This is a genomic window from Streptomyces sp. NPDC014861, from assembly GCF_043081625.1.
Taxonomy (GTDB): domain Bacteria; phylum Actinomycetota; class Actinomycetes; order Streptomycetales; family Streptomycetaceae; genus Streptomyces.
In genome coordinates this window covers 1-57,671 of the sequence record NZ_JBIBWV010000002.1, presented here as the reverse complement: position 1 = coordinate 57,671, position 57,671 = coordinate 1, and the positions used below count along the sequence as shown (strand labels likewise).

General features: G+C 73.0%; 42 protein-coding genes, 1 rRNA gene and 1 other RNA gene (1 of these 44 running past the window's edge). 12 read left to right on the top strand and 32 right to left on the bottom strand.

The window, feature by feature from the left end; all coding sequences use genetic code 11:
- The 4 genes from ACF1BN_RS04065 to ACF1BN_RS04050 all read right to left on the bottom strand — a co-directional run.
- Positions 1–815, bottom strand: the 5' portion of a protein-coding gene (locus ACF1BN_RS04065; protein ID WP_392330023.1) for a carbohydrate ABC transporter permease. 139 nt of this gene lie to the left of the window's left edge; 815 of the gene's 954 nt are visible here — the first part of the coding sequence; its start codon is at positions 813–815; its stop codon lies beyond the left edge, outside the window.
- Between the two features lie 5 nt (positions 816–820).
- Positions 821–2,125, bottom strand: coding sequence for an extracellular solute-binding protein (locus tag ACF1BN_RS04060; RefSeq protein WP_392330022.1), 1,305 nt, complete (start codon positions 2,123–2,125; stop codon positions 821–823).
- 223 nt (positions 2,126–2,348) lie between these two features.
- On the bottom strand, positions 2,349–2,648 hold the full coding sequence (locus ACF1BN_RS04055; protein ID WP_376601058.1) for a DUF3039 domain-containing protein: 300 nt from the start codon (positions 2,646–2,648) through the stop codon (positions 2,349–2,351).
- 30 nt (positions 2,649–2,678) lie between these two features.
- Positions 2,679–3,239, bottom strand: a complete 561-nt coding sequence (locus ACF1BN_RS04050; RefSeq protein WP_392330021.1) for a YqgE/AlgH family protein — start codon at positions 3,237–3,239, stop codon at positions 2,679–2,681.
- A 288-nt stretch (positions 3,240–3,527) separates the two neighbouring features.
- On the opposite strand from ACF1BN_RS04050, the gene murA reads away from it, so the two are divergent.
- Positions 3,528–4,874: a UDP-N-acetylglucosamine 1-carboxyvinyltransferase gene (gene murA, locus ACF1BN_RS04045; protein WP_392330020.1), complete on the top strand. Its 1,347-nt coding sequence runs from the start codon at positions 3,528–3,530 to the stop codon at positions 4,872–4,874.
- A 95-nt stretch (positions 4,875–4,969) separates the two neighbouring features.
- Here murA and ACF1BN_RS04040 read toward each other — a convergent pair whose 3' ends face one another.
- The 7 genes from ACF1BN_RS04040 to ACF1BN_RS04010 form a co-directional block, all read right to left on the bottom strand.
- Positions 4,970–5,251: an HU family DNA-binding protein gene (locus ACF1BN_RS04040; RefSeq protein WP_017237029.1), complete on the bottom strand. Its 282-nt coding sequence runs from the start codon at positions 5,249–5,251 to the stop codon at positions 4,970–4,972.
- 338 nt (positions 5,252–5,589) lie between these two features.
- The gene (locus tag ACF1BN_RS04035; RefSeq protein ID WP_392330019.1) at positions 5,590–7,005 is read right to left on the bottom strand and encodes an NAD-dependent malic enzyme; all 1,416 of its coding nucleotides are present in this window, start codon (positions 7,003–7,005) and stop codon (positions 5,590–5,592) included.
- Between the two features lie 414 nt (positions 7,006–7,419).
- Positions 7,420–9,708, bottom strand: a complete 2,289-nt coding sequence (locus ACF1BN_RS04030) for a HelD family protein (protein ID WP_392330018.1) — start codon at positions 9,706–9,708, stop codon at positions 7,420–7,422.
- A gap of 62 nt (positions 9,709–9,770) precedes the next feature.
- Positions 9,771–10,289 (bottom strand): GNAT family N-acetyltransferase, encoded by a 519-nt coding sequence (locus tag ACF1BN_RS04025; RefSeq protein ID WP_392330017.1) that lies wholly within the window; start codon positions 10,287–10,289, stop codon positions 9,771–9,773.
- A 10-nt stretch (positions 10,290–10,299) separates the two neighbouring features.
- Entirely contained in the window at positions 10,300–11,442 is a 1,143-nt protein-coding gene (locus ACF1BN_RS04020; RefSeq protein WP_392330016.1) for a uroporphyrinogen-III synthase, read from the bottom strand.
- A gap of 84 nt (positions 11,443–11,526) precedes the next feature.
- Positions 11,527–12,882, bottom strand: coding sequence for a nitrate/nitrite transporter (locus tag ACF1BN_RS04015; protein ID WP_392330015.1), 1,356 nt, complete (start codon positions 12,880–12,882; stop codon positions 11,527–11,529).
- Positions 12,883–13,086: 204 nt separating this feature from the next.
- Positions 13,087–14,049: a LysR family transcriptional regulator gene (locus ACF1BN_RS04010; RefSeq protein ID WP_392330014.1), complete on the bottom strand. Its 963-nt coding sequence runs from the start codon at positions 14,047–14,049 to the stop codon at positions 13,087–13,089.
- An 84-nt stretch (positions 14,050–14,133) separates the two neighbouring features.
- On the opposite strand from ACF1BN_RS04010, the gene ACF1BN_RS04005 reads away from it, so the two are divergent.
- Positions 14,134–15,390, top strand: a complete 1,257-nt coding sequence (locus ACF1BN_RS04005) for an MFS transporter (protein ID WP_392330013.1) — start codon at positions 14,134–14,136, stop codon at positions 15,388–15,390.
- 52 nt (positions 15,391–15,442) lie between these two features.
- Here the strand turns inward: ACF1BN_RS04005 and ssrA are convergent.
- From ssrA to ftsE, 5 genes are all read right to left on the bottom strand, one after another.
- Positions 15,443–15,811: a transfer-messenger RNA gene (gene ssrA / locus ACF1BN_RS04000) on the bottom strand.
- Between the two features lie 79 nt (positions 15,812–15,890).
- Positions 15,891–16,427: an SsrA-binding protein SmpB gene (smpB, locus tag ACF1BN_RS03995; RefSeq protein WP_392330012.1), complete on the bottom strand. Its 537-nt coding sequence runs from the start codon at positions 16,425–16,427 to the stop codon at positions 15,891–15,893.
- 18 nt (positions 16,428–16,445) lie between these two features.
- A complete protein-coding gene (locus ACF1BN_RS03990) occupies positions 16,446–17,714 on the bottom strand; it encodes a S41 family peptidase (RefSeq protein ID WP_392330011.1) in 1,269 nt (422 codons plus the stop codon).
- Positions 17,715–17,792: 78 nt separating this feature from the next.
- Positions 17,793–18,710, bottom strand: a complete 918-nt coding sequence (ftsX, locus tag ACF1BN_RS03985) for a permease-like cell division protein FtsX (RefSeq protein ID WP_392330010.1) — start codon at positions 18,708–18,710, stop codon at positions 17,793–17,795.
- A gap of 21 nt (positions 18,711–18,731) precedes the next feature.
- Positions 18,732–19,421, bottom strand: a complete 690-nt coding sequence (gene ftsE / locus ACF1BN_RS03980; protein WP_053648390.1) for a cell division ATP-binding protein FtsE — start codon at positions 19,419–19,421, stop codon at positions 18,732–18,734.
- A 237-nt stretch (positions 19,422–19,658) separates the two neighbouring features.
- Between ftsE and ACF1BN_RS03975 the strand changes: the two genes are divergently transcribed.
- Entirely contained in the window at positions 19,659–19,841 is a 183-nt protein-coding gene (locus ACF1BN_RS03975) for a hypothetical protein (RefSeq protein WP_376604703.1), read from the top strand.
- Positions 19,842–19,961: 120 nt separating this feature from the next.
- Here the strand turns inward: ACF1BN_RS03975 and ACF1BN_RS03970 are convergent, their stop codons facing one another.
- The 4 genes from ACF1BN_RS03970 to ACF1BN_RS03955 form a co-directional block, all read right to left on the bottom strand.
- Positions 19,962–21,131, bottom strand: coding sequence for a hypothetical protein (locus tag ACF1BN_RS03970; RefSeq protein ID WP_392330009.1), 1,170 nt, complete (start codon positions 21,129–21,131; stop codon positions 19,962–19,964).
- 366 nt (positions 21,132–21,497) lie between these two features.
- Positions 21,498–22,607, bottom strand: a complete 1,110-nt coding sequence (gene prfB / locus ACF1BN_RS03965; protein ID WP_392330008.1) for a peptide chain release factor 2 — start codon at positions 22,605–22,607, stop codon at positions 21,498–21,500.
- Between the two features lie 67 nt (positions 22,608–22,674).
- Positions 22,675–23,928 (bottom strand): serine/threonine-protein kinase, encoded by a 1,254-nt coding sequence (locus ACF1BN_RS03960; RefSeq protein WP_392330007.1) that lies wholly within the window; start codon positions 23,926–23,928, stop codon positions 22,675–22,677.
- 202 nt (positions 23,929–24,130) lie between these two features.
- A complete protein-coding gene (locus ACF1BN_RS03955; RefSeq protein WP_392330006.1) occupies positions 24,131–25,876 on the bottom strand; it encodes a serine/threonine-protein kinase in 1,746 nt (581 codons plus the stop codon).
- Positions 25,877–26,438: 562 nt separating this feature from the next.
- Between ACF1BN_RS03955 and ACF1BN_RS03950 the strand changes: the two genes are divergently transcribed.
- The gene (locus tag ACF1BN_RS03950; RefSeq protein ID WP_392330005.1) at positions 26,439–30,425 is read left to right on the top strand and encodes an FHA domain-containing protein; all 3,987 of its coding nucleotides are present in this window, start codon (positions 26,439–26,441) and stop codon (positions 30,423–30,425) included.
- Between the two features lie 196 nt (positions 30,426–30,621).
- On the opposite strand, the gene ACF1BN_RS03945 is transcribed toward ACF1BN_RS03950, so the two are convergent.
- The gene (locus tag ACF1BN_RS03945; protein WP_392330004.1) at positions 30,622–31,236 is read right to left on the bottom strand and encodes a TetR/AcrR family transcriptional regulator; all 615 of its coding nucleotides are present in this window, start codon (positions 31,234–31,236) and stop codon (positions 30,622–30,624) included.
- Positions 31,237–31,393: 157 nt separating this feature from the next.
- Between ACF1BN_RS03945 and ACF1BN_RS03940 the strand changes: the two genes are divergently transcribed.
- The 3 genes from ACF1BN_RS03940 (at position 31,394) to ACF1BN_RS03930 (ending at position 34,615) form a co-directional block, all read left to right on the top strand.
- Positions 31,394–32,332 carry an ABC transporter permease gene (locus ACF1BN_RS03940; protein ID WP_392330003.1) on the top strand — a complete coding sequence of 313 codons (939 nt, stop codon included), beginning with the start codon at positions 31,394–31,396 and terminating at the stop codon, positions 32,330–32,332.
- Positions 32,325–33,113, top strand: coding sequence for an ABC transporter ATP-binding protein (locus ACF1BN_RS03935; RefSeq protein WP_392330002.1), 789 nt, complete (start codon positions 32,325–32,327; stop codon positions 33,111–33,113). The genes ACF1BN_RS03940 and ACF1BN_RS03935 overlap by 8 nt, the downstream gene beginning before the upstream one ends.
- A gap of 161 nt (positions 33,114–33,274) precedes the next feature.
- Positions 33,275–34,615 (top strand): glycosyltransferase 87 family protein, encoded by a 1,341-nt coding sequence (locus ACF1BN_RS03930; protein ID WP_392330001.1) that lies wholly within the window; start codon positions 33,275–33,277, stop codon positions 34,613–34,615.
- Positions 34,616–34,687: 72 nt separating this feature from the next.
- On the opposite strand, the gene ACF1BN_RS03925 is transcribed toward ACF1BN_RS03930, so the two are convergent.
- A complete protein-coding gene (locus ACF1BN_RS03925) occupies positions 34,688–39,649 on the bottom strand; it encodes an NAD-glutamate dehydrogenase (RefSeq protein WP_392330000.1) in 4,962 nt (1,653 codons plus the stop codon).
- Between the two features lie 420 nt (positions 39,650–40,069).
- On the opposite strand from ACF1BN_RS03925, the gene ACF1BN_RS03920 reads away from it, so the two are divergent.
- Complete coding sequence (locus tag ACF1BN_RS03920; protein ID WP_392329999.1) at positions 40,070–40,624, top strand: DJ-1/PfpI family protein; 555 nt, start codon at positions 40,070–40,072, stop codon at positions 40,622–40,624.
- A gap of 101 nt (positions 40,625–40,725) precedes the next feature.
- Here the strand turns inward: ACF1BN_RS03920 and ACF1BN_RS03915 are convergent, their stop codons facing one another.
- Both ACF1BN_RS03915 and ACF1BN_RS03910 read right to left on the bottom strand, forming a co-directional pair.
- Positions 40,726–41,388: an HAD family hydrolase gene (locus tag ACF1BN_RS03915; protein ID WP_392329998.1), complete on the bottom strand. Its 663-nt coding sequence runs from the start codon at positions 41,386–41,388 to the stop codon at positions 40,726–40,728.
- Between the two features lie 24 nt (positions 41,389–41,412).
- A complete protein-coding gene (locus tag ACF1BN_RS03910; RefSeq protein ID WP_392329997.1) occupies positions 41,413–41,919 on the bottom strand; it encodes a DUF6912 family protein in 507 nt (168 codons plus the stop codon).
- A 698-nt stretch (positions 41,920–42,617) separates the two neighbouring features.
- On the opposite strand from ACF1BN_RS03910, the gene ACF1BN_RS03905 reads away from it, so the two are divergent.
- On the top strand, positions 42,618–42,959 hold the full coding sequence (locus ACF1BN_RS03905) for an Rv3235 family protein (protein ID WP_392329996.1): 342 nt from the start codon (positions 42,618–42,620) through the stop codon (positions 42,957–42,959).
- Between the two features lie 87 nt (positions 42,960–43,046).
- Here the strand turns inward: ACF1BN_RS03905 and secA are convergent, their stop codons facing one another.
- Positions 43,047–45,851 carry a preprotein translocase subunit SecA gene (gene secA, locus ACF1BN_RS03900; RefSeq protein ID WP_392329995.1) on the bottom strand — a complete coding sequence of 935 codons (2,805 nt, stop codon included), beginning with the start codon at positions 45,849–45,851 and terminating at the stop codon, positions 43,047–43,049.
- 241 nt (positions 45,852–46,092) lie between these two features.
- On the opposite strand from secA, the gene ACF1BN_RS03895 reads away from it, so the two are divergent.
- Together ACF1BN_RS03895 and ACF1BN_RS03890 are read left to right on the top strand one after the other, a co-directional pair.
- Positions 46,093–46,734: a GNAT family N-acetyltransferase gene (locus ACF1BN_RS03895; protein ID WP_392329994.1), complete on the top strand. Its 642-nt coding sequence runs from the start codon at positions 46,093–46,095 to the stop codon at positions 46,732–46,734.
- Between the two features lie 9 nt (positions 46,735–46,743).
- Complete coding sequence (locus tag ACF1BN_RS03890; protein ID WP_392329993.1) at positions 46,744–47,943, top strand: winged helix-turn-helix domain-containing protein; 1,200 nt, start codon at positions 46,744–46,746, stop codon at positions 47,941–47,943.
- A 9-nt stretch (positions 47,944–47,952) separates the two neighbouring features.
- Here the strand turns inward: ACF1BN_RS03890 and ACF1BN_RS03885 are convergent, their stop codons facing one another.
- The 6 genes from ACF1BN_RS03885 to mtrA form a co-directional block, all read right to left on the bottom strand.
- Positions 47,953–48,717: a response regulator gene (locus ACF1BN_RS03885; RefSeq protein ID WP_392329992.1), complete on the bottom strand. Its 765-nt coding sequence runs from the start codon at positions 48,715–48,717 to the stop codon at positions 47,953–47,955.
- A gap of 238 nt (positions 48,718–48,955) precedes the next feature.
- On the bottom strand, positions 48,956–49,642 hold the full coding sequence (gene hpf / locus ACF1BN_RS03880) for a ribosome hibernation-promoting factor, HPF/YfiA family (RefSeq protein ID WP_392329991.1): 687 nt from the start codon (positions 49,640–49,642) through the stop codon (positions 48,956–48,958).
- Between the two features lie 293 nt (positions 49,643–49,935).
- Positions 49,936–50,760 (bottom strand): ComF family protein, encoded by an 825-nt coding sequence (locus ACF1BN_RS03875; protein ID WP_392329990.1) that lies wholly within the window; start codon positions 50,758–50,760, stop codon positions 49,936–49,938.
- A 246-nt stretch (positions 50,761–51,006) separates the two neighbouring features.
- Positions 51,007–52,878 (bottom strand): LpqB family beta-propeller domain-containing protein, encoded by a 1,872-nt coding sequence (locus ACF1BN_RS03870; RefSeq protein WP_392329989.1) that lies wholly within the window; start codon positions 52,876–52,878, stop codon positions 51,007–51,009.
- Positions 52,868–54,877 (bottom strand): MtrAB system histidine kinase MtrB, encoded by a 2,010-nt coding sequence (mtrB, locus tag ACF1BN_RS03865; protein ID WP_392329988.1) that lies wholly within the window; start codon positions 54,875–54,877, stop codon positions 52,868–52,870. The genes ACF1BN_RS03870 and mtrB overlap by 11 nt, the downstream gene beginning before the upstream one ends.
- Before the next feature lies 1 nt (position 54,878).
- Positions 54,879–55,556: a two-component system response regulator MtrA gene (mtrA, locus tag ACF1BN_RS03860; protein ID WP_376597436.1), complete on the bottom strand. Its 678-nt coding sequence runs from the start codon at positions 55,554–55,556 to the stop codon at positions 54,879–54,881.
- Between the two features lie 356 nt (positions 55,557–55,912).
- Between mtrA and ACF1BN_RS03855 the strand changes: the two genes are divergently transcribed.
- The gene (locus ACF1BN_RS03855; RefSeq protein ID WP_392329987.1) at positions 55,913–57,094 is read left to right on the top strand and encodes a glycerophosphoryl diester phosphodiesterase membrane domain-containing protein; all 1,182 of its coding nucleotides are present in this window, start codon (positions 55,913–55,915) and stop codon (positions 57,092–57,094) included.
- Positions 57,095–57,415: 321 nt separating this feature from the next.
- Here the strand turns inward: ACF1BN_RS03855 and rrf are convergent.
- Positions 57,416–57,532 (bottom strand): 5S ribosomal RNA (rrf, locus tag ACF1BN_RS03850).
- Positions 57,533–57,671: the final 139 nt, after the last annotated feature.

The following is a 57,671-nucleotide window of genomic DNA, read 5'->3' as shown; positions in this document are numbered from 1 at the left end:
TTGAGGACGAGGTTCTGGCCGGCGATGCCGCCGCCGTTGGTCATCACGTAGATCTGGGTGAAGACCTTGAAGTCCCAGATGACGGACTGGATGGTGACGACGGCGAGGATCGGGCGGAGCAGTGGCGCGGTCACGGTGCGCCAGATCCGCCACTGGGAGGCGCCGTCGAGGGCGGCGGCCTCCAGGACCTCGGTGGGGACGGCCCGGATCCCGGCGTAGACGGTGACCATCACGAAGGGGAACGAGCACCAGACGACTTCGAGGAGGACGAGCGCGAAGGCGCTGTACCGCCCGTAGGTCCAGGAGAAGTCGCCGAGGCCGAGGAGCCGGTTGACCGGTCCGAAGTCGGCGTCGAAGAGGAAGACCCAGACGGTGGAGCCGGTGACGGCGGGGGTCGCCCAGGCGCCGAGCGCGGCCAGCATCAGGGCGAGCCGGGGCAGCGCCCGTACCCGGGTGAGCAGGACGGCGAGGGCGCAGCCGACGGCGAGGGTGCCGGCCACGCACGCGGCGGCGAAGACGACGGTGGCGAGCAGGACCTGGCGGAACTGCGGGTCGGTGAAGAGGGCGGTGTAGTTGCCGAAGCCCTGGAAGGAGGTGGGTTCGCCGCCGCTGACCTGGGCCTGGGTGTACTCCAGGAAGGAGATCAGGCCGAGCTGGTAGACGGGGTAGACGAGGAGGGCGCCGAGGACGGCGAGGGCGGGCAGGAGGTAGAGCCAGGGGGTCCAGGCGGAGGTGCCGTTACGGTTCCGGCGGCGGCGCGCGGGGTCTTTCGCGGTGCCCGCGGGGGCGGGCGGCGCGGGGGCGGTGAGCGTCATGCGGGTCAGCCCGCCTCGGCGAAGGCCGCGTCCATCTTCTTCGCCGCGTCGCCGGCGGCGGTCTTCACGTCCTTCCGGCCGCTGGCGATCTCCTGGAGCATCGTGGGGACGACGAGCGAGGAGTCGATGCGGCCCCAGGCGGCGGTGGCGGGGACGAACTTGGCCCCGGCGGCGAGGGTGTCGATGAAGGGCTTCACGAAGGGCTTGCGCTCGGCGGCGGCGGTGCGGACGTCGGTGAAGGTGGGCAGGAAGCCCATCGCGTCGAAGAGCTTGGCCTGGGTCTCCTTGCCGGTGAGGCTCTTCATCAGCTCCACGGCGAGGGTGCGGTGCGAGGTGGACCTGAGGACGCCGATGTTGTTGCCGCCGGCGAAGGCGGGGGCGATGGAGCCGGGGGTGGCACCGGGCAGCGGGACGACGGCGTACTTGCCCTTGACCTGGCCGGCCTCGACGGCGGCGTGGCTGAAGTCGCCGCCGATGGCCATGCCGGCCTTGCCCGCGGCGAAGGCGGTGACGGTGGCGTTGCCGCCCATCTGGGCGCAGGTGGCGGCGGGGCAGTTGTCGTCGGCCAGGAGCGAGGTGTAGGCGCCGATGCCCTTGACGGCGGCCTCGCTGTCCAGGGCGGCCTTGTAGGCGCCGGAGCCGTCCGCGGTGGCGAGGTCGCCGCCGGCGGCCCAGACGAAGGGCAGGGCGCCGTAGGTGTAGGCGCCGCCGACGGCGATGCCGTACAGCTCCGGCTTCGCCTTGCGGATCTTCCGGGCGGTCGCGACGAGTTCGTCCTGGGTCTTGGGGGCGGCGAGGCCGAGCTCGCGGAAGACGTCGGTGCGGTAGTAGAGCGCGCGGACGCCGACGAAGAGCGGGGCGCCGTAGACCTTGCCGCCGACGGTGACGGACTGCTTGGCGGTGGGGTCGCTGTCGGCGGCCTGGTCCCAGGCGGAGAACTCGGCGGTGACGTCGGCGAGTCCGCCGTCCTTGACGTAGCCGGCGGTGTCGGTGTTGCCGAACTCGATGACGTCGGGGGCGGACTTCGGGTCGTTGAAGGCCGCCTTGACGCGCTGGGCGCGGGTCTCGACGGGGATGTACTCGACCTCGACGTCCGCGCCGGGGTGCTTCTTCTCGAAGGCGGCGACGGCTTCGTCGACGACCTTCTCCTTGGGCTGGTTGGCGACCTCCTGGAAGAGCCAGACGCGCAGGGTGCCGCTCTTCTCGTCCCCGCCGGCGGCGGGTGCGGAGGTCTGGGGCGCGCAGGCGGCCAGGACGAGGGCGGCCAGCGGGAGAGCGACGGGGGCGGTGATCCGGGCAGGAAGCTTCATGGGTTCCCCTCCGAGCAAGCGTTGCAACATACGCAACGGGCGTTTCGCATTGCACAACAACAGCGGTGAGGTTAGGCGCGCCCGGCGATCACGACAAGAGGTCTCGACCACTTAGGGCCCCGGACCGGTGTCCCGCGCGGGCCCGGAAACGCGGAACGGCCCCTGTCACACGCACCGCTGGTGCGTGTGACAGGGGCCGTTCCCGACGGGACCGGAGAGGGGGCTACTTCCCCTTGCCGTCCTTGCCGCCCTTGCCCTTGTCCTTGTCGCCGCCCGAGCCCATGGACTCGTAGATCTCCTTGCACATGGGGCAGACGGGGTACTTCTTGGGGTCGCGACCCGGCACCCAGACCTTCCCGCAGAGGGCGACGACGGGAGTGCCGTCGAGGGCACTCGCCATGATCTTGTCCTTCTGGACGTAATGGGCGTAGCGCTCGTGGTCGCCGTCACCGTGGGACACCTGCGGCGTCGGCTCGACGAGGGTCCCCGTACCTGCCCCGCGCTCGGGCTCGAGAGTGCTCATGGCACCCAAGGGTACTGGGAGCGGCGGGCCTCAGTTGAGCGACGGGTCGTCCGGGTAGGTCGCGATCATCGCCAGCTCTCCGCGCTGGCGGCGGAGGACCTGGCGCCAGAGCGCCTCGGGGGTCGGCGAGGAGACGTCGCCGGGCTCGGACTCGACGACGTACCAGGCGCCCTCGGTCAGTTCGGTCTCCAGCTGGCCGGGTCCCCAGCCGGCGTATCCGGCGAAGATGCGGAGCGCGCCGAGGGCGGGGCCGAGGAGTTCGGGCGGGGTCTCCAGGTCGACGAGGCCGATCGCGCCGAAGACCCGGCGCCAGCCGAGCGGCCCCTCGTCGCCGGGGATGACGGCGAGCCCGAGGGCCGCGTCGAGGGAGACGGGACCGCCCTGGAAGACGACGCCCGGCTCGCCGGCGAGACCCGCCCAGGGGGCGAGCACGTCGCCGACGGTGACGGGGGTGGGCCGGTTGAGGACGACGCCGAGCGAGCCCTCGTCGTCGTGGTCGAGCAGCAGCACCACCGCGCGGTCGAAATTCGGGTCCGCGAGGGCGGGGGTGGCCACGAGCAGCCGTCCTGTGAGCGAGGACACCTCGGTCATGCGACACATGATCTCGCATCTTCGGCCGGGGCGGGGGTTCTCGGGCGACATCCCGGGAAAGCGGCGGAGACGGGGACGAGCCTCGCAGGTCGGGAGGGGCGGGAAGGGACGCCCCGGACGGGTGGGACCGAACAAACGGACGGTGACAGTCCGCAAGATCGCGGAAACAGACAGTGTTGTGCCGAATTCATTACATCTGCCGACCACCCAGACCGGCCCGATCGGGGTCTCATGGCCCCTTACCCTTTTCTCTGGCCACCCGACCGACGACTCCGGAACGCGAGATTCATGACCGGCACAGACAGCCATGATGTACTGCTCGTCCATGGCGGAACCCCGCTGGAAGGCGAAATCCGCGTTCGCGGCGCGAAGAACCTCGTGCCCAAGGCGATGGTCGCCGCCCTGCTCGGCAGCGGCCCCAGCAGACTGCGCAACGTGCCCGACATCCGTGACGTCCGCGTCGTCCGCGGACTGCTCCAGCTGCACGGAGTGACGGTGCGCCCCGGCGAGGAGCCCGGCGAGCTGGTGCTCGACCCGACGCACGTCGAGTCCGCCAACGTCGCCGACATCGACGCCCACGCCGGTTCGTCGCGCATCCCGATCCTCTTCTGCGGCCCGCTGCTGCACCGCCTCGGCCACGCCTTCATCCCCGGCCTCGGCGGCTGCGACATCGGCGGCCGGCCGATCGACTTCCACTTCGACGTGCTCCGCCAGTTCGGCGCGACCATCGAGAAGCGGGCCGACGGACAGTACCTGGAGGCCCCGCAGCGCCTTCGCGGCTGCAAGATCCGCCTCCCGTACCCCTCGGTCGGCTCGACCGAGCAGGTGCTGCTCACGGCGGTCCTCGCGGACGGCGTCACCGAGCTGTCGAACGCGGCCGTGGAGCCCGAGATCGAGGACCTGATCTGCGTCCTGCAGAAAATGGGCGCGATCATCTCCATGGACACCGACCGGACCATCCGGATCACCGGTGTCGACAAGCTCGACGGCTACACCCACCGGGCGCTCCCGGACCGCCTGGAGGCGGCCTCCTGGGCGTCCGCGGCGCTCGCCACCGAGGGCAACATCTATGTGCGCGGCGCCCAGCAGCGCTCGATGATGACCTTCCTCAACACGTACCGGAAGGTCGGCGGCGCCTTCGAGATCGACGACGAGGGCATCCGCTTCTGGCACCCGGGCGGGTCGCTCGACGCGATCCACCTGGAGACCGACGTCCACCCGGGCTTCCAGACCGACTGGCAGCAGCCGCTGGTCGTCGCCCTCACCCAGGCGTCCGGCCTCTCCATCGTCCACGAGACGGTGTACGAGTCCCGGCTGGGCTTCACCTCGGCGCTGAACCAGATGGGCGCCCACATCCAGCTGTACCGCGAGTGCCTGGGCGGCTCCGACTGCCGCTTCGGCCAGCGGAACTTCCTCCACTCGGCGGTCGTCAGCGGCCCCACCCGCCTCCAGGGCGCCGACCTGGTCATCCCGGACCTGCGCGGCGGCTTCTCGTACCTGATCGCGGCCCTCGCCGCCCAGGGCACCTCGCGGGTGCACGGCATCGAGCTGATCAACCGCGGCTACGAGAACTTCATGGAGAAGCTCGTGGAGCTCGGCGCGAAGGTCGAGCTGCCGGGCAGCGCACTGGTCTAGGGCCGGGAAAGGCCCTGCGGGGCCTTCTCCCGGACGAACGGAAGGGCGGCCACCCCCCGGAGGGGTGGCCGCCCTTTCGTGCGCCTACAGGCCGCTTACTTGCCCTTGGCGGCTTCCTTGAGCTTCGAGCCCGCGGAGACCTTCACGCTGTAGCCGGCCGGGATGTTGATCGGGTCGCCGGTCTGCGGGTTACGAGCGGTGCGAGCGGCACGGTGGGTGCGCTCGAAGGTCAGGAAGCCGGGGATGGTGACCTTCTCGTCGCCCTTGGCGACGACCTCGCCGACGGTCTCGGCGAGGGCGGCCAGCACGGCGTCGGCGTCCTTGCGGGTCACCTCGGCGCGGTCGGCCAGCGCGGCCACCAGCTCACTGCGGTTCATGTTGTTACTCCCGTGTTCTTCTTGCCTGTGAGGCGTGAGATCGAAGCCGATGCTGCCAGGGGCCTCGGACAGTCCCCGGAACCGGGGCTGTCTCTCGTGGATCCCTCGCGCCCTGGGGGGTCCCCCCTGGACGAAGTCCTCGGGGGAGCATCCTGCCCCCACCAGCGGCGGGAACGCCAATCCGGCACCCCCTGGGGTCACACGAAAAGCGCCGGAGCCCCCCGGCGGTGACGTGACGTCGACTCCGCGCGAACGGTGCGGAGCCGAAAAGCCACCCTAAAGGCGGGTTTACGACTCCGCGAATCGCGACACGCACGGGGTACCGCTCCCCGGTGACGTCAGGCCCCGGCGCCCGCCGCCTTCGCCGCGGTGCGGACCGCCCCGGCGACGGCGCCCGCGACCTTGTCGTTGAAGACCGACGGGACGATGTAGTTCGGGTTCAGCTCGTCCTCGGTGACGACGTCCGCGAGGGCGCTGGCCGCCGCGAGCATCATCTCGGTGTTCACCGTGCGGGACTGCGCGTCGAGCAGGCCGCGGAAGACGCCGGGGAAGACCAGCACGTTGTTGATCTGGTTCGGGAAGTCCGAGCGGCCGGTGGCGACCACGGCGGCGGTCTGCCGGGCGGCGGCCGGGTCGACCTCCGGGTCGGGGTTCGCGAGCGCGAACACGATGGAGTCCTCGGCCATCGCGGCCACGTCCTCCGCGCCCAGCAGGTTCGGGGCCGACACGCCGATGAAGACGTCCGCGCCGACGACGGCCTGCCTGAGGGTGCCGGTGACGCCCTCGGGGTTGGTGTTGTCGGCGATCCAGCGCAGCGGCGAGTCGGCCGGGGCGGCCACCAGGTCCTCGCGGCCCGCGTGGACGACGCCGTGGATGTCGGCGACGACGGCGTGCTTCACACCGGCGGCGAGCAGGAGCTTCAGGATGGCCGTACCGGCCGCGCCGGCGCCGGACATGACGACCCGTACGTCCCCGATGCCCTTGCCGACCACGCGGAGCGCGTTGGTGAGGGCGGCGAGGACGACGATGGCGGTGCCGTGCTGGTCGTCGTGGAAGACCGGGATGTCCAGGGCCTCGCGGAGCCGGGCCTCGATCTCGAAGCAGCGGGGCGCGGAGATGTCCTCCAGGTTGATGCCCGCGAAGCCGGGGGCGATCGCCTTGACGATCTCGACGATGGCGTCGGTGTCCTGGGTGTCCAGGCAGATCGGCCAGGCATCGATGCCGGCGAAGCGCTTGAAGAGGGCGGCCTTGCCCTCCATGACGGGCATGGCGGCCAGCGGGCCGATGTTGCCGAGGCCGAGGACGGCGGAGCCGTCGGTGACGACCGCGACCGTGTTGCGCTTGATGGTGAGGCGGCGGGCGTCCTCGGGGTTCTCGGCGATCGCCATGCAGACGCGGGCGACGCCCGGGGTGTAGACCATCGAGAGGTCGTCGCGGTTGCGGATGGGGTGCTTGGACGCCATCTCGATCTTGCCGCCGAGGTGCATCAGGAACGTACGGTCCGAGACCTTGCCGAGGACGACGCCCTCGATCTCCCGCAGCCGCTCGACGATCTCGTCGGCGTGCGCGGTGGAGGTCGCGGCGACGGTGACGTCGATCCGGAGCTTCTCGTGGCCGGAGGCCGTGACGTCGAGGCCGGTGACGGAACCTCCGTGGGACTCGACCGCCGCCGTGAGCTGCGAGACCGCGGTGCCGCTCGCGGGCACCTCCAGGCGGACCGTCATCGAGTACGAGACGCTGGGCGCCGTTGCCATGGCCGGGTTCCTCTGCTTTCCCTAGCTTCGTTGCTAACGCCGCCCCGGCTGATTGCCCTGGCGGCGCCCTCCGATCGTCGCACCTACCTGCCGGTAGCAGGTAATGCGGTCATTTTGTTTTCGGAAAGTAGTTTCCACCATACGAGAGTCGCGCGGGCAACAGAAGAGGCCCCGGTCATCGGAAGACGACCGGGGCCCCAACTTCGTATGTACGTCTAAGTGACACCGGCCCGCCATGCTCGCCTCGCGGCAAGTGGTCCCTCTGAGGGACGAAGGTTGGGCCCGGGGGCTTGGATCGAGCCGGTGTCACGAACCAGGCTAACAAAGCCTCCGCGAAGGTGATTCCCCCGGCGCGTGTTGACCTGGATTCGCCACCCCGGGACCCCCGTCCGGCCCTCCCCCCGGGCCCTCCGCTCAGTCCCGCAGAAGGTCCGGGACACCCGCCTCGTCGGGCAGGTCGCGCTCCCCCGCGAGCACCGTCAGCGCCTGTGTCGAACGGGTGAGGGCGACGTACAGGACGCGCAGGCCCGCCGGGGACTCGTCGGCGATCTCGGCCGGGGAGACGACCAGCGTGGCGTCGTACTCCAGGCCCTTCGCCTCCAGCGAGCCCAGCGCCACCACCCGGTCGCCCAGACCGTCGAGCCAGCGGGCCGCCTCGGCGCGCCGGTCCATGGCGACGACCACGCCGACCGTGCCCTCGACCTCGGCGAGCAGCCGCTCCGCCTCGGCGCGCACGGTCCCGGCCAGGTCACCGCCCTTGCCGACGGCGGCGAACCGCGGCTGGACACCGGTCGAGCGGACCGCCCTCGGCGACTCCTTGCCCGGCATGGCGAGGGCGAGGACCTTGGCGGCCAGCTCGGCGATCTCCGCCGGGTTGCGGTAGTTCACCGTCAGCTCGAAGCGGCGGCGCGGCCGGGAGCCCAGGGCCTCGTCCCGCGCGGCGGCCGCCTCGTCCGGGTCGGACCAGGAGGACTGCGCCGGGTCGCCGACGACCGTCCAGGTGGCGTGCCGGCCGCGGCGGCCGACCATCCGCCACTGCATGGGCGTCAGGTCCTGCGCCTCGTCGACGATGACGTGGGCGTACTCGGTGCGCTCGGCGGCGAGCCGCTCGGCCCGCTCGCGCTGGGTCTCCTCCCGTACCGGCATCAGCTCCTCCAGGCCGGTCAGCTGGTCCAGCGGGTCGTACTCCCGCTTCCGCTTCGGCCGGGCCGGGGCGCCGAGCAGGGTGTGCAGCTCGTCGAGGAGGGCGACGTCGTGGACGGAGACGCCCGGGCGGCGCAGCGAGCGGGCGACCCGGCGGACCTCGCCCGGGTTGAGGACCCGGCGGGCCCAGCGGCCGAGCCGCTTCTCGTCGGCCATGGCGTCGAGGACCTGGCGCGGGGTCAGCTCGGGCCACCAGGCGTCGAGGAAGCCGATGAAGGAGTCCTCGGTGGAGACGTCCTCGTCGAAGGAGGAGCGCAGCTCGGCGGCGAGCTCGGGGTCGCTGTGCCGGCCGGCGGCGCCCGAGCGGGCGTAGAGGGCGTCGAGGAGGAGCCGGCGGGCGCGCGGCCTCAGCAGGTTGACCGGCGCGGTGCCGGAGAGCACGTTCTGCCGGATCCGCCGCAGGTCGCCCTCCTCCAGTTCGAGGCGGCGCCCGAAGGCGACGACGCGGAGCAGCCTCGGCGTGTCGGGGCGGTCGAGGGCGCCCCGGGCCGCCTTGCGGAGCACGGCGAGCATCCGCGAGGAGCCCTTGATCCGGGAGACGGCGGGCTCGTCGTACGCGTCGGCGACGGCCCCGGCGGCGTCCTCGGCGAGGTCGCCCAGCGCGCGGATGGCGACCTGCCCCTCCTCGCCGAGGGAGGGCAGCACGCCCTCGGTGTACGAGACGAGCAGCGGGGTCGGCGAGACGATCAGGATGCCGCCGGCGTACCGCCTGCGGTCCTGGTAGAGCAGGTACGCGGCCCGGTGCAGCGCCACGGCGGTCTTCCCGGTGCCCGGACCGCCCTCCACGTACGTGACGGAGGCGGCGGGCGCGCGGATGACGAGGTCCTGCTCGGCCTGGATGGACGAGACGATGTCCCGCATGGTGTGGCCGCGGGCCTGCCCGAGGGCGGCCATGAGCGCGCCGTCGCCGATGACCGGCAGCTCGGCGCCGCGGAGGGTCGCCCGGAGCTCGGGGCGCATCAGGTCGTCCTCGACGCCGAGGACCCGGCGCCCCTTCGACCGGATGACGCGGCGGCGGACGACCCGGCCCGGCTCCACGGGGGTGGACCGGTAGAAGGGCGCGGCGGCGGGGGCGCGCCAGTCGATGACGAGCGGGGAGTAGTCGGCGTCCAGGACGCCGATGCGGCCGATGTGCAGGGTCTCGCCGATGTCGGCGGTGTTGTCGGCCCGGATGGCGTCGTCGGCGGGCTCCACGGACGTGTAGGCCCCGTCGGGCCCCTTGGCCCCGTCCTTCCCGTCCAGGAGGTCGATCCGCCCGAACAGGAAGTCCTCGAACTCGTTGTTGAGCCGGTTGAGGTGGACCCCGGCGCGGAAGACCTGGGCGTCGCGCTCGGCGAGGGCGCCGGGCGTGCCGACGTGCCCCTTCCGAGCGGCGTCGTTCATCAGGAACTCCGCCTCGTGGATCTTCTCCTCCAGGCGGCGGTAGACCTGGTCCAGATGTTCCTGCTCGACGCCGATCTCACGGTCTCTGACCGTGTCGACGGCTTCCTGCGCGGCCACTAAGGCCCCCTTCTGACGTGCACTGGGCAGCCGTCAAAGGTACGCCACCGGTGGCCGTCGTGTCAGGCGAGGGGCGGCGCCTGATCGTGCAGGATCCGCTGGAAGAGGTGGTGGTCGCGCCACGCGCCGGCGATGTGCAGGTACCGGGGGGCGGTCCCGATCCGCTCGAAGCCCGCCTTGGCGAGGACGCGCTGGGAGGCGTGGTTGTCCAGCAGGGTGGACGCCTCGATCCGGTGCAGCCCCAGCGTGTCGCGGGAGGCGCGCAGGACCTCCTCGGTGAGCGCCGTGGCGATGCCCCGCCCGTTGTGCTCCCCGTCGACCCAGTACCCGAGGCTCGCGCTCCGGAACGGTCCGAGCACGATGCCGGAGAGGACGGCGGCGCCGACGATCCGCTCCCCGTCCACGGCGAACCACCGCCGCCCGCCGTCCGCGAGCCGCTCGGCCTGCGCCTCGGCGCTGTAGTACGTCTCCGCCCGGACGGGCTCGAAGGGCCGCATGTGCGCCCGGTTCCGCCTCAGCGCGTCCGCGAGCGCCTCCGCGTCCCCGTCCCGCGCCTCCCTGATCCCCACCCCGTCAGCCATGCGCCGTACGCTACCGGCCGCTCGTCCCGGCGTCGTCGGCCAGCGGGTCCAGGGAGAGCCGGTAGCCGCGCTTGACGACCGTCTGGATGAGCTTGGGGGTCCCGAGGGAGGAGCGCAGGCGCGCCATCGCCGTCTCGACCGCGTGCTCGTCCCGGCCGGACCCCGGCAGCGCCCGCAGGAGGTCCGCGCGGGACACCACCCACCCGGGGCGGCGGGCCAGCAGTCCGAGCAGTGCCATGCCGGCCGGCGGCACGGGCCGGAGCTCCCCGTCGACCAGCACCGCGTGGCCCCGGATCTCGACGCGGTGCCCGGCGACCGGCAGCACCCGGGACCGCGCGGGCAGCTCGGTGCACAGGAGCTGCACGAGCGGTCCGAGCCGGAACCGTTCGGGCTGGTACGTGGGGATGTCCTCGGCCTGGAGCGGAAGCGCCGTCACCGGCCCGACGCACACCGCGAGCACCTCGTGCCGCAGGGCCTCGACGACCCGCTCCCGCACCCCCCGCTCCGCCGCCCGGGCGAAGAGCGACGCCGCCGCCGGCGCGCTGGTGAAGGCGACCGCGTCGACGGAGCCCGCCGCCACCGTGTCGATGAGCCGGTCGAGCGGCCCGAGGTCCTCCGGCGGCATCCACCGGTAGACGGGCACGCCCACCACGCTCGCCCCGGCGGTGGTGAGCGCCTCGACGAAGCCGGGGAGCGGTTCGCCGTGGAGCTGGAGGGCGATCCGCCGCCCGTCGACGCCCTCGGCGAGCAGCCGGTCGAGGACCTCGGCCATGGACTCGGAGGAGGGGGACCAGGACTCGGTGAGTCCGGCGGCCCGGACGGCCCCCTTGACCTTGGGGCCGCGGGCGAGGAGCTCGACCCCGCGGAGGGCGTCGAGGAGCTCGGTGCCGTACCCCCAGCCCTCGGCCGCCTCGACCCACCCGCGGAAGCCGATCGCGGTGGTGGCGACGACGATGTCGGGGGTGTTGCCGATGATCTCCTTGGTGGCGGCGAGGAGTTCGGTGTCGTCGGCGAGGGGGACGATCCGCAGCGCGGGCCCGTGCACGACGGCCGCGCCGCGCCGGCGCAGCAGGGCGATGAGTTCGTCCGCGCGCCGGGCCGCGGTGACGCCGACGGTGAAGCCGGCCAGGGGTCCGTGTTCGTGCTGGTCCATGGGCACCGAGGGTGGCGCGGACGCGTGACAGTCGGGGTTCACGCGTATTTCCTGATCGTTACGGTACGCGCCCGGCACTCCGTCTCACACCTTCGCGTATCCGGGCCGGGTCTCCGGCTCCTCGGCGCCTTCGGCGGTGTCGGGGACCACGGGCGGGCGACGAAGGTATACCGCCCAGGTGACGACCATGCAGGCGGCGTAGAAGGCGAGGAAGGCGACGAAGGCGGCGGTGCCGGTGCCGACGGTCTGGAAGGACTGGCGGAAGGCGAGGTTGATGCCGAGGCCGCCGAGGCCGCCGACGGCCCCGATGAGGCCCATGGAGGCGCCGGAGAGCCGTCGTCCGTACGCCTCCGCGGTCTCGCCGCCGAGGCCCTTGCGGTGGCCCTGGGCGAGGAAGATCGCCGGGATCATCTTGAAGGTGGAGCCGTTGCCGAGGCCGCTGAGCACGAAGAGGGCGATGAAGCCGACGAGGAAGACGGCGAGCGACTCGATGACGGAGGCCCAGATGACGACGCCGGTCGCGGCGGACATGGCGGCGAAGGTGGCGAGGGTGATGCGGGCGCCGCCGTGCCGGTCGGCGAGGGAGCCGCCGAAGGGGCGGATGAGGGAGCCGAGCAGGGGGCCGATGAAGGTGAGCGAGGCGGCCTGGAGCGGGGTGCGGCCGAACTGGGTCTGGAGGACGAGGCCGAAGGCGAAGCTGTAGCCGATGAACGAGCCGAAGGTGCCGATGTACAGGAAGGCCATGATCCAGGTGTGGCGGGCCCGCACGGCCTCGCGGAAGGCGCCGGTGTCGTTCCTCACGGGCGTGAGGTTGTCCATGAAGAGGGCGGAGCAGACGGTGGCGACGATGATCAGCGGCAGGTAGACGCCGAGGACGATCCTCGGGTGCATGGCGCCGGCGGTGCCGATGACGAGGAGGCCGACGAGCTGGACGACGGGGACGCCGATGTTGCCGCCGCCCGCGTTCAGGCCGAGCGCCCAGCCCTTCTTCCGGAGCGGGAAGAAGGCGTTGATGTTGGTCATGGAGGAGGCGAAGTTGCCGCCGCCGACACCGGTGAGGGCGGCCACCAGGACGAAGGTGGAATAGGAAGTGCCGGGTTCCATCACGGCGAAGGCGAGGCCGGTCGGGAGCAGGAGCAGCAGGGCGCTGAAGACCGTCCAGTTGCGTCCGCCGAAGCGGGCGACGACGAAGGTGTACGGGATGCGGATCAGCGCGCCGACGAAGGTCGCGGTGCCGATGAGGAAGAACTTGCCGGCGGCGTCGATGCCGTATTCCGGGCCCATGAAGAGGACCATCACCGACCACAGGCTCCAGACGGAGAAGCCGATGTGCTCGGAGAGCACGGAGAAGGCGAGGTTGCGCCGGGCGATCCGCTCGCCCTTCTCCTTCCAGAAGGTCTCGTCCTCGGGTTCCCAGACGTCGATCCAGCGCCCGCGCATCTCGCACCTCCACGGTGTCGGATCCGGTGCCGGATCCTGGTGCCACCGACCCTAGGGAGGACGCGTTTCGGCCCGGTGCCGCGAGGTGACGTCGGCGGAACCTTGCTCTCACCCGTACGAAACGCCCCGTGTGAGTCGCGGCCGTGCGGGGCGCCGTGTGGGGGGCGGCCGTGCGGGGCGCCGCCGTGTGCCTGGGCGGCCGGGCTACGCCGGCACCCCGGGCTCCCCCTCCGGCAGCCAGGACCCGGCCGGCCGGTCGCGCCAGCCCTCCCGCCGCCCCAGCTCGGCGGCGGCCGTCCGGAGGGCGTCGAGGCCGGGGTGGCGCAGGCCCTTGCGCCAGACGAGGCTGACGGGCGAGAGCGGGACGGGGTCGACGAGGGGCCGCAGGACGCAGCCGGGCATGGGCGGGAAGCCGACGACGGCGAGGACCGGGTGCCGGTGCTTGGCCATGATCCGCCGGAACTCCTCCGCGCCGACGGCGAGCGGCGCGGGCGGCGAGAGGTGGATGCCGCGCCCGTCGAAGAGCCGGACGGCCAGGTCGGTCCACTCGGGAGTGCGGTCGTTGCCCGCGCCGGCGTACAGGTGCTCGCCGGCGAGCCGGCCGAGCGGCACCTCCGGCAGGGCGGCGAGCGCGTGGTCCTCGGGCAGCACCACCGCCATCGGCTCGTACCGCACGAACTGCGCGTCGAGCCGCGCCCGCAGGCCGGGCGCGAGCCCGCCGTACCGTCCGAAGGACGCGTCGAGCCGCCCGGCCAGGATCTCCCCCGCGGCGCCGGTGAGCCCGGACTCGAAGCGGGCCATCAGCTCCTGCTCGGGGGCGAGTTCGCGGGCCCTGCGCAGGATGCGGTCATGGACGAGGCCGGGCGAGTTGAGGTCCACGAGGAGCGGACGGTGCTCGGTGCGGAAGGCGTCGCGGAGCGCGTCGTGGGCGTCGAGGACCCGGCGGGCGTACGGGAGGAGCCGTTCGCCGTCCGGGGTGAGCGCGACCTGCCGGGTGGTCCGCGCGAAGAGCGGGGCGCCCACCTCGCGTTCGAGGCGCCGGATGTCCCGGCTGAGCGCCTGCTGGGCGACGAGGAGGCGGCCCGCGGCGCGGGTGAAGTGGAGCTCCTCCGCGACGGCGGTGAAGGCGCGCAGCAGCCGGGGGTCGATGTCGTACGGTGTGGCCACCCGCCGCATTCAACAACACAGGTGCGTCAATGGCGACCGTACAGGTGTTGGACGGTCCCGGCGGACGGGCCGGAGCCTGGTGCCATGCCGCACCAGCTTCTCGTCCCCACCCCGGCGGGCCCGGGCCTGGCCCCCCGCTACCGGGAGCGCCCCGCCGCGCTCCCCCGCAATCCCTACCTCCGCCTCTTCGCCCTCCCCGGCACGCGCGCGTTCACCGCCGGGAACCTGATCGCCCGGCTGCCCTCGGGAATGTTCGGCATCAGCGCGGTGATCATGATCTCGACGGCGTACGACTCCTACGCCCTGGCGGGAGCGGTCACCGCGACCGGCCTGGTGGCCGGGGCGCTGACGGCGCCCCTGGTCGCCCGGCTGATCGACCGGCACGGACAGCGGAGGGTCGCCGTACCGGCCGCCGCGTGCGCCGTCCTCGGCCATCTCCTGCTCCTGCTGTGCGTCCGGGGGCACGCGCCCGCGTGGGCGCTGTTCTGCGCGATCCTGCCGACCGCGACCACCCCGAACACCGGCGGCATGTCCCGCGCCCGGTGGGCCCACCTGCTGCGCGGCGACCCGGCGTCGCTGCACACCGCGAACGCCTTCGAGCAGGCCGCCGACGAGCTCTGCTTCATGCTCGGCCCGGTGCTCGCGGCCGTGGTCTGCGCGGCGCTCTTCCCGCAGGCGGGCACGCTGGTGGCCGCCGTCCTGCTGCTCACCGGTGTGCTGCTCTTCACCGCGCAGCGCTCGACCGAGCCGCCGGTCGCCCCGCGCACCGGAGCGGGCTCGCCGCTGCGCGCCCCGGGGATGGTCCCGCTGCTCGTGGTCTTCCTCGCCACGGGCGCGATCTTCGGCTCGCTGGAGGTGACCGCCCTGGCGTTCGTGGACGGTCCGGTCGCGGGCCCGGTCCTGGCGCTCCAGGCCGCGGGCTCCTGCGCGGCCGGCCTGCTCTACGGCCGGGCCCGCCGCACCGCCGGCCTGCGCACCTGTCTGCTGGCGATGACGGCGGTGATGACGGCCCCGCTGCTCGCGGCCCGGACGGACTCCCTCCTCGCGCTGGCCGCCGGCCTCCTGGTGGCGGGCATGGCGACCGCGCCCACGATGGTCACGGGCATGGCGCTGGTCCAGCGGCTGACCCCGCCCGCCCAGCTGAACGAGGGCATGACCCTGGCCGTGACCGCCCTGCTGGCCGGTGTCGCCACCGGCTCCGCCACCGCCGGCTGGACCGCCGACCACGCCCCGGACCCCGTCCTCGGCTTCGCCCTCCCGGTGACGGCGGCGGCCCTCGCCCTGACCCTGTGCGCGGTGACCGGCGTCGGCCGCCCGGCGCGGAGGGGGACGCGGGAATGACAGAGGCCCGGCGGTCGCTCGCGCGACCACCGGGCCTCTGCCCACATGGGATGAGTGGAGATGGCGGGAATCGAACCCGCGTCCAACGGTGCGGAATCAGGGCTTCTCCGTGTGCAGTCTGGTACGAGTTTCTCAGCCCTCCGGATCACCCAGACAAGTCCGGAACGGGCTCAGTCACTGTTTGATTTCCCTCTTCACCCCGTGACCGGGATCAAGGTTTAGTCCCCTTCATGATGCCAGGATCCGGGTCGGGAACAGCCCCGGGCTGACACTTCGCAAGTCGCTACTTAGGCAGCGAGGGCGAAGGAATCGCGCTTGGTGTTGGCGATTATTGGTTTCGGCGCGTGGTTAACGAGATCATTGCCGCTTCCTCGACACGCTTCCCCTGCTTCGACATCCGCTGTCGAAACCGATCATCCCCATGTTGATTTTTCAATCCGCGCACCCTCTGTGGGGTGCGTGGCCCATCGTACGTGACCCACGGCCACGGTTGCCAGCGATTAACCCGCCTGGGCCCGCTGGCGCCGCTTCGCGGCCGCGATCGCCCGCGCGGTCTCGCGCGTGTCCTGCTTCTCCCGGAGCGTCTGGCGCTTGTCGAACTCCTTCTTGCCCTTGGCGAGCGCGATCTCGCACTTCACCCGGCCGCCCAGGAAGTACAGCGCGAGGGGCACGATCGTGTGACCGGTCTCCGACGCCTTCTGCTCCAGCTTGTCGATCTCCGCCCGGTGCAGCAGCAGCTTCCGCTTCCGCTTCGCCGAGTGATTGGTCCAGCTGCCCTGCATGTACTCCGGGACGTGGATGTTGTACAGCCACGCCTCGTTGCCCTCGATCTGGACGAAGCCGTCCACCAGCGAGGCCCGCCCCATCCGGAGCGACTTCACCTCCGTACCCATGAGCGCCACGCCCGCCTCGTACGTGTCGAGGATGAGGTAGTCGTGGCGCGCCTTCTTGTTCTGCGCGATCATCTTGCGCTCGGGCCCCTTGTCCTGGGCCTTCTTGGCAGGCTTGCCCTGCACGTTGACGAGTCCCTTAGCCATAGTGCGGTCATTTTCGCACTACGAGCCCCCTCCGAGGCCACTCAATACCGTGCGGGCCCGCTCCTCCGCCCCTTCGTCGGCGGGCAGGTCGGGCGCGATGCCCCTCCCGTCCACGTCGTGACCCGCGGGGGTGCGGTAGTGGCCCACGGTGAGCTCGGCGACGGAGCCGTCGGGCAGGGTGCTCGGCATCTGCACCGACCCCTTGCCGAAGGTCCTGGAGCCGACGGTGACCGCCCGGCCCCGGTCCTGGAGCGCCCCGGTCAGCAGTTCGGCGGCGCTCATGGTGCCGCCGTCGACCAGCGCGACCAGGGGCCGGCCGGTGTCGCCGCCGCGCTGGGCGTACACGGACCGCTCCTCGCCCTCGACGTCGTACGTGGCGACCAGACCGCCGTCGAGGAAGGCGGAGGCGGCGACGGCGGCCTCGTCGACCAGTCCGCCGGAGTTCCCGCGCAGGTCGAGCAGGACCCCGGCGCCGGCCGGGGCGGTGCGGACCGCGTCCCGCACCCGGTCGCCGGCGCCCTTGCTGAAGGCGGAGACCCGGATGACGACGGTCCTCGGGTCGGGGCGGGAGACGGAGACGGGGTCGGTCGCGAGCCGCTCCCGGCGCAGGGTCTGGGTCCAGGTCATGCCGGACCGCCCGACCCTCAGGGTCACGGTGGAGCCGGGCACGCCGTCGCCGCGCAGCAGCGAGACGACCTCGGAGACGGACAGGCCGCCGGTGTCCCGGCCGTCGACGGCGAGCAGCAGGTCGCCGGTCCGCACCCCGGCCCGCTCGGCTGGCCCGCCGTCCCTCACACGGGTGACCCGGACACCGCTTCCGCTGTCGACATCGCCACTGCCATCGCCGACGTCGGTGCGGTCGCCCTTGCCATCGCCGTCGCCGTCGCCGTCGCCGGAGGGCGTACGGCCCTTGCCGCTCTCCGCCGGCCCCGCGGAGAGGCCGACGCCGGTGTAGGCGCCGTCGAGGGACTGCTCGAACTCGGCGTACTCCCGCGGGTCGTAGACGGCGCCCCAGCGGTCGCCGCTGCGGCTGACGAAGTCCTCGGCGGCCTGCTTGCCCGACTTGCCGTCGGCGACGGCCTCGGCCGCGGCGCGGTGGAGAGCCGCCCGGTCGAAGGCGGCCCGGTCCCCGGCGCCGGCACGGGCCTCGGGCCCGGCACCGTCCTCGCGGGGCAGCGCGCCGGTCGCGGCGGCCGTGGCGAGGACTCCGGCGAAGACCAACGTGAGAACGGCCCCGCGGACGACACCGCGGGGCCGGAGACAGAGAGGCGCGGAGCCGGCCAGCATGCCGCCCACTCTAGGACAAGACGGCGGCGCCACAGAGGCTTTGGCCTCAGGACGCCACCCGCTCCCGGAGGTCTCTTCTCACACCTTCAGGTACTTGCGCAGCGCGATGAACGCGGCCACGGACGGCATCAGCAGACCGATGACGATCACCAGCGGCAGCTGGGCGAACACCACGTCCCAGCCGATGAAGTTGACCAGCGGCATCTGCTCGGCGAGGTTCAGGCCGTGGTCGACGAGGAAGTAACGGCCGGTCAGGAGCAGGACGCAGGCGAACGCTCCGCCGATCAGGCCGGAGAACGCGGCCTCCATGATGAACGGCATCTGGATGTAGAAGCTGGAGGCGCCGACCAGCCGCATGATGCCGGTCTCGCGCCGCCGGCTGAAGGCCGAGACGCGGACCGTGTTGATGATCAGCATGAGCGCGATGACCAGCATGAGCAGCATCAGCGCGACGGCCGCGTAGTTGACGCTCCGCATCATGTTGAAGAGCGTCTCCAGGATGGAGCGCTGGTCCTGGACGGACTCGATGCCGTCCCGGCCGGCGAAGGCGGTGGCGACCACCTGGTACTTCTCCGGGTCCTTCAGCTTCACCCGGATCGACTCCTGCATCTGGTCCGGGGTGATGACGGACGCGATGGCGGTGTCGCCGTACTGCTCCTTGTAGTGCTTGAAGGCTTCCTCGGCCGTCTCGTGGATGACGTTCTCCACGATGTCCATCTTCCGCAGGTCGGCCTGGATCTGCTCGCGCTGCTGCTTGGTGACGGCGCCCTTGGCGCACTTCGGCGAGCCGGCGGCGTCCGTCTTGTTGCAGAGGAAGATGGAGACGTTGACCTTGTCGTACCAGTAGTCCTTCATCGTGGAGACCTGCTCGCGCATGAGCAGGGCACCGCCGAAGAGGGCCAGCGACAGGGCCACGGAGACGATGACCGCGAAGGTCATCGTCAGGTTGCGCCGGAGGCCGACGCCGATCTCGGAGAGCACGAACTGAGCGCGCATGGTGTTCTGGTTCCCCCGCCGTCAGTGCTGGTAGCCGTAGACGCCGCGCGCCTGGTCGCGGACGAGGCGGCCCTTCTCCAGCTCGATGACGCGCTTGCGCATCTGGTCGACGATGTTCTGGTCGTGGGTCGCCATGACGACGGTGGTCCCTGTCCTGTTGATGCGGTCGAGCAGCTTCATGATGCCGACGGAGGTCTGCGGGTCGAGGTTGCCGGTGGGCTCGTCGGCGATCAGCAGCATCGGGCGGTTGACGAAGGCGCGGGCGATGGCCACGCGCTGCTGCTCACCACCGGACAGCTCGCCCGGCATGCGGTCCTCCTTGCCGCCGAGGCCGACCAGGTCGAGCACCTGGGGGACGGCCTTGCGGATCTCGCCGCGCGGCTTGCCGATGACCTCCTGCGCGAAGGCCACGTTCTGCGCGACGGTCTTGTTCGGCAGCAGGCGGAAGTCCTGGAAGACGGTGCCGAGCTGGCGCCGCATGTGCGGCACCTTCCAGTTGGACAGCCTGGCGAGGTCCTTGCCGAGGACGTGCACCTGCCCTTGGCTGGCGCGCTCCTCACGCAGGAGCAGCCGCAGGAAGGTCGACTTTCCGGAGCCGGACGAACCGACGAGGAAGACGAACTCCCCCTTCTCGATCTCCAGGGAGACATCCCGGAGCGCGGGGCGGTTCTGCTTCGGATAGGACTTGGAGACGTTGTCGAATCGGATCACGAATGCACCACGGTCGGCCGGGAGTAGGTGTGCGTGACCTTACGCGAACCGGGAAGCCCCGCGCAGTCGCGGTCCGGGCTTGCGTGGTTTATCCTTTTTCGCCCTTCGGGGCGGAAGAGAGGCGTTCGCGGCCGGGGCGCGCCGGAACCTCGCGGAGCTGGCAGAGTGGTAGGGGGAACGTCCGGATCGTGCCGGGCGTTGTCCTGGTGTGAGCCCCGTGCGGGAGGAGGAGAGCGTATGACCTACGACCGACTGGTGTGCGCCAACTGCGCGGCCCCGGTCGCCGAGGGTCGCTGCCCCGTCTGCAGGGCCAACCGCGAGCGCCTGGAGCCGCAGGGGCTGTCCCCCGCGATGGTACTGACGCTGGTGATCGCCCTGCTGGCGACGCTGGCACTGCTGGCGGCGGTCCGCACGGTGTAGGTGCCCGCGGCCCCCGGGGCCGCGCGGCAGCTCTGTGGGCCCGCGGGCCGCACACGAGCCGGAACGGTCGAAGGGCCGGGGAGGAAGCCTCCCCGGCCCTTCTGTGTACCGCTAGGTCACTCAGGCGGCGGCGCCGCGCCCGCCCGCGACGAGGCGCGGCAGGAAGCGGAAGCCGATGCCACCGGCGATCATGGTGGCGGCGCCGATGATCAGGAACGAGGTCTCGGCCGCACCGGTCTCGGCGAGCTCCTCCTTGGCCTCACCCTGCTGCACCGGCTGGGAGCCGGCCTGCTGGGTGTCGGTGTTGTTGTCGGAGCCGGTCGAACCGTTGGAGCCGGTCGAACCGTCGGCGACGCACTCGACGCCGTCGAGCTCGACGGTGCAGCTGCCGGAGCCGCCGTCGGTGGAGGAACCACCGGTGGTCGACGTGCCGCCGTCGGTGGACGTGCCGCCGTCGGTCGCGGAACCGCCGTCGGTGGACGAACCACCGTTGCCGCCGTTCCCGTTCCCGTTGCCGCCGTTGCCGTTGCCGCCGTTGTTGCCGTTGCCGCCGTTACCGGCGTCGGCGCCACCGTTGTTGCCGTTGCCACCGTTGCCGGCGTCAGCGCCGCCATCGGCCGCACCGCCGTCGCCACCGTCAGCGCCGCCGTCGGCCGCGCCACCGTCGCCACCGTCAGCGCCGCCGTCGGCCGCACCGCCGTCGCCACCATCGGCACCGCCGTCAGCCGCGCCACCGTCGCCACCGTCAGCGCCGCCATCGGCCGCACCGCCGTCGCCACCATCGGCACCGCCGTCAGCCGCACCGCCGTCGCCACCGTCAGCGCCGCCGTCAGCCGCACCGCCGTCGCCACCGTCAGCGCCGCCATCGGCCGCACCGCCGTCGCCACCATCGGCACCGCCATCGGCCGCGCCACCGTCGCCACCATCGGCACCGCCGTCAGCCGCGCCACCGTCGCCACCGTCAGCGCCGCCGTCAGCCGCACCGCCGTCGCCACCATCGGCACCGCCATCGGCCGCACCGCCGTCGCCACCGTCAGCGCCGCCATCGGCCGCGCCACCGTCGCCACCGGCGTCGTTCCCGCCGTCCTGGCCCTCGATGCTGCCGGCGATCTCGTTGCCGCCGTCCTCACCCTCATCGCCGCTGAGCGCGCCGACGGTCACCTCAAGGGTCGAACCGTCGTTGCCGCTGCTGACGGCCTGCGCGGCGCCCGCCGCGGTCAGGGACGCACCGGCGATGATCACGGCACCGGCCGCGACTCGCGCCAGGCGGACTCGCGTCTTGTTGGTCATCTGGTTGCTACCCCCAGTAGCTTCATCTCGTCATGGGGCAGCGCCAGGGGCCCTCGGGCACGGGAAGCGTCATGGTTACTGGACCTGCCCCCGTTCACACGCGCCCCAGATATGCGCATGCCATCCAGCCACCCTTCCGAGTTTCCGATGCAGCGTCAAGGCCGTTGCGCGTGCGATGCCCGAAAGATCACCAGTTGGACGGCATGTGACGATGCAACTGTGACGTAAACCCGGAACTGCGGGCCTCACGACGGCAGTTCCCTTGTCGACAAAGCACCCCACCCACCACCGAACCGCTTGCACCGGCGAACGCGCCGGGCCCCGCACCGAGAGGTGCGGGGCCCGGAAACGAATGCCGAGGGGCGGTTACTTCGCCTGCTCCTGCTGCTTGCGCCAGCGGATGCCGGCCTCCAGGAAGCCGTCGATCTCGCCGTCGAGGACCGACTGCGGGTTGCCGACCTCGAACTCCGTCCGGAGGTCCTTGACCATCTGGTACGGGTGGAGGACGTACGACCGCATCTGGTTGCCCCAGGAGCTGCCGCTGTCCTTGAGGGCGTCCATCTTGGCCCGCTCCTCCTGGCGCTGACGCTCCAGCAGCTTGGCCTGGAGGACGTTCATGGCGCTCGCCTTGTTCTGGATCTGCGAGCGCTCGTTCTGGCAGGAGACCACGATGCCCGTCGGGAGGTGCGTGATGCGGACGGCCGAGTCGGTGGTGTTGACGCCCTGGCCGCCGGGGCCCGAGGCGCGGTACACGTCGACGCGGAGGTCCGACTCCTCGATCTCGACGTGGTCCGAGGACTCGACGACCGGGAGGATCTCGACGCCGGCGAAGGAGGTCTGGCGGCGGCCCTGGTTGTCGAAGGGCGAGATGCGCACCAGGCGGTGGGTGCCCTGCTCGACGGAGAGGGTGCCGTAGGCGTACGGGGCCTTGACGACGAAGGTGGTCGACTTGATGCCGGCCTCCTCCGCGTACGAGGTCTCGTAGATCTCGGTCGAGTAGCCGTGGCGCTCGGCCCAGCGCAGGTACATGCGCTGGAGGCGCTCGGCGAAGTCGGAGGCGTCGACGCCGCCGGCCTCCGCGCGGATGTTGACCAGCGCCTCGCGCTCGTCGTACTCGCCGGAGAGGAGGGTGCGGACCTCCATCTCGTCGAGCGCCTTCCGCACGGCGGTGAGCTCGGTCTCGGCCTCGGCGCGGGTGTCCGCGTCGTCCATCTCCTCGGCGAGGTCGAAGAGGACCCCGAGGTCGTCGATGCGGCCGCGGAGCGTCTCGGCCTTGCGGACCTCGGCCTGGAGGTGGGAAAGCTTGCTCGTGATCTTCTGCGCCGCCTCCGGGTCGTCCCAGAGGGACGGGGCCGCGGCCTGCTCTTCGAGCACGGCGATGTCTGCCCTCAGCTTGTCGAGGTCCAGGACGGCCTCGATCGACCCCATGGTCGAGGAGAGGGACTTCAGCTCTTCGGATACATCGACGACTGCCACGCGTCCAGCGTAACGGCTCCCGGCCGGGAGCCGAACCTGTGCCCGTCCGCCCTGTGGACGGACGGGGTCACGGCTGCGCGGGCTGCGAGGACGGCCGGGAGTCCTGGGGCGGGGTTCCGCCGTCCCCGGCGAGCGCCAGATAGCCGCCGACGCCGAGCGCGCCCGCGGCCACGGCGGCCGCGACGCCGAGGACGATCCGGCGCTTGCGGACCGTCCCGGAGCGGTTGCGGGCCGAGCCGGGCCGGCGGGCGCCGGCCGGGCGCGGGGCGCGGGCGGTGCCGTGCGGGCCGCCGGACAGCTCCTCGGGGCCCGGGACGCGCATGGAGGTGTGGGTGTCGCGGTGCGAGTCGGCGGAGGCGCCGGGCACCAGCGGGACGGCCGCGCGGCGGCGGCCGGTGTCCGCGGGCGCTCCGGCGGAGGTGGCGTACGCCGGGTCCTCGTACGGCTCCTGGGGCGCGGGTTCGACGCCGGGCTCGTCCACGTCCAGCGGCGGGATGCCCTTGAGCAGCGGCAGGACGTCGGCGAGGCGGGCGGCCAGCTCCGAGGCGCGCAGCCGGGAGGCGGGGGCCTTGGCGAGGCACTGGACGAGCAGCTGCCACAGTTCCTCGGGGATGCCGGGGAGGGGGACGACGGTCTCGGTGACGTGGCGGCGCAGGACGGCGCCGGGATGGCCGCCGCCGAACGGGGTGAAGCCGGCCAGCAGTTCGTACAGGACGGTGGCGAGGGCGTAGATGTCGACGGCGGCGCGCGGCGGCAGGCCCTCGACGATCTCGGGGGCGAGGTAGTCCGGGGTGCCGATGATCCGGGTGGCCTTGGTGCGGCCGGGGGTGTCGATGAGCTTGGCGACGCCGAAGTCGGTGAGGAGCGCGGGGTGGGCGCCGCCGGGGCCGATCGGGCCCTCCATGTCGAGCAGGATGTTCTCCGGCTTGACGTCCCGGTGGACGACGCCGGCCGCGTGGGCGGCGGCCAGGCCCTCGGCGACGTCCCGGATGATCGCGACGGCGGCCTCGGGGGCGAGCCGGCGCTCGCGGTCGAGGCGGGTGCGCAGGTCGGTGCCGCGGACCAGGTCCATGACGAGGGCGAGGTCGTTGCCGTCGACGACGAGGTCGCGGACCTTGACCACGCGCGGGTGGTCAAGGCCGAGCAGGGCGGTCCGCTCCTGCACGAAGCGGCCGACGAGCTCCTGGTCGGAGGCCAGGTCCTCGCGCAGCAGTTTGACGGCGACGGGCCCTTCGGGCCCCTCGCCGAGCCACACCGTTCCGGCGCTGCCCCGCCCGAGGATCTGGTGGGTGGTGTAGCGGCTGCCGATGTTCCGTGCCAAGACTGCTCCCTCAGCGGCTGCGGTTCGCGTCAAAGTTACGCGTCCCGGGCCGCCGCACGTCACTTCCGGAGCGAAATCACCCCTCGGAAGTCGATAAATCGGCAGCGCGACCGCTTTTCCGGCGGTCGTGCTGCCTCCGCGCCGCCACTGCGGTACCGCTTCCGGATACGGCTTCCGGGCGCGGTTCCGGGGTGGGCGGCGGCTACTGGCCGGTGCCGCCCGAGCCGGTGGATCCGCCGGATCCGGTGGCGTCCCCGATGGTGGAGATCCAGTCGCTGACGGTGGCGATGCCGTCCCCGATGGCCTCCCAGTAGCCCTTGCCCTGGGCGATCCAGTCCTGGAGCGGGGTGAGCTCCCAGACGAGCCAGCCGGCCACCACGAAGAGGACGATCATGACCAGGCAGCCCTTGAGGCAGCCGAGGCCGGGGATCCGCACCGGGTTGGCGCTGCGGCGGCGCGGCTCGCGGGGGGCGGGCGGCTGGGGCCGCTGCGGCTGCTGGGGCTGCTGCGGCGGTGCGTACTGCTGCTGCGGGGGCTGCGGCGGCTGGTACTGCTGCGGGGCGGGCTGCTGCGGCTGCCGGTACTGCTGCGGGGCGGGGCGCTGCTGCTGGTACGGCGGCTGCTGCGGCTGCTGGTACTGCTGGGGCTGCTGCTGCGGCGGCCCCTGCTGGTACGGCGGGGCCTGCGGCGGCTGCTGCGGGCGGCGCGCGGGGCGGCGGCGCAGCGGGTCCTCGCTGGGGTCGAGGTAGTGGACCTGGGTCTGCTCGTTGCGGTCCCGGGCGGCGCGGAGCTGGTTCTGCCAGGGGTGCGGGTCCTCCGCCGGGGGGTTCGGCGGCATGGCCGGCATGACGGCGGTCGGGCCGGCCGCTCCGGCGGGGGCGCCGGTGGGCAGGACCGTGGTCGGGTCGGCGGAGCCGGCCGGTCCGCCGGTGGGCAGGACGCTGGTGGCGGCGGCCGGGTCGAACCGCCCGCCGGCGCCGGTGGGCAGCACCTGGGTCGGGTCGGCGGCGCCGGGGGTCCCCGGGACCTGAGGCGGGTCGGGGTCCGGGGCGAGCAGGGCTCCCACGCCCTCGGCGGCCTCGATCTGGGCGGGCGAGGAGTGGACGCCGATGCCGGCGGCGACCGTGCGCAGGCCGCGCGCCAGGTTGACGGCGCTGGGCCGCCGGTCGGGGTCCTTGCTGAGGCAGCGCTCGATGACCGTCCACAGGGGCGCGGGCACCGTGGACGGGCGCCGGGGCTCCTCGCTGAGGTGCATGTGGAGGACTTCGAGGGCGCTCCCGCCGGCGAACGGCGGACGGCCGGTGACCAGCTCGTACAGGAGGATGCCGGCGCCGTAGATGTCGACGGCGGAGGTCTGCGGGCGGCCCTCGGCGGACTCCGGCGCCACGTACGCGGGCGTGCCGACGAACTCGTGGGTGCGGGTGAGGCCCGGGGAGTCGGCGAGGCGCGCGATGCCGAAGTCGGTCAGCATCGGGTGCATGGCGCCGTCCCGCTCGGCCAGCAGCACGTTGGCCGGCTTGAGGTCGCGGTGGACGACCCCGTCGGCGTGGCTGGCGGCGAGCGCGTCGGCGATCTGCGCGGTGAGCAGGGCGGCGGCGACCGGGGTCAGCGGGCCGTTCTCGCGGAGGTAGCGGTGCAGGTCGGGGCCTTCGACGAGGTCCATGACGAGGGCGAGGACATCGCCTTCGACGACCAGGTCGCGGGTGCGCACGATGTTCGGGTGCGTCAGCCGGAGGAGGACGGACCGCTCGCGCAGGAAGCGCATCACGATGTCCGCGTCGTTGGCCAGCTCCTCCTTGAGGACCTTGATCGCCACGGTCTCGCCGGGCTGGCCGGGCACGGCCGCCTCGGCGCCCGCCGTCTCCCGCTGGCGGGCTCGCCAGACGGTGCCCGTGGCGCCGCGGCCGAGCGGCTCCTCGAGCAGGTACTTGCTGCCGATTGGCCGCACGTCACGCGCTCCCTGCTGATCGTGGTCCTGGGTGGCCGGTCCCGCTCGGTGGGAACCGAGCCGGGGCCCCGGAGGTCCTCTTGCTTCTCAGTTGTGACCCGTCCGGGTGTCCGACCCACTCTAGTGCCGCCGAACGGGTCACAGCCCGGTCGTCCACAGGCCGATTTCCGCTGGCCCGTCCGAAGCGTCCGGGCCGCCGCGAGGCGGTCCCGCCCGCCGGTGACCGGCGCCGGAACCCCACCCGGGTTCCGTCCGAACTTGTCCGGAAGAAGACGCTCCTCCGGCCGGGATGGTTGCCGCACCGGCCCCGCCGCACCGGACGACCTGGCGCTTTCGCGTCACACCCGGCGGTTCCGGACCACCGTTCAAGATCACTCCGGGGTGACCCGGCGGCGGGTTGTCGGCGGCAGGTGCGAGGATGCCTCCAGCACGTCGCGTCGGTGGGGTCGGGAGCCCCCGCGCCGTGCCGACCTGTACCGGGCGACGCGTCCGTGCCGGGTGGGGGGAGACACGGGGCGGTTCCCCTGCCGGGCATGTCGCGCAGAAGGGACCGCTGACGTCGATGCAGATCCGGCTGACCGTCCTCGCGCCGCACGCCGGCCACGGCGCCGGCCGCGCCTGCGACGTGCTCGTCACCGCCCCCGCGGGCACGGCCCTCTCCGCCGTGGCCTCGAACCTCGCCGCCGCCGTCACCGGCCCCGAAGCGGCCGGCACCGGCACGCCCGTGCTGTACGCGGGCGCGGAGCGGCTGGACGCCCGCCGCTGCGTGCTGGGCGAGCCGCCGCTGGTCGACGGGGCGGTCCTCGCGCTGCACGCCCCGGACCCGGACGACCGGGCCGGTCTCGCCGCCACCGCCTCCTCCGCCGCCCGGCTGCACGTGGTGGCCGGACCGGACGCGGGCGGGGTGCACCTCCTGCACGGCGGGCCGATCCGCGTCGGCCGTTCCGTGGAGGCGGACGTGCCGCTGGACGACCCGGACGTCTCCCGCGCGCACTGCACGGTCACCGTCGCCGGTGACGGCCGGGTGACCGTCGCCGACCTCGGCTCCACCAACGGCACGACGCTCGACGGCGCGCCCGTCGGCGACCGCCCGGTCCGGCTCCGGCCCGGGGCCCTCCTCCGGCTCGGCGAGTCCACGCTGCGGCTCACCGTCCCCGACGACGCTCCGGCCGCCCCCGGGACCCTGCCCACCGCCCCCGACGGCGAGGGCCACCTGCGCGTGCCCCTGCCGGAGCCCACCGCCGTCCCGGACGCGGACGCCCCCGGCCGCGCCGCCGAGCCGGACACCGGCACGGGCGCGTGGCCCCGGCCCGGCGGGACCGAGGCCCGGACGGCGGGCGCCCCCTGGCCCGGACACGGCCCCGAGACCCATGGCGCGGCCCGCGGCGTGCCGCTCGCGGACGCGTGGCCGGACGCCGGGCACGCGCGTGCGGGGGATCCCGAGGGCGAAGGCGGCGAGGCGCACGGCCGGGTCCGTACGGCTCCCGACGGCGGCGACCCGGCCACCCGCAGGACCGGCCGGCGCGGGCTCGGCGCCTGGGCCCGGCGGTTCGCGGGCGGCCGCGAGGCGGACCCGGCGCCCGGCGCGCCCGCGTCCCCGGCCGCGCCCGAGGCGGCCCCGGCCGAAGCGTCCGGCGCCGCCGCCGCGCCCGACACCTGGCCCGATCCGGCGGCCGTCCTGCTCACCGCGCTCGGACCCGGCCCCCGGCTGTGGGAGCGGGCCGCCAGCCACCCCGAGACCCTGGTGGTCCGCCTCGGCACGGCCGACCGGGCGGAGCTGTCCGGGGTGCCCGTCACCGTCGGGCTGCGCGAGGCCGGCTCCCTGGGCCTCGCGGGTCCCGCCGACCGGCTGGCCGGCCTGGCGCGGGCCGTCGTGGCCCAGCTGGCCGCGCTGCACTCCCCGGCCGACCTGGAGATCGTCCTCGTCAGCGCCGACCGCAACCGCTCCCTGGAGGAGCGGAGGCGCGCCTGGGGCTGGCTCGGCTGGCTCCCGCACGTGCGGCCCGCGCACGGGCAGGACTGCCGGCTGCTGCTGGCGTACGACCGCGAGCAGGCCCAGGCCCGTACGGCCGAGCTGACCCGGCGCCTGGACGACGGGCCGCTCGGGCCCGGCTGGGCCAGCGCGGACCGGGCCGCCGTCGCGGAGGCCGCCGCGCGGTACGCGGGCCCGGCGACGGTCGTCGTCGTGGACGGCGACCCCGGCACGGCGGCGCTGCGCGAGACGGTGGCCCGGCTCGCCGGGGCCGGTTCGGCGGCCGGCATCCATCTGCTCTGCCTCGCCGAGGCGCCCTCGGCCTCCCCGGCCTCGCCGGTCGCCGCCACCTACGAGGCGGCCTGCGCGGCCTCCCTCGCCTTCCGCGAATGCGGGGCGGCGGCCCTGCTCAGCGGAGACGTGGCGACCGCCCTGCGGCTGCTGCGGACCTCCGGCGGGCGGACCGCCGGCCACGGCACGGTCGGGGTCGTCGACGCGGTCTCCGTGGCCTGGGCGGAGCGCTTCGGCCGGGCGCTGGCCCCGCTGCGCACGGACGCGTCCTCGGCCGCGCCGGGGCGGGCGGCCGCGCTGCCGCCGTCGGCCCGCCTCCTGGACGAGCTCGGCCTGGCCCGGGCCACTCCCGCGTCCCTGATGGCCCGCTGGGCGTCCGCCGGGGAGGGCACGGCGGTCCTCGGCGCGGGTCCGCGCGGCCCGCTCTCCGTGGACCTCACGGCGGAAGGACCGCACCTGCTGATCGAGGGCCCGGCGGGCAGCGGCCGGACGGAGCTGCTGCGCTCCGTCGCCGCCTCCCTCGCGGCCGGGGCGCGCCCGGACCGGCTCGGGCTGCTGCTGGTGGACGGCGCGGGCGGCGACCGCGGCGAGGGCCTCGCGGCCTGTACGGAGCTGCCGCACGTCACCGAGCATCTGGTGGCGTCGGACCCGGTCCGGATGCGGGAGTTCGCCCAGGCCCTGGGCGCCGAGCTGAAGCGCCGCGCGGAGCTGCTCGGGGACGCGGACTTCGCCGACCGCCGGAGCACGCGCGCGGTGATCGGCCAGCGGACCCCGAGCGCCGCCGAGTCGGTGCCGCAGGGCGTCCGGGCGGGCCTCCGGCTCCCCGACCCGTCCGAGCTCGGCGACCTCCCGAGCGGCCGGACCCTGCGCACGGGCGCGGGCGCGGTGGGCGACACCCCGCCGGGGGTCCGGACCTCGTACCAGGGCGGGGACGAGACGGCCGACCGCCCCGTGGCCCGGGTCCCCCGCCCGTCCGGCGAACTGCCCGCCACCCCCAGCGACCGCCTCGCCGGCCGCGCGCCGGTGGGCGACCTCCCGGCCGCCTTCCACGGCCGCCCGGGCGGCCGCGCCGCCGAGCTCCCCACCCGCCCCAGCAGTCGCACCCTCCGCACCGACCTCCCGGACGCCGACCCCGCGAGCGGCCGCACGCCGTACCCGGGCGCGGCGGACGTCCCGGGCACCGGCGGCGGGCGGACGCCGCACCCGGGCTCCGCCGACCTCCGCGGCCCCGCGAGCGGGCGCACGCCGTACCCGAACGCGGGCGCGGCGGAGGTGCGGAGCCCCGGCAGCGGGCGTACGCCCCACCCCGGATCCGGGGAGGCCCAGGGCGCCCCGGGCGGCCGTGCCGCCCAGCCGGGCGCCGGGGACGTGACCGGCGCGTCGAGCGGTCGTACGCCGTACCCGAGCGCTTCCGACCTCTCCAGGAGCCCGAGCTCCCGTACGGCGTACCCGTCGGCGGGCGGCGGGGACGTGCCGGGTGCCGCGAGCGGGCGTACGGCGTACCCGTCGGCGGCCGGGGAGGACCGCGGCTCCGCCGGAGGGCGTACGGCGCCCTCCGGTCACTCCGGCGGCGGCGACCTGGACAGGACGCCGAGCGCCCGCACGGCGTACCCGGGAGCGGGCGACGTCCGGGGCGCGGCGAGCGGGCGGACGCCGCGGGCCGACGAAGGCCCGGGCGGGGTCGGCGAGCGGGGCGGCGCGCGCGTGCCGCGGCCGGGCGGCGAGGAGGACCACCTCCCGCGGCCCGCCGGCGGCCGGGTGCCGCTGCCGAGGCTCGTCGTGCTCGTGGACGACTTCGACGCCCTCGTCGCCCCCGCCCTCGGCGCGCCGGGACGGCCCGCCGCGGGATCCGTCGTCCGGGCCCTGGAAGCGGTCGCGCGCCACGGCGAACGACTCGGGGTGCATCTGGTCGCGACCTCCGCCCGGCCGGACCGGACCGCCGACACCGACCTCGCGCACGGGGCCCGGCTGCGGGTGGTGCTGGACGCGCCGGCGAGCGCGCCGGGGCCCGATGTGCCGTCGCCCGGCCGGGGACGGCTGGGGCATCCGGACGGGCGGGTGACGCCGTTCCAGGCGGGCCGGATCACGGGCAGGATCCCGCGTACGGCGACGCTGCGGCCGACCGTCGTCCCGCTGGAGTGGGAGCGTATGGGCGACCCGCCCGCCCGCCGCCCGGTGCGCGAGCTGGGCAACGGCCCGACGGACCTGGCCCTGCTCGCCAGCGCCCTGGACCGCGCGGCCCGTTCGGTGGAAGCCGCCCCGGTCCCCCCGCTCACGCACGCCTGACCCGGCCGCCTCGGAGGACGCCTGGCACGCGCGCGTGGCGGCCGTCCCGGCGTACGCCCGCCGAGGCACCCGCGCAGGGCGACGCACCGGCGGACGTACGCCGGGACGCCACGCGCGCGTGGCGGCGTGGCCGCGGAGGCACGCCGGGGCGCACGCGCGTACCGGCGGAGGGGTCAGGCCTCCCCCGCCGGGCTCCTCACTTCCCGGGCGGCAGCGTCCGCAGCCCCGCCACCGCCGCGCGGGTGAGGTCGGCCACGTACCCCTCCGGGAGGTCGGTGCGGGCGACGACCAGGCGCCAGTAGAGGGGGCCCACGACGAGGTCGAGGGCGCGGGCGGGGTCGGTGCCCTCGGGGAGCTCGCCGCGGGCGACCGCCTCGCGGACGATCTGGGCGACCACGCCCTCCTGTCCGTCGAGGAGCGCCGTACGGACCGGTTCGGCGATCTCGGGCTGCCGGGCGGCCTCGACGAGGAGCTCGGGGATCACCTGTGAGGCGATCGGGTGGCGCAGGGCGTGCGAGGCGACGGTGAGGAGCGCCCGTACGTCCCCCTCCAGCGACCCCGTGGCGGGGGCCGGCAGGCCCTGCGCGGCGACGGCGCCGACCAGGTCCAGGACGAGGGCGAGCTTGGACTTCCACCGCCGGTAGACGGCGGTCTTCCCGACCCCCGCGCGCCGCGCGATGCCCTCGATGGACATCCGGGCGAAGCCGACGGCGGCGAGCTCCTCGAAGACGGCGGCGCGGATGGCCTCGGTGACGTCCTCGCGGAGCACGGCGGCTCCGGCGGGAGCGCGACGGGGCGTGGGGGTGCTCATGAACGGCATCCTAACCAGCGGTTACGTCACGACGATACGGTTGCGTTCCGTCGCGAGCCCGCCTAGTCTCGCCCTCACGACGATACGGACGCGTTCCGTCGTGACGGTTCCGTCCCGACGCGCTCCGCCCCTCCACCCTCCGTCGAAAGCGCCCGCCGTGACCCTGACACTGCCCCCGCCGCCGACCGCGACCCCCGCCGACGCCCGGCCCGCACCCGCACCCTCCGGTGAGGACCTCCGGGCCCTCGCCCGCCGCCACGGCCTCTCCGTCAGCGGCGCCCGGCCGCCCCTCCCCGCCTACGTGCGGCAGCTCTGGGCCCGCCGCGACTTCATCGCGGCCTTCGCGACCGCCCGGCTCACCGCCCAGTACAGCCAGGCCCGGCTCGGCCAGCTGTGGCAGCTGATGACCCCGCTGCTCAACGCGGCCGTGTACTACCTGATGTTCGGCGTCCTGATGAACGTCCAGCACGGCGTCCCGGACTACCTCCCCTTCCTCCTCACCGGCGTCTTCGTGTGGACCTTCACCGCCAACACGCTGACCGCCGGCACGCGCGCGATCAGCGGCAACCTCGGCCTGGTCCGCGCCCTGCACTTCCCCCGCGCGAGCCTCCCCCTCTCCCTCGCGCTGCTCCAGCTCCAGCAACTCCTCCTGTCGCTCGGCGCGCTCGTCGTGATCCTGCTCTGCTTCGGGGAGTTCCCGACCTGGAGCTGGCTGCTCGCGGTGCCGGCGATCGCGCTCCAGGCCCTCTTCAGCGCCGGACTCTCGCTCGCCCTCGCCCGGCTCGCCGCCCGCACCCCGGACATCAGCCAGCTGATGCCGTTCGTGCTGCGCACCTGGATGTACGTCTCGGGCGTGATGTGGTCGATCGGCTCCATGGCGTCGAGCGGACGCTTCCCCGACGGGGTGGTCCTCGCCCTCCAGTGCAATCCGGCCGCGGTCTACATCGACCTCGTCCGCTTCGCCCTCGTCGACAGCTTCACCGCGGAGAACCTGCCGCCCCATGTGTGGGCCCTGGCCGCCGGCTGGGCGGTGCTGGCCTTCGCGGGCGGCTTCGTCTGGTTCTGGAAGGCGGAGGAGACGTACGGCCGTGGCTGACCCCGTGACGACGACACCGGACCCCGCCGCCCGCTCCGGCGCGGCGGCACCGGACCCCACCGTGATCGCCGACCGCGTCCACGTCTCCTACACCGTGCCGACCGGCCCGCGCGGCAGCCGCCGGGTGCACGCCGTGAGGGGGGTCGGCTTCGTGGCGCGGCGCGGCGAGGCGATCGGCCTGATCGGTTCGAACGGATCCGGGAAATCCACCCTCCTGAAGGCCATCGCGGGCCTCCAGCCGGTGGAGAGCGGCGCGATCCACACCCGCGGCCGCCCCGCCCTCCTCGGCGTCGACGCGGCCCTCATGGGCGACCTCTCGGGCGAGCGGAACGTGATCCTCGGCGGGCTCGCCATGGGCATGCGCCGCCCGGAGATCGAGTCCCGCTACGACGAGATCGTCGACTTCTCCGGACTCTCCACCGGCAACCCCCTCGACGACCCGCTCTCCCGCCCCATGCGCACCTACTCCGCCGGCATGGGCGCCCGCCTCCGCTTCGCGATCTCCGCGACGGCCCGGAGCCACGACGTGCTCCTCATCGACGAGGCCCTGGCCACCGGGGACGCCCGCTTCCAGCGCCGCAGCCGCCGCCGGATCGACGAGCTGCGCGCCGCGGCCGGCACGGTCTTCCTCGTCGCCCACTCCCACGCCACCATCCGCGACACCTGCGACCGCGCCCTCTGGCTGGAGGCGGGGACGCTCCGCATGGACGGCCCGGCGGACGAGGTGGTGGCGGCGTACGAGGACTTCACCCGAACCGGCACCACCCCCCACCGGACCTGACCGGCCCCCACCCCGCACCCGACCCCCGGCCCAAGCGGCCGGCACCCCCACACCCCACCTTCAGCCCAACCGTCCGGCACCCCCACGCCCGCCCCGACCAGGCGGCGCCACACAGGCGAACAAATCACGCATATCACCCACCTCAGACCTAAGGTCGGAGCGTGACGACGCCCGATCCCCCCAGCCCCCGCCCCCGCTCCCGCTCCTCCGGCACCACCCCCGGCGCCTCCCCCGCCACCCCCTCACCCCCCTCCCTCACCCGCTCCCCCTTCGACTCGGACACCTTCACGTCCGCCACCTTCGTCACCGTCGGGCACGGCCCGGCCCTCGCGCTCGCCGCCGTATGGCTGCTCACGCGGCTCGGCATGCTGGCGCTGCTCACCGCCGACAGCCTCGGCATCGGCGGGGTCGGGCACGAGGTCCAGCTCCTCTACCGCCACTGGTACGGGCTGTTCGCCGATGGCACCTTCCCGCCCTCCGACCCCACCTGGCAGTACCCGCCCGGCGCCGGGCTCGTGATCATGGCGCCGGGGCTGCTCACGCCCTGGCTCGACTACACCCAGGCGTTCGTCGTGCTGACCCTGGTCGCCGACGCCGCCCTCACCCTCGGCCTCGCCCTCGCGGACCGCTCGCGGCTCACCCACGGCGCCTGGTACTGGGTCTGCGCCCTGCCGCTCCTCCTCCATCTGCCGCTCGCCCGGTACGACGTCATGGCCACCGCCCTCGCCGTCCTCGCCCTGCTGCTGTTCAAGCTCCGCTCCCCCGCCGGCCACCGGCTCGGCGGCGCGCTCGCCGGGCTCGGCGCGATGGTGAAGGTGTGGCCCGCGCTCGCGCTGATCGGCACGCCCCGGGGCCGTACGACCAGGGAGGCGTGGACGGCCGCCGCCGTCACCGCCGCCACCCTCCTCGCGGTGCTCGCGCTCTGCTTCTCCGACGCGCTGGGCTTCCTGCGCGGGCAGGGCGCCCGGGGCATCCAGATCGAGTCCCTGGGCGGCACCGCGCTCGGCCTGGCCCGCGCCGCCGGACTCTGGCCGGGGACCACGGAGATCCGCTTCGGGGCGTACGAGTACGTGGGCCCGTACGTGTCCACTCTCGGCCACCTCTTCCTGCTGCTCGCCGTCGCCGCCGCCCTGTGGCTGGTGCTGTGGCGGCTGCGCGCGACCCGCTGGTCCGAGGCCACCCCGTTCGACGCGGCCCTCGCCGCCGTGCTGCTCTTCACCGTGACGAGCCGGGTGATCAGCCCCCAGTACATGATCTGGCTGCTCGGCCTCGCCGCCGTCTGCCTGACCTCGCGCCGGACCGTGATGCGCCCGGTGGCGCTGCTCCTGCTCCCCGCGGCGGCGCTCAGCGCCCTCGCGTACCCGGTCCTCTACGCCGAGGTCGTCCTCGGCACCCCGCCCGGCCTGGCGGTGATGGTGCTGCGCAACGGCCTCCTCCTCGCCGCGGCCGCCCTCGCCGCCCACCGCCTGTGGAGGGCGTCGGTCGCCCCCGTACGGGAATGACCCCCGCTCACGGCCGAAGGGCCCCGCCGGAAGCGCGAGGCTTCCGGCGGGGCCCTTCTTCGAAGGCGGCGGTCAGCTGTGCGTGCGCAGCAGGGTCCGCATCGTCCGCATGGCCACCGACAGGTTCGCCAGGTCGAAGGTGTCCGAGCCCTGGATCTCCTCCAGGGTCGTGTGGGCCCGGCCCAGGATCGCCGCGTTCTTCTCCTCCCACGCCTTGAAGCGCTCCTCCGGCGTCGCGGAGCCGTCGCCGGCGACCAGGACGTCCGAGGTCAGCGCCGCGTGCGCGGCGAAGAGGTCCTCGCGGATGGAGGCGCGGGCCATGGACTGCCAGCGGTCGGCCCGCGGCAGCTCGATGATCCGGTCCATCAGGTCGGTGATCCGGAGCCGGTCGGCCAGGTCGTAGTAGACCTCGGCGACGGCCAGCGGGTCCTTCTCGATCCGGTCGGCGATCGCGACGATGTCGAGCGTCGGGAAGGCGGACGAGAAGCCGGCGACCCGCAGGGCCAGCTCCTCCGGGACCCCGAAGCCGGTCAGCTCGTCGAGGATCGACTGGTACCACTCGGCGTCCGAGCCGCGCAGCAGCTGCGGCAGCCGTCCCCAGACCTGCTCGACCCGCTCCGCGAAGAAGTCGATGGTCTCGCCGATCGCGAGCGGCTGCGGCCGGTTGTTGAGCAGCCAGCGGGTGCCGCGCTCGACGAGCCGGCGGGAGTGCAGCCGCATCCGGGTCTGGACCTCGGCCGGGACCCGGTTGTCGAGGGCCTCGACGGCGTCCCAGACCTCGCCGAGCCGGAAGATGGTCCGGGCCGCGGTCTGGGCCCGCACGATCTCCTCCAGCGACGCGCCGGTCTCCTCCCGGAGGCGGTGCAGGAAGGTCGAGCCGCCGGTGTTGACGGTGTCGTTGACCAGGATGGTGGTGATGATCTCGCGGCGCAGCGCGTGTCCGTCGACGGCCTCGCCGAACTTCTCGCGCAGCAGCGTCGGGAAGTAGGCGTGGAGCAGACCGGCCAGGTACGGGTCGTCGGGCAGCTCGGTGCCGATCAGCTCGTCGGCCACCGTGATCTTGGTGTAGGCGAGGAGGACGGCGAGCTCGGGCTGGCTGAGGCCCCGCTCGGTGTTGAGCAGCTCGCGGATCTGCCGGTCGTTGGGCAGGAACTCCAGGGAGCGGTCGAGCGCCCCGTCGCGGCCCAGGCGGCGCATGAAGCGCTGGTGGGCGTGGAGCAGGGAGGGCGACTGGGCGACGGCGTTGGCGAGGGCGGTGTTCTGCGCGTAGTTGTTGCGCAGGACGAGCCGGCCGACCTCGTCGGTCATCTCGGCGAGGATCCTGTTGCGCTGCTTGACGGTCATGTCGCCCTCGGCGACGAGCCCGTTGAGCAGGATCTTGATGTTGACCTCGTGGTCGGAGGTGTCGACGCCGGCGCTGTTGTCGATGGCGTCGGTGTTGATCTTGCCGCCCTCGGCCTCGGGGCCGCCGGCGCGGGCGAACTCGATGCGGCCGAGCTGGGTGGCGCCGAGGTTGCCGCCCTCGCCGACGACCTTGGCGCGGACGTCCTGGCCGTCGACGCGGATGGCGTCGTTGGCCTTGTCGCCGACGTCGGCGTTGGCCTCGGCGGAGGACTTCACGTAGGTGCCGATGCCGCCGTTCCACAGCAGGTCCACGGGGGCCTGGAGGATCGACTTCATCAGTTCGGCCGGGGTCAGCTTGGTGACGCCGTCCTCGATGCCGAGCGCGGCCCGCATGTGGGCGTTGACCGGGATCGACTTGGCGGTGCGGGGGTGGATGCCGCCGCCCGCGGACAGCAGCGAGGTGTCGTAGTCGGCCCAGGAGGAGCGGGGCAGGTCGAAGAGGCGGCGGCGCTCGGCGTAGGAGGTGGCGGCGTCCGGGTTCGGGTCGATGAAGATGTGGCGGTGGTCGAAGGCGGCCACGAGGCGGATGTGCTCGGAGAGCAGCATGCCGTTGCCGAAGACGTCGCCGGACATGTCGCCGACGCCGACGACGGTGAAGTCCTCGGTCTGGGTGTCGTGGCCGAGCTCGCGGAAGTGCCGCTTGACGGACTCCCAGGCGCCGCGGGCGGTGATGCCCATGCCCTTGTGGTCGTAGCCGGCGGAGCCGCCGGAGGCGAAGGCGTCGCCGAGCCAGAAGCCGTACGACTCCGCGACGCCGTTGGCGATGTCGGAGAAGGTGGCGGTGCCCTTGTCGGCGGCGACGACGAGGTAGGTGTCGTCCTCGTCGTGGCGGACCACGTCGAGGGGGGGCACGACCTCGCCGGCCACCAGGTTGTCGGTGATGTCGAGGAGCGCCGAGATGAAGGTCCGGTACGAGGCGATGCCCTCGGCCAGCCAGGCGTCGCGGTCGGCGGCCGGGTCGGGGAGCTGCTTGGCGACGAAGCCGCCCTTGGCGCCGACGGGCACGATGACGGTGTTCTTCACCATCTGCGCCTTGACCAGGCCGAGGATCTCGGTACGGAAGTCCTCGCGCCGGTCGGACCAGCGCAGGCCGCCTCGGGCGACCTTGCCGAAGCGCAGGTGGACGCCCTCGACGCGGGGCGAGTACACCCAGATCTCGAAGGCGGGGCGCGGGGCCGGCAGGTCGGGGATGGCCTGCGGGTCGAACTTCATGGAGACGTACGCGTGCGGCTGCCCGTCCGCGGCCTTCTGGAAGAAGTTGGTCCGCAGGGTCGCCTTGATGACGGTGAGGAAGGACCGCAGGATCCGGTCCTCGTCGAGGCTGGCGACCTGGTCGAGGGCGCCGTCGAGCTCCTCCAGGATCCCGTCGGTCAGCTCGGTGCCGGCGCGCTGCCGCTCCGGGGCCATCCGGGCCTCGAAGAGGGAGACGAGCAGCCGGGTGGTGTGGACGTTGTTGCGGAGGGTGTCCTCCATGTAGTCCTGGCTGAAGGGCGAGCTCGCCTGGCGGAGGTACTTGGCGTAGGCGCGCAGCACCATCGCCTCGCGCCAGGTGAGCCCGGCGGAGAGGACGAGGGAGTTGAAGTTGTCGTTCTCGGCCTGGCCGGTCCAGGTGGCGGAGAAGGCCTCCTGGAAGCGCTCGCGGGCGTCGTCGCCGGCGTAGTCGCCGCCGTTGCCGGTGGCGGCCGGCATGCGCAGGCCGAAGTCGTAGATCCAGGCGTGGGTGCGGTCGGCGCAGCGGAGCTCGTACGGGCGCTCGTCGGTGACCTCGACGCCGAGGCGGTTGAGGACCGGCAGGACGGCGGAGAGGGAGACCGGCTCGCCGGTCTTGTAGATCTTGAAGCGGCGCTCGCCGGGGCCGGCGGCGACGGGCTCGTAGAGGGAGAGCGCGAAGTCCTTGCCGCTGGCGGCGAGGGCCTCCATGCGGACGAGGTCGGAGACGGCGGCGCGCGGCGAGTGGTCCGCCTTGTAGCCCTCGGAGAAGGCGTTGCCGTAGCGGCGGAGCAGCTCGGCGGCGCGCTCCTCGCCGAACTCGGCGTTGAGGGCCTCGCCGAAGCCGTCGGCCCAGGAGCGGGCGGCCTCGACGAGCCGGGCCTCGATGCGGTCCACGTCGGCGTCGGTGAGGGCGGCGAGCTCGGTGCCGGGCTCGACGCGGATGACGAAGTGGAGGCGGGAGAGGATCGACTCGGTGTTCCAGGCGGTGAAGTCGACGGAGGTGCCGTTCAGCTCCTCCTTGAGGATGTCGATGATCCGCAGCCGGACGCGGGTGGTGTAGCGGTCGCGCGGCAGGTAGACGAGGGCCGAGTAGTAGCGGCCGTACTCGTCCTGGCGCAGGTAGAGCCGCAGCCGGCGCCGCTCCTGGAGGTACAGGACGCTGGTGACGACGGACCGGAGCTGGTCGACCGGGGTCTGGAACAGCTCGTCGCGCGGGTAGGTCTCCAGGATCTGGAGCAGGTCGCGGCCGTCGTGGCTGTTCGGGGAGAAGCCGGCGCCGGCCAGCACCTCCTGGACCTTGCGCTTGACGACGGGGACCCGGCGGACCGACTCGGTGTACGCGGCGGACGAGAAGAGGCCGAGGAAGCGGCGCTCGCCGATGACGTTGCCGTCGGCGTCGAACTTCTTCACGCCGACGTAGTCGAGGTACGAGGGGCGGTGGACGGTCGCGCGGCTGTTGGCCTTCGTCAGGATGAGCAGCTTGTGCTCGCGGGCCTTGGCGCGGGCGTCGGCGGGGAGCCTGCTGAAGGACGGGGAGACCGGGTGGGCGTGGTGGCCGGACTCGCCGTCGGTGTGGTGCGGGTCGGAGCGCAGGATGCCGAGGCCGGTGCCGGGCACGGCGGCGAGCGCGTCACCGTCGACGAGCTCGTACTCGCGGTAGCCGAGGAAGGTGAAGTGGTCGTCGGCGAGCCAGCGCAGCAGCTCCTGGGCCTCCTCGACCTCGGTGGGCCGCAGGTCGGAGGCGGTGGGCTCGGCGGGCAGGCCGTCGGCGATGCGCAGCGCGGCGTCGCGCATCTTCTCCCAGTCCTCGACGGTCTCGCGGACGTCGGAGAGGACGCGGAGCAGATCGGTGGTGATCTGCTTGAGGTCGGCCTTGTCGGTCTCGCGGTCGATCTCGACGTGGATCCAGGACTCGGCGAGCGCGTCGTGCGGCAGCTCGCCGTGGATCTGGGTCGACAGGACCTCGATGAGCCTGCCGGTGATGTCACGGCGGACGAGGACCTGCGGGTGGATCACGACGTGGATGCCGCGGCCCTGGCGGGAGAGCTCGTTGGTGACGGAGTCGACGAGGAACGGCATGTCGTCGGTGACGACCTCGACGACGGAGTGGCTGCTGGTCCAGCCGTTCTCCTCGACCGTCGGGGTGTGCACGCGGACGTTCGCGGTGCCCTGGGGGCGGTTCTCCGCGAGCCGGTAGTGGGCCAGCGCGGCGCCGAAGACGTCGTCCGGGTCGCGGTCGCCGAGGTCCTCGGGGGCGGTGTGCAGGTAGTAGCGCTGGAGGTAGTCGAGCACCGTGTCCCGGTCCGGGCGGCCGCCCTCCGGGCCCGTCGGAAGTCGCCCCCCGACCGGGCTGTGCTCAGCTACGCGGGCGGCCCTCTCGAGCAGCTCGGCCTTTGCTTCGTCCAGCTTGGTCTGCATGTCCTCTGACTCCTGTCGCGCGCCGTTGCGTGACGTCGGTGGGTAGGGCGGAACGCCTCGACGCGGTGTCTCCGGTCGAAGTCGACGTTAGGCCCGGCTGAGAGATGCCCGGATGGAAACCGGCCACAAAGAGCGGCGATTCCGGACGGAGGGGATCGGCGAACGCACGGGCGGCCCGGCCGCGTGAGCGGACCGGGCGGCAGCCGGGGGCAGCATTGCCCCCGCGGCGTATCGCGCTGATCACGGGAAAAGCCTATCGCTCAAGCCCCCTGCCCCGTCATGAGCCGTATGTGTACAAAAGCGGGGGTGGAAGTTTGACGTTCTGGACAGCGACACATGCACTCTTGGCGGATCGCGCGGAACGGTGCAGCGTGGACGCGAGCACGACGACGACCGACCATCCCTGAGACCGGGAGAACCATGGCGAAGATCTTGATCGTGACGGGGGACGCGGCGGAATCGCTGGAGGTGTTGTACCCGTACCAGCGTCTGCTCGAAGAAGGGTACGAGGTCGACATCGCCGCTCCGGCGCGCAAGCAGCTCCGGTTCGTGGTGCACGACTTCGAGCCCGGTTACGACACGTACACGGAGAAGCCCGGCTACACCTGGCCCGCCGACCTGGCCTTCTCGGAGGTCGATCCGGGCGACTACGCGGCGGTGGTGATCCCCGGCGGCCGGGCCCCGGAGTACCTGCGCAACGACCCGGAGCTCCGCAAGATCCTCAAGTCGTTCTTCGACGCGGACAAGCCGGTGGCCCAGATCTGCCACGGGCCGCTGCTCACGGCGGCGGTCGGCGGCCTGGTGGGGCGCCGGGTCACGGCGTACCCGGCCCTCGAACTGGACATGCAGTCGGCGGGCGCCGACTTCCAGGACTCGGCGGCGGTCGTCGACGGGCTGCTGGTCTCCTCGCGCGCCTGGCCGGACCACCCGACGTGGATGCGCGAGTTCCTGAAGGTGCTGCGCGCGAAGGGCTGACGCAGGAGGAGGACGGGGTCGTACGCGGGCGCCCACGGCCCCGTACGGCCCCGCGCTCCCCGCCCGGGGCTTTCACCCCCGCCCCGCTCACCGCCGGGGGCTCACACCAGCTCCTCCGCGACGGAGACGGCCTCCTCCAGGGAGTCCACCACCGGCACGCCGACCCGCTCCAGCGAGGCCCGGCTGTGCGACCCGCCGGTGAAGAGCACGGCCCTCGCGCCGACGTGCGCGGCGGCCAGCGCGTCGTCGGCCGCGTCGCCGATGACGACGATCCGCTCGGCCGGGACGGCCAGGGCCTCCAGATGGCGCACCATGTTCGCGGACTTGCCCTCGGTGGACCGGTCGGTGCGCCCGTCGACCCGGACGAAGCGCTCCGCGATCCCGTGCCGCCGCACCAGCGGCAGCAGGTCGGCGTGCGGGGCCAGCGAGAGCAGCGACTGGGTGGCCCCGGCGGTCTGCCGGGCGGCCAGCAGCTCGGCGGCGCCCGCGGTCAGGACGCAGCCCTCGGCACGCTCCCAGTAGTGCCGGTGGAAGGTCCCGTCCATGAGGGTCCACTCGGCGTCGGTGGGCAGCCGGCCCATCAGCCGCTCGTAGAACCTCGGCACCGGGACGGTGTACAGCTCGCGGTACCGCTCCAGGGTGAGCGGTTCGAGGCCGAGCTCCGCGAAGGCGGCGTTGGTGGCGCCGATGACGGCGCCGATGTCGTCGAGCAGGGTGCCGTTCCAGTCCCAGACCAGATGCTTCCCCGTGTGCTGCTTCCCCATGGGCAGACGGTACAGGCCGCGGTCTCAGCCGAGGAGGGAGGGGATCTCCTGGACGCCGAACCAGAGCAGCTCGTGGTCCTCCGCCCCGTCCACGACGAACCGCGCGTCGTCGTCGCCCTGGTCGGCGGCGCCCAGGGCGGCGGCCGCGGCGGTGACGTCCGCCTCGGCGTCGTCCGCGTCGGCGTGCACGGCGGCGGCCTTGGCGAGCGCCACGGCGGAGGCGATCCGCACCTCGCCGATCGCGCCGGCGTCGAGCCCGCGGTCCGGGTCCGCGGCGGCGTCCTTGTCGGCGACGTCGACCGCGACGACCACCCGGCGGCGCGGCGCCTCCGGGTCCCCCGCGACCAGGCGCAGCGAGGCGGCGGCGGCGCGGCTGAGCGCCGCGTACTCCAGCTCCTCGATGTCGTCGGAGACGTACCACTCGCGCAGCGCGGGCGTGACGGCGTAGGCGGTCAGCGGGCCGGGCCCCAGCTCGCCCGCCTCGTGCGCCTGTGCGAGACCGGGAAGGGTCAGAGGGACGTACACGCGCATGGCTGGCCGCTTTCGTAGTCGGAAACGCCCTCAGGATACGTCCGGCCCCCGCGCCCCGGGATGTCCACCCATGGCCCTGAACCCCTCTGATAGGTGAATCACTCAGCGTGTCCGCCCCGGCCGCCGCGACCCTTGCGGTGCCCGAACCGCGCCCAGTACAAGATCCCCACGAGAAGTTACCGACCGGTACCGTCCGGTCACTCTCCGAAGGGACACCCGTGCGCCACGCGACCGCGAACCCGACCGCCCCCTCCCCCGCCCCGCCGGGCACGAGCACCCGCCCGAGCCCCGTCCCGGCCGCCCCCCGGGCCACCGCCGCCCCCGACACCACCGCCCGCCCGGCCACCGCCACCCCGGCAGTCCCCGCCGCCCGGGCCGTCCCCGCCACCCCGGCGATCCCGGCCGCTCGGGCCACCCCCGCCGTCCCTGCTGCCCCCGCCGTCCCGGTCACTCCGGCCACTCCGGCCTTCCCGGTAGTCCCCGCCGCCCGGACCAGGGCGCCGGGCACCGCCCCGCACGCGCCGCGCCCCACGTCCCACCGTGCCGCCTCAGCGGGCCGCACCCGGGCCCTCGTACCCCCGCAGGGCACCCCCGGCCGGCGGGCGGGATGCACAGGAACGGGGGCGGGCGCGGGGACAGGGACGGGAACGGGGACAGGGACGGGAGCGGGAGCGGGCGCGGGGAGGCGGACGCTGCCCGTGCACACCGCCTTCGCGGAGCGGCTGCTCGCCGTGCTCAGCGGGGACCGGCCGGTGCACTCGATGCTGGGCCTGACCGTCGGCGAGGCGTACGAGCAGCTGGTCCGCCTCGCGCCCAGGACGGCGGCCCGCGGCCCCGGGCCCCGCCCGGTGCTCCGCCGGTGCGCCGCCCAGCCGCACTCCGGCGACACCGTCCTGGAGGTCTTCGCCTCACTCGCCGCCGGCCACCGCGTCCGCGCCCTCGCCTTCCGTCTGGAGCGCGGCCCCGACCAGCGCTGGCGCTGCGCCGCCGTCGAGCTGGACGGCCTCGGCCGGCTCGTCGGAGGCGGCGCCCAGCCATGACGAAGGGCCCCGCCGGAACACCTCCGGCAGGGCCCTTCACCGACTCGCCCCGGGCCGACCCCCACGGAGTCGGCGCGCGTCAGGCCGTCACTTCTTGCGGCGACGCCCGCCCGCGTTCTTCTGCGCCTTGCGGCGCTCCGCCCGCGTCGTCCCGTCGCCCGCGTCGTCACCCTCCGACGCGAAGTCACCCTCCACGACACCGCCGTCGCCGTCCACCGACGGCGCCGAGAAGTGCAGCCGGTCCGGCCGCTGCGGCGCGTCGAGGCCCTTCGCGCGGATCTCCGGACGCCCGCCCGCCGGAGCGGCCTCGGCCTTGTCCAGGGACGGCGCGCCGGCCTGCACCGGGACCTCCTCGACCTGCTGCTCGACCTGGACCTCCAGGTTGAACAGGTAGCCGACGGACTCCTCCTTGATGCCCTCCATCATGGCGGTGAACATGTCGAAGCCCTCGCGCTGGTACTCGACCAGCGGGTCCTTCTGCGCCATCGCGCGCAGGCCGATGCCCTCCTGGAGGTAGTCCATCTCGTAGAGGTGCTCGCGCCACTTGCGGTCGAGGACCGAGAGGACGACCCGGCGCTCCAGCTCACGCATGATCTCGGAGCCGAGCTGCGTCTCCCGCGCCTCGTACTGCTCGTGGATGTCGTCCTTGATGGACTCCTCGATGAACTCCGCGGTGATGCCCGCGCGGTCGCCCGCCGTGTCCTCCAGCTCGTCGACGGTGACCTTCACCGGGTAGAGCTGCTTGAAGGCGCTCCACAGCCGGTCCAGGTCCCACTCCTCCGCGAAGCCCTCGGCGGTCTCCTGGCGGATGTAGTCGTCGATCGTGTCGTCCATGAAGTGGCGGATCTGGTCGTGCAGGTCCTCGCCCTCCAGGACGCGGCGGCGCTCGCCGTAGATGACCTCGCGCTGCCGGTTGAGGACCTCGTCGTACTTCAGGACGTTCTTGCGCGTCTCGAAGTTCTGCGTCTCGACCTGCGACTGGGCGGAGGCGATCGCCCGGGTGACCATCTTGTTCTCGATCGGCACGTCGTCCGGCACGTTCGCCATGGCCATCACGCGCTCGACCATCTGCGCCTTGAAGAGGCGCATCAGGTCGTCACCGAGCGACAGGTAGAAACGGGACTCGCCCGGGTCGCCCTGACGGCCCGAACGACCGCGCAGCTGGTTGTCGATACGCCGCGACTCGTGACGCTCCGTGCCCAGCACGTACAGCCCGCCGAGGTCCTTGACCTCCTCGAACTCCGCCTTCACGGCCTTCTCGGCCCGCTCCATCGCACCGGGCAGGGCCGCGGCCCACTCCTCGACGTGCTCGACCGGGTCCAGACCCGCCTGGCGCAGCTCCGCCTCGGCGAGGTCGTCCGGGTTGCCGCCGAGCTTGATGTCGGTACCGCGGCCGGCCATGTTGGTGGCGACCGTGACGGCGCCGCGACGGCCCGCCTGGGCGACGATCGTGGCCTCGCGCTCGTGGTGCTTGGCGTTCAGCACCTCGTGCGGCACACCCCGCTTGGAGAGCTGCTGCGAGAGGTACTCGGACTTCTCGACCGACGTGGTGCCGACGAGGACCGGCTGGCCCTTCTCGTGCTTCTCGACGATGTCGTCGACGACCGCGGCGAACTTGGCCACCTCGGTGCGGTAGATCAGGTCGGACTGGTCCTTGCGCTGCATCGGCTTGTTCGTCGGGATCGGAACGACGCCGAGCTTGTAGATCTGGTGGAACTCGGCCGCCTCGGTCATCGCCGTACCGGTCATGCCGGAGAGCTTGTCGTAGAGGCGGAAGAAGTTCTGGAGGGTGATCGTGGCGAGCGTCTGGTTCTCGTCCTTGATCTGCACGCCCTCCTTGGCCTCGATGGCCTGGTGCATGCCCTCGTTGTACCGTCGGCCGGCGAGGATACGGCCGGTGTGCTCGTCGACGATCATGACCTCGCCGTCGATGACGACGTAGTCCTTGTCCTTCTTGAACAGTTCCTTCGCCTTGATGGCGTTGTTCAGGTAGCCGACGAGCGGCGTGTTCACCGACTCGTAGAGGTTGTCGATGCCGAGCCAGTCCTCGACCTTGGCGACACCGGCCTCGTGGATGCCGACCGTGCGCTTCTTCTCGTCGACCTCGTAGTCGCCGGTCTCCTCGATGCCCTTCAGCTGGTTGCCGGGCTCACCCCTGGTGAGGCGGGTGACCAGCTTCGCGAAGTCGCCGTACCACTTGGTGGCCTGGTCGGCCGGACCGGAGATGATCAGCGGCGTACGGGCCTCGTCGACGAGGATCGAGTCGACCTCGTCGACACACGCGTAGTTGTGGCCGCGCTGGACCAGCTCGTCCTTCGACCACGCCATGTTGTCGCGCAGGTAGTCGAAGCCGAACTCGTTGTTCGTGCCGTACGTGATGTCGCAGGCGTACTGCTCACGGCGCTGCGCCGGGGTCATGTTGGCCAGGATGCAGCCGACCTCCAGGCCCAGGAACTTGTGGACGCGGCCCATCATCTCGGAGTCGCGCTCGGCCAGGTAGTCGTTGACCGTGATCAGGTGCACGCCCTTGCCGGACAGCGCGTTGAGGTACGCCGGCAGCGTGCCGACGAGGGTCTTGCCCTCACCGGTCTTCATCTCGGCGACGTAACCGAGGTGGAGCGCGGCACCGCCCATGATCTGGACGTCGTAGTGGCGCTGGCCGAGGACGCGCTTGGCGGCCTCGCGGACCGTGGCGAAGGCCTCGGGCAGCAGGTCGTCGAGGCTCTCGCCGTCGGCGTACCGCTGCTTGTACTCCTCCGTGAGGGCCCGCAGGTCGGCGTCGGAGAGGTTGACGAAGTCCTCTTCGATGGAGTTGACCTGGTCCGCGATGCGGTGCAGTTTGCGCAGGATCTTGCCTTCGCCTGCACGCATGAGCTTGTTGAAGACGGACACTGAGGCTGGTCTCCTTGCCGGTCGGGCCTGGCACTGGGTCTTGTCACGGACACGAGCGCGGGCACGGCAGGTGGTCCCCACCGCAACGGCCATCGTAAGCGAGACCACCCTCACGGAGGGAGGCCCCGCAGACCAGCCGCCGCACGTCCGCCCGCAAAGAGAACGCACGAGGTGGGCGGAAGGTGCCGCGCCTTCCGAAAAGTGTTCGCTTCCGCCGGGCGGCCGTCCCCACAATCCGGGCATGGATCCCATCACGCTCACCAGCGAACGCCTCCGGCTCCGCAGCTTCGTCCCGGAGGACGAGGACGTCGTGCACTCCCACTGCCAGGACCCCGCCATCCGCCGCTGGACGACCGTCCCGGACCCGTACACGCGCGAGGCCGCCGCCTTCTTCCTCAACCGGCTGGTCCCGGACGGCTGGCGCGAGGACACCGACTACGCCTTCGCCGTCGAGCCGCTGGACGGCGGCCCCCTGATCGCCGCCACCGGCCTCCACGACCGCGGCGAAGGCGTCTGGGAGGTCGGCTTCTGGCTCGCCCCCGGACACCGCGGCCGGGGCTACATGGCCGAAGCCGTCAGAACGGCCGCCCACTGGGCCTTCACCGGCCTCGGCTGCGTCCGGCTGATCTGGCGCGCCGAGGTCGGCAACACCGGCTCCCGCGCCGTCGCCGAACGCGTCGGCTTCACCCTGGAGGGTGTCCAGCGCGCCGGCCTCCTCCACAAGGGCACGCTCCGGGACGCCTGGACCGGCTCCCTGCTCCCCTCCGACTTCGGCCTCCCCGGCCCCCTCCCGTACCTCCCGCCGCGCGAGGCCCCGCCCGCCGTCGGCCCCCGGCCGGCCGGCCGCCCCGAGGGCCCCGGCGCTGTCGGTCCCGGGGCCTAGGGTTTCCGCATGACGACCGTGCCGACCACCCCGAAGACAACCCCGAAGCCCGCCCCCCAGCCCGTCGCCGAGCTCTCCGCCGCCGAGGCCCGCCGGATCGCCCTGCGCGCCCAGGGCTTCCTCGGCACGCCCGACCGCAGGGCCGGGGTCCGCGGGGTGCTCCGTCACCTCGGCCAGGTCCAGCTGGACACCATCTCCGTCCTGGCCCGCTCGCACGAACTCATCCCGTACGCGCGCCTCGGCGCCGTCGGCCGCACCGCCGTGGAGGAGGCGTACTGGTCCGAGGGACACGCCTTCGAGTACTGGTCGCACGCCGCCTGCGTCCTCCCCGTCGAGGAGTGGCCCCTCTTCGCCTTCCGCCGCCGCGCCTACCGCGACCGCCCGCACTGGCACCACGCCCTCGCGGACGGCTCCTACGCCAAGGTGATCGACCAGCTGCGCGCCGAGGGCCCCCGCACGGCGACCGAGCTCGGCGGCGCCAAGAACAAGGGCGAGTGGTGGGACTGGTCCGACACCAAGATCGCGGTCGAGCGGGCGCTGATGTTCGGCGAGGTCGTCGTCACCGAGCGGCGCGGCTGGAAGCGGGTGTACGACCTGGCGGAGCGGGCGATCCCCGAGGAGCTGCGCCACGACGACCTGGACGACACCGAGTGCGTGCGGCGTCTCGTCCGGCAGGCGGGCGAGGCGCTGGGCGTGGGCACGCGCGCGGACATCGCCGACTACCACCGGCTCAAGGCGGAGCAGTTCGACGCGGTGGTGGCGGACTCGGGCCTCGTGCCGGTGGCGGTGGAGGGCTGGGGGAAGCCGGCCTGGGCGGACCCGGCGGCGCTCGCCACGGAGCCGCGCGGCCGGCACCGCACCACGCTCCTGTCCCCCTTCGACTCGCTGATCTGGGAGCGGGCGCGCACGGAGCGGATCTTCGGCTTCACCCACCGCCTCGAGGCCTATGTGCCGAAGCCGAAGCGGGTGCACGGCTACTTCGCGATGCCGGTCCTGGCCGGCGGCCGTCTGGTCGGCCGCGTGGACCCGGCCCGCGAGGGCCGCACCCTGGTGGCCAAGCAGGTCTCCCTGGACGGCCCGAAGGCGGTCCCCGCGGTCGCCCGGGCCCTCCGCGAGGCCGCGGACTGGGTCGGCTGCGACACGGTCCGCGCGGAGCGCGTGGACCCCCCGGAGCTGGCCCCGCCGCTCACGAAGGCACTGGACGCGTAGCGCCCGGCCCTACCGGATCTCCAGGATCTTCTCCCGCATCGCGTAGACCACGGCCTCCATGCGGGAGTGGAGCTGAAGCTTCTCCAGGATGTTCCGCACGTGGTTCTTCACCGTGTTCTCGGAGATGAACAGCTCCTTGGCGATGTCCCGGTTGTTCATGCCGGTCGCGACGAGCTTGAGGACCTCCAGCTCGCGGTCGGTCAGCCGGGGCGCGGGGACGAGCCGGCGCTCGTCGGTGCGCTGGATCATCGACTTGAACTCGGTGAGGAGCTTCGACGCCATCGACGGACTGATCTGCGACTGCCCGTCCGCGACGGCGCGGATCGCGGTGGCGACCTCGTCGGTGGAAATCTCCTTCAGCAGGTAGCCGGTGGCCCCCGCCTTGATCGCGTCGTAGAGGTCGGCCTCCTCGTCGCTGATCGTCAGCATGATGATCTTCGCGCTGGGGGCGACCTCCTTGATGGAGGTGCACGCCTCGATGCCGCCGCGCCGGGGCATCCGCACGTCCATGAGGACGATGTCGGGCAGCAGGTCCGCCGCCTTCTCGACCGCCTCGGCTCCGTCGCCCGCCTCCCCGACGACCTGGATGTCCTCCTCGTGGGCGAGGACGATCTCCAGTCCGCGCCGGAAAAGCGCGTGGTCGTCCACGACCAGTACCCGGATCGGCTCCTTGCGGGACGCCTCACCGGCTGATTCCGATCCTTCCGGGACACCCTCATGGGCAAGCGCACCGCGCCCATGCCCGCTGAGCACCGGGCCGAAGCTGTCTGCCATCGTTCCTCCCCCTGAAGGCCGTGGCCTGAATTCGTTTCCGGTCCCCAACCACTGCCCGGGAAGCACCGGTTGGCGTGCACGCCATGATTTCATGCCCCGGCGGTCCCGAGGTGGCCCCATGGGCGCACAGGGGTGCCCCTGGGGGGCGCGGGGAGCGCTCCAGGGGCACCGGACGGAACACATGAGGCGGGTGGTGCGGTACCGGAAGGCCGGGCCGACCGGTCAGTCGTTCGACGGGTCAGCCGCCGAGCGCACCGCCCGCACCACCGCTGTTCTCGGCGAGCGGGTCGTTCTCCAAGTGGATGACGCCGTAGTCATAGGCGTGGCGCCGGTAGACGACGCTCGGCTGCTTGGTCTCGGCGTCGACGAAGAGATAGAAGTCGTGGCCGACCAGTTCCATCTCGTACAGCGCCTGGTCGAGTCCCATCGCGGCGGCCTTGTGCGTCTTCTCGCGGACCACCAGCGGGCCTTCGCCCTGGACCTCGATCGAGCCCATCATCGTGGTGGGCACCTCGGCGCCGGTCTCGTCGGCGACGAGTTCGCCCTGCCCGTTCAGCTGGGCCACACCGGGGACGACGTCGGCGACCTCCGCCGCGGAGAGCCGCCCGTTGCCCCGGCGGGTGTAGCGCTTGTCATGCTGCTTGCGAAGCCTGGCCTCCAGCTTGTCGCTGGCCAGGTCGAGGGCCGCGTACGGGTCGCCGGCCGACGCTTCCGCCCGGATGACCGGGCCTCGGGAGTGGAGGGTGATCTCCACCCGGTCGGACCTGTCGGCCTGCCGCGGGTTGGGCTCCTTGGACACCTCGACGTCGAGGCTGATCACCTTGCCGTCGAGCTTCTGGATCTTCTCCAGCTTCAGCTTCTCGGCCACGTGCTTGCGGAACCGCTCAGGCACCTCGGTCTTGCGGCCCTTGACGACGATGTCCACGCAGAACTCCGTTCCCGGATCGCCCGTTCGACTCCTAGGCCGACGGGCATCTCCCTTTGCACCAGCCCCGGCGGTCTCACCGGAGCACGGACTTGGCGACTTCGACCTCCTCCTCCCCAGCCGACAAGATCGCCACCCCATCGACGAGAGGTTAATTCGCCTTTAACTCCTGTCCTGTGCGCAACCATGTATGCGTTGAAGGATCGGACTTTCATCCGCCCTCACAACCGAACATAGCCCCTTCGGACGGGTGTCGGCACCCGCTGCCGAGACTTACCTCCATTCGGAGGCTTTCACCTCTCACCACCTGCAACGATCCAAGTTCTGGGCGAGTTCCGGTTTATTTCGAACGAAGCGGGAGAGGATGCGATCACAGCCGCCACCCGCTGTTCGAATTCGTGCTGCGCGAAATCATGCGGGGATCTTTCCGCCGCCCCGGCCGTGAACGGCGGGTGTACGACTCCGAGGGCGCGCGCCGCCTCCGCGAGCGTCGCACCGGTGGTCATCAGGTCGTCCACCAGAACCACCCGACCGTTCGCCAGCGGCCGCCCGCCGCCCGGCACCACCTCCAGCGCCCCGGCCAGGTTCACCCACCGCCCGCGCGCCCCGAGCCCCGCCTGGTCCGCGACGGCCCGCCGCTGCCGCAGCACCGGCACCACCCGCGCCGACCGCCCGGACCGCCGCAGCCGGGCCGCCGCGGCCAGCGCCACCCGACGCGTCGGATCATGCCCCCGCTCCCGCACCGAGCGCCGCGAGGACGGCACCGGCACCAAGAGCAGCGGACCGCTCCCGCAGTCGCCCACAGCGGCCTCCACGGCCCGTGCGAGCGCCTCCCCGAGCCCCCGGGCCAACCCCAGCGCCCCGCGCTCCTTGTGGGCGATCAGCAGATTCCTGACGACCCCCTCGTACGGCAGGGCGGCGTGCACCACGGGCAACCCGACCGGCTCCGGCGCAGGCCGCACCCGGGGAGGGGCCCCCACCCCGCCCCCTCCCCCGCTCCCGCCGTCCCCCGCCAGCACCCCCGCGCACCGCGTGCACAGTCCCGCGCGAGGCGTCCCGCATCCCTCGCACGCGACGGGCAGCACCAGCCCGGAGATCTCGCGCCACCAGCCCCGCATGGGTCTACTCTGACGGCGCCCGGCGGGCCCCGCCATCCCTGTGGACAACCCCCTGTGGACAAGTCGGCGCAGCCACCCGATCGCCCGGTCTCGCGGCACAGCCGCCAGGTCTCCCGGCACAGCCGCCCCATCGCCCCATCGCCCGATCACCCGATCCCGCGATCTCAAGGCAAAGCCGCCCGATCCCGCGATCCCCCGGCGCGGCCCCCGATCACACGATCTCCCGTCCGGAGGGGACCCGCCCCGCTACCCGGGGTAGACCGGCCCGCTCCCGGACTTCACCACCGGCTGCCAGTTGGCCCCGGGCATCAGGCGCACGATGCCGTCGTTGCCGGAGGAGGCGATCAGCGGATCGGCCTCGTTGCGGGACGCGGCGACCCCGTTGACCCCGTTCAGGCCCGGCAGCACCGAGCTCGCGGAGGTGGAGCCGTCGGTCTGGAGGTAGCGGATCTGCTGCACGCCGCCGGCCTCGCGGCCGACCACGACGAGCCGGGACGGCCCGGCCCAGGAGACGGAGGAGACCGACTCCATGCGGGGCGCCACCGGCTGGAGGTCCTCCACGGACACGACCTCGTGGTCCGCGCCGTCCTGCCGCTCGATCCGGCCGATCTGGAGGGTGGTCCGCCCGTCCCGGGTGATCAGGAGCGCGATGCGGACCCCGTCGGCGGAGACCCGCAGCGACTCGATCCGGGTGCCCTCCGTCAGCCACGGCGTGTGGACCTCGATCCATCTGCCGTTGCCGTCGGGCACGACCACCAGCCTCTGGTGGCCCTGGGCGCGGTCGGCGACCCACAGGTCGCCCTGCCCGTCCCAGCTGGGCTGGGAGAGCCGGTCCTTCGGCGCCGCGGCAGGGCCGGCCGCGCTCTTGAGGACCGCCGGCAGCTGCTCCTGCTCGGTGGTGATCGAGGAGACGAAGAGCGAGGCGCCGTCCTTGGACACCCCGGCCGCCAGGGCCCCGTCGCGGGCCACGGCGACCGAGCCCAGCGGCACGGTGCCCTTGCCCAGCGGCCCCGGCACCTCGGGCGTCTGGACGGTGTCCTTCCCGTCGGTCTGGAGCGTCCTCATGCGGTCGTTCTCGTCGATGAAGTACGGGGTCTCGGCCTGCCCGGTGTCCCGGACCGCCTCGAACTCGGCCGCCTGCGCCTTCCCGAGCCGGCAGACGACGTTGCCGCCCTCGTCCTGGAGCTCCACCTGGTCGACCCGTACGGAGGGCAGGTCGCCGAGCGTGACCAGCAGCTGGGCGGCCAGCCGCCGGCACACCTCGCCTCCGAACCGGTCGGCCTTCACGTTGAGCGGCACCTTGAGCGTGGACTGGTCGTCCGTGGTCAGCGTGGTGACGTCGCTGTTCAGCTCCGTCCCGGACGGGAAGGGCGAGTCGACCGCCGGCCGCAGCCAGTTCGACGGCCCCGCGAGGAGCGCCTTCACGGTCTGTGTCACCGGGTCCATGCGGGTGACCGGGTCCTGCCGCTGCCGGATGTAGACGGGGTCGGCGACCAGCCAGTTCTCGCCGGAGGCGAAGTAGTACTTGTTGACCGACCGGTAGTTGCGCAGGAAGTCGGCCTCGCCGAGGACGAGGCCGGGCGGCAGGGTGTCGATCCGCCACTCCTTGTCCTTGCTGTTGGCCACGGGCTCCTGGACGACGTGGATCGCCTGGGCGTACTCCACCGAGCTGACCGCCTGGTAGGCGTGCCGGGAGTCGACGGTCGCGATCGTCCGGCCGGAGATCGGGTAGGCGCGGCCCTGGTTCTCGGGGTCCTCGTGGCGGTCGGCCGGCTCGCGGTCGGGGGCGGTGGCGAGCACCGTGATGCTCTGCTCCGGCTTCCAGGTCTTGGCGGCGGTCCGGCTCAGGTACTTGCGGGCGGTCGCGAAGCCGGGGTCGTCGCTGGTCATGGCTTCGAGGAAGCCGTCGACGATCTCGTCCGGGTTCGCCCCCTCACGGGGGGCGACGGCGTAGACCCGTACCTGCGAGTCGCCGGGGTTGGCTCCCCGGACCGGCTGGACCTCACCGCTGTCGGGCATGGTGGCGCAGCCCGTCGCCAGGAGTGCGCCGCAGGCGGCGAGCGCCAGCGTCCGTCCGGTCCGTCCCCAGCCCGCCCGCAGTCGCGCGTCAGCGCCCACCTGTGCCGTCCTCCCGCTCCGCGTTCGCCGCCGTGTCCCTGCCGGTGCCGTGGCCGTGTTCCGTGTCCGCCGCCGTCCGGGCCACCACCCGGGCCCCGCTGCCGGGCAGCGCCGCCGGGTCGACGGCCGCCCTGGGCGGTCCCGGGATCCTCGGCGGTACGGGAGAGAGCGGGGGCCGCTCACCGGCCGGCTGGGCCGGCACCGAGGCGCTCCGGCCGGTGTCCTGGGCCCGCAGCGCGGCCTGTTCCCGGTTGCGCCGGGAGTCCTCGGGCTCCAGCGGTATCGGGGATCCCCGCAGGGGCTCGTCGGCCGTGCGCGGCAGTGTGAGCCGGAACTGCGAGCCGCCGCCGGGCTCGCCCCATGCCTGGAGCCAGCCGCCGTGCAGGCGCGCGTCCTCGACGGCGATGGACAGGCCGAGGCCCGTTCCGCCGGTGGTACGCGCGCGTGCCGGGTCGGCCCGCCAGAAGCGGTTGAAGACCCGTGTGGCCTCGCCGGGCTTCAGGCCGACGCCGTAGTCGCGTACGGCGACGGCGACGGCCCCGCCGGCCGCGGCGAGCTTCACCACGACGTCCCGGCCCTCGCCGTGCTCGACGGCGTTGACCACGAGGTTGCGCAGCACCCGCTCGACCCGGCGGGCGTCCGCCTCGGCGACGACGGGCTGTTCGTCGCCGACGACGACGATCCGGGTGCCCTTGCGTTCGGCGAGGGGCTCGGCGCCGCCGATGACCCGGCGCACCACCTGCCGCAGGTCGATCGGTTCTGCCTCCAGGGCGGCGGCGCCCGCGTCGAAGCGACTGATCTCCAGGAGGTCGGAGAGGAGCGATTCGAAGCGGTCGAGCTGGTCGCCGAGGAGTTCCGCGGAGCGGGCGGTGACGGGGTCGAAGTCGACGCGTGCCTCGTGGATGACGTCGGCCGCCATCCGGACGGTCGTCAGCGGTGTCCGCAGCTCGTGCGAGACGTCCGAGACGAAGCGCCGCTGCATCCGCGACAGCTCCTCCAGCTGCTGGATCTTCTGCTGGAGGTTGGACGCCATCTTGTTGAAGGCTTCGCCGAGGCGCGCGATGTCGTCCTCGCCGGTGACCTTCATCCGTTCCTGGAGCCGGCCGGCGGAGAGCCGCTCGGCGATCCCGGCCGCCATCCGTACGGGGGTGACGACCTGCCGTACGACGAACCAGGCGATCGCTCCGAGCAGCACCACCACGAAGAGTCCGGCGGTCGCCAGGGTCGTCTTGACCAGGTCGAGGGAGTCCTCCTCCTGGGTCAGCGGGAAGAGGTAGTACAGCTCGTACTGCTTGCCCTCGGTGTCGTTGAGGCGCTTGCCTATCACGAGGCCCGGCTCGGACGGCTTGTCGCTGGTGTAGTGGATGCGCCCGAACTTCTGGAACGGCGTGTTGCCCTGCGCGACCGAGTGCCGGAGGCCGGCGGGGACGGACCGCGCGGGGTCGACCTCGCCGGAGGCGCGGGCGCCGCGGCTCGCGGTGTCGTCGGAGTCCAGGGACAGCGCCACCACGTTGAAGGCGTTCTGGCCGCCGCTGGCGAGCTGCTCCACGAGCGTGGAGCGCCAGTTCACGGAGGATCCGGCCCGGACGCCGTCCTGGCCGGGTACGGACGGTGTGGTGGCCGCCCGGTCCTGCGCGGCGGAGAACCCGCCCGCGGCCTGGATCTGGGCCGAGTTCTCCTTGGTCTCCAGCAGACCGTTGCGGACCTGCCCGATGACGACGAGGCCCAACACCAGCACCACGCCGAGGGACATCAGGAGGGTGCCCGCGACGACCCGCAGCTGGATGTTCCGCCGCCACAGCCGTACGGCGGGCAGCAGCGGCCTGCGGACGAGCCGGGCGACGATCCGGAAGACCCGGCCGCCCGGCGTACCGTCCTGAAGCAGTCGTCCACCGCGTATCAGGCGGCCGGAACGCGAGCCCCCCCGTCCCGGTCCGGCAGCCCGCCCCGTACGGCCCCCGGGGTCCGGGGACTCCGGGGCAGCACTGCCCTTGCTCATATCAGCTCGGTCCCGCCTTGTAGCCGACTCCCCGGACGGTCACCACGATCTCGGGGCGCTCCGGGTCCTTCTCGACCTTGGAGCGCAGGCGCTGGACGTGCACGTTCACCAGCCGGGTGTCGGCGGCGTGCCGGTAGCCCCACACCTGCTCCAGGAGCACCTCGCGGGTGAAGACCTGCCACGGCTTGCGCGCGAGCGCCACCAGGAGGTCGAACTCCAGCGGCGTGAGGGCGATCGACTGCCCGTCCCGCTTCACGGAGTGTCCGGCCACGTCGATGACGAGGTCGCCGATGGTGAGCTGTTCCGGCGCGGGCTCCTCGGAGCGCCGCAGCCGTGCCCGGATGCGGGCGACGAGCTCCTTCGGCTTGAACGGCTTGACGATGTAGTCGTCGGCCCCGGACTCCAGGCCCACGACGACGTCGACGGTGTCGCTCTTGGCCGTCAGCATCACGATGGGTACGCCTGACTCGGCCCTGATGAGCCGGCACACCTCGATGCCGTCCCGTCCGGGCAGCATGAGGTCCAGCAGTACCAGGTCCGGCTTGGCCTCCCGGAATGCGGCGAGAGCCCGGTCGCCGTCCGCGACGAACGACGGCTCGAACCCTTCACCCTTGAGCACGATCCCGAGCATCTCGGCCAGTGCGGTGTCGTCGTCGACGACGAGAACGCGTCCCTTCATATCGACATCATCCCATTTCCGTATCAGTCTCAAGGCGGCTGGTGAGATACCTCACTGACCTGCGACGACGCCTCGGACGGGCGCCCTGACTCCCCGTGTACGCGCGCTCCGCCGCCAGTAACGACTGTCACCCCCGTGCCCCCGCGGTCGCCCAGAACCGTACCCCGCCGGAAGCCGAACGCCCACGTTCCGGAACAACCTTCGTATCCCCGTACGAGAAGGGGTTCCGCTCCGGCCCACACCGGGGGCCCTCATGACACGATGGCAGCCGGCCCGCCGCCCGACCGTGGACGGCCGCCGTGACCGAGCCGGTTCGCCGACCGGCACCGCGACCACATCCGCCGAGGTGGACGACCGTGAACGACACTCCGGGCCGGAACAAGCCCGGATCCGCCCCTTCCGACGGCCAGGACGACACTCCCGCGATTCCCGGGCAGTCCTCCCCGACGGAGCCGCACGACTCCGCGTCCCAGTGGTCGAAGGACCAGCCGCCGGCCGGCCGGTGGTCCCCGCCGCCCGCCGGACGCAACCGCCCGCCGGCTCCCGGCCGCGCCTGGGCGAAGCCGCCGCAGGGGGGCGGTGGCGGCTACGGCGCCGCGGCGGCCCCCAGGCCCGGTGTGATCCCGCTCCGCCCGCTGGGCGTGGGCGAGATCCTCGACGCCTCGGTCGCGACGCTGCGCCGCTACTGGCGGACGGTCCTGGCGGTCACGGTCCCGGTGGCCGTCGTGACCCAGGTCGTCCTGATGTTCGTCCAGCGCTATCTGTCCGCGGAGGCGCCGAAGCTGCACGCGGACGCGACGCCGACCGAGCAGCTGGAGGCGGCCTCCGCGTATCTGCGGGCCTCCTTCACCGAGTTGGCGCCGACCATGCTGGTCTCGGTGGCGGCCGCGGTCTTCGTCAGCGCCCTGTTGACGGTGGTGGTGAGCCGGGCCATCCTGGGCCGCCCGGTGACGCTCTCCGAGGCGTGGCGCGAGGCGAGCCCGCGCCTGCCGCAGCTCCTGCTGCTGTCGCTGGCGCTGCCGCTGGGCGCGGGGCTCCTCGCCTTCACGGCCATGCTCCCCGGGCTGCTGCTCGGTGGTGGCGGAGGCGCGACGCTGGCCTTCTTCGGTGGCGCGGCCGCTTTCCTCGCCATCGTCTGGCTGCTGATCCGCTTCAGTCTGGCCTCCCCGGCTCTGATGCTGGAGCGCCAGGGCATCGTCCCGGCGCTGAAGCGCTCGGCGAAGCTGGTCACCGGCTCCTGGTGGCGGATCTTCGGCGTGACGCTGTTGGCCCAGGTCCTGATCACCGTCTTCATCTGGGTCCTGGCGATCCCGTTCACGGCGATCGCGTTCGCCGTCGACGGCGTGGGCACGGGCTCCGCGTTCGAGCTCACCTGGACGTATCTGATCGTGATGGCCGTCGGCGGAATCATCAGCAGCGCTCTCACGTACCCGATCGCCGCCGGCGTCTCCGTCTTCCTCTACGTGGACCAGCGCATCCGCCGCGAGGCCCTGGACGTGGAACTCACGAAGGCCGCCGAATCCCCTTCGCAGCACTGATCCACCCCGCTCCGACGCGCTCCCGTCCTCCGCCCCAGGGCACCGAGGACGGGAGCTTTTCTCATCCCGGGAAAGCCCGTGGAGCCCCCTCCCCGGCAGTGCGACCGCCCCCTCGGCAGGGGGAGGGTGGGGAGGAAGTGCAAGCACCCCTGACAGGGCCTCTCCGGGCCTCCTGTGGACGCCTTGAGGGATCGGCCCGCCATCAGGGCGGGAGGGCTTGGGGCGGACAGGAGGCGGCCGGCAACAGCCGCTCGTTCCCGGGGAACCCCTGAACGCAGAAAAGCCCCGCACCATAAGGTGCGGGGCTTTCCCACAATGATTGTTCGGCGGTGTCCTACTCTCCCACAGGGTCCCCCCTGCAGTACCATCGGCGCTGAAAGGCTTAGCTTCCGGGTTCGGAATGTAACCGGGCGTTTCCCTAACGCTATGACCACCGAAACACTATGAAGTTGAACTCAACCAACCGGATTGGGAGTTCGTTACTTCAGAACTAACACAGTGGACGCGAGCAACTGAGGACAAGCCCTCGGCCTATTAGTACCGGTCAGCTCCACCCATTACTGGGCTTCCACATCCG

Coding starts and splice junctions, on each gene's coding strand:
- ACF1BN_RS04060 (WP_392330022.1), bottom strand. CDS start 2,125: ATGAAGCTTCCTGCCCGGATCACCGCCCCCGTCGCTCTCCCGCTGGCC.
- ACF1BN_RS04055 (WP_376601058.1), bottom strand. CDS start 2,648: ATGAGCACTCTCGAGCCCGAGCGCGGGGCAGGTACGGGGACCCTCGTC.
- ACF1BN_RS04050 (WP_392330021.1), bottom strand. CDS start 3,239: ATGACCGAGGTGTCCTCGCTCACAGGACGGCTGCTCGTGGCCACCCCC.
- murA (WP_392330020.1), top strand. CDS start 3,528: ATGACCGGCACAGACAGCCATGATGTACTGCTCGTCCATGGCGGAACC.
- ACF1BN_RS04040 (WP_017237029.1), bottom strand. CDS start 5,251: ATGAACCGCAGTGAGCTGGTGGCCGCGCTGGCCGACCGCGCCGAGGTG.
- ACF1BN_RS04035 (WP_392330019.1), bottom strand. CDS start 7,005: ATGGCAACGGCGCCCAGCGTCTCGTACTCGATGACGGTCCGCCTGGAG.
- ACF1BN_RS04025 (WP_392330017.1), bottom strand. CDS start 10,289: ATGGCTGACGGGGTGGGGATCAGGGAGGCGCGGGACGGGGACGCGGAG.
- ACF1BN_RS04020 (WP_392330016.1), bottom strand. CDS start 11,442: ATGGACCAGCACGAACACGGACCCCTGGCCGGCTTCACCGTCGGCGTC.
- ACF1BN_RS04015 (WP_392330015.1), bottom strand. CDS start 12,882: ATGCGCGGGCGCTGGATCGACGTCTGGGAACCCGAGGACGAGACCTTC.
- ACF1BN_RS04005 (WP_392330013.1), top strand. CDS start 14,134: ATGCCGCACCAGCTTCTCGTCCCCACCCCGGCGGGCCCGGGCCTGGCC.
- smpB (WP_392330012.1), bottom strand. CDS start 16,427: ATGGCTAAGGGACTCGTCAACGTGCAGGGCAAGCCTGCCAAGAAGGCC.
- ACF1BN_RS03990 (WP_392330011.1), bottom strand. CDS start 17,714: ATGCTGGCCGGCTCCGCGCCTCTCTGTCTCCGGCCCCGCGGTGTCGTC.
- ftsX (WP_392330010.1), bottom strand. CDS start 18,710: ATGCGCGCTCAGTTCGTGCTCTCCGAGATCGGCGTCGGCCTCCGGCGC.
- ACF1BN_RS03975 (WP_376604703.1), top strand. CDS start 19,659: ATGACCTACGACCGACTGGTGTGCGCCAACTGCGCGGCCCCGGTCGCC.
- ACF1BN_RS03970 (WP_392330009.1), bottom strand. CDS start 21,131: ATGACCAACAAGACGCGAGTCCGCCTGGCGCGAGTCGCGGCCGGTGCC.
- ACF1BN_RS03950 (WP_392330005.1), top strand. CDS start 26,439: ATGCAGATCCGGCTGACCGTCCTCGCGCCGCACGCCGGCCACGGCGCC.
- ACF1BN_RS03945 (WP_392330004.1), bottom strand. CDS start 31,236: ATGAGCACCCCCACGCCCCGTCGCGCTCCCGCCGGAGCCGCCGTGCTC.
- ACF1BN_RS03925 (WP_392330000.1), bottom strand. CDS start 39,649: ATGCAGACCAAGCTGGACGAAGCAAAGGCCGAGCTGCTCGAGAGGGCC.
- ACF1BN_RS03920 (WP_392329999.1), top strand. CDS start 40,070: ATGGCGAAGATCTTGATCGTGACGGGGGACGCGGCGGAATCGCTGGAG.
- ACF1BN_RS03915 (WP_392329998.1), bottom strand. CDS start 41,388: ATGGGGAAGCAGCACACGGGGAAGCATCTGGTCTGGGACTGGAACGGC.
- ACF1BN_RS03910 (WP_392329997.1), bottom strand. CDS start 41,919: ATGCGCGTGTACGTCCCTCTGACCCTTCCCGGTCTCGCACAGGCGCAC.
- ACF1BN_RS03895 (WP_392329994.1), top strand. CDS start 46,093: ATGGATCCCATCACGCTCACCAGCGAACGCCTCCGGCTCCGCAGCTTC.
- ACF1BN_RS03890 (WP_392329993.1), top strand. CDS start 46,744: ATGACGACCGTGCCGACCACCCCGAAGACAACCCCGAAGCCCGCCCCC.
- ACF1BN_RS03885 (WP_392329992.1), bottom strand. CDS start 48,717: ATGGCAGACAGCTTCGGCCCGGTGCTCAGCGGGCATGGGCGCGGTGCG.
- ACF1BN_RS03875 (WP_392329990.1), bottom strand. CDS start 50,760: ATGCGGGGCTGGTGGCGCGAGATCTCCGGGCTGGTGCTGCCCGTCGCG.
- mtrB (WP_392329988.1), bottom strand. CDS start 54,877: ATGAGCAAGGGCAGTGCTGCCCCGGAGTCCCCGGACCCCGGGGGCCGT.
- mtrA (WP_376597436.1), bottom strand. CDS start 55,556: ATGAAGGGACGCGTTCTCGTCGTCGACGACGACACCGCACTGGCCGAG.